We start from the raw sequence: 57,671 nt of genomic DNA, 5'->3' as shown, positions 1-57,671 counted from the left end.
AGGTGTTTACGTATAAAGGAAAAAACGCTCCCTTTGCAATGAGTAAGATTTTTGATACCTCACCAAATCCAAACCATAATATAAACAAAGGGATGACAGCCAAGGTTGGAATGGTTCTAAGCATTTGTAGAGTAGGATCTACGGTTTGTTCAACACTTTGATTAAACCCAACGGCTAAACCCAGCAACAAGCCTAGTATCCCGCCTAATAAAAATCCTCCGATTGCCCTTAACAAGCTAATTTGAAAATGCGCAATAAGATCCCCTGTCATGACAAGATCCAGAAACGTCATAAATATGAAGGTTGGTCTTGGAAGCAATGTATCAGAAATGAGTCCAAATATCCCAGTTAACTCCCAAAGAACGACTATTAGTATAGGTAAGATCAATCCTTTCAATATACTACTTGCCTTCCCACGCTCTTTTTTCCTTTTCGCTTTTTTCTGATTCAATGTTTGTATTTTTTCTAAAGATAATGTTGATTGATTCGCCACTTATGATCCCTCCTCAAATACCTGCACTGTTTACTAATTCCAGCTCTTCCACCTTTTCAAATTCTCCTAATACAAGTTGACGGAACTCTTGGAAAACTCTTGTTGACTTCCTCCTTGGAAATGGAAGATCGATTGAGATAACATTTTGAATGGTACCAGGTCTTGCACTCATAATGACGACTTTGTTCCCTAAATATATAGCTTCATCTATGTCATGTGTAACAAAGATCATTGATGTCATTTCCTTCTTCCATATTTCCAGTAAAGCTTCCTGCATATGAGAACGAGTGAAAGCATCCAATGCACCAAATGGTTCATCTAGCAGGAGCACCTTTGGCTTTCTAAGTAAAGCTCTTGCAATGGCAACACGCTGGGCCATTCCTCCCGATAATTCTTTTGGAAATGCTTTTTCAAACCCTTCTAACCTAACAAGCTCCATTAACTTTTTAACACTCTCTTTTACTTCTATATTTTTCATTGATAAATTTCCTGCAATATTCTTCTCCACCGTAAGCCATGGAAACAATCTCGGTTCCTGAAAAATAAATCCCTGATTAATCCCAGCCCCAGTAACCTTATCCCCATCAACCTTTATGTCACCTGAATACTCTGTATCTAAGCCAGCAACGGCTTTAAGCAAGGTGCTCTTTCCACATCCACTTGGTCCTATAACCGTGATGAATTCACCTTGTTTTACATGTAAGGTAATGTCTTTAAGAACAATCAATTCCTCTTTTCCTTTTTCAAAGGATTTAGTAAGCTGATTTATTTCCAGTAATGACATGTTTATCTGCCCCCTATTTATACATTTATTTGATTAAAATGATTTGAAGGTCTTTGTAACCCAAGATGATCCCGTAAAGTTCGACCCGTGTATTCTTCTCTAAAAAGCCCGCGGTTCTGTAATTCAGGAATGACTAAGTCAACAAAATCTTCTAATCCTGCAGGTAAATATGGTGGCATAATATTAAACCCATCTGCAGCACCATGTTCAAACCACTCCTGCAACTGATCAGCAATTTGAATAGGGGTACCTTTTATTTCTCTATGTCCTCTTGCTCCTGCCACCCGCTGGTATAGTTGACGAATTGTTAAGTTTTCTCTATCACCCAAATTTTTTACAAGCTGAAATCTTGTTTTCGCTCCATTGATGTCCTTAATATCCGGTAAATCCGGAAGAGGCTCATCTACCGGGTAATTTGATAAATCATAGCTTATCAGCGCTGACAGTAATCCTACGCCAACTTTTTCAGGGATTAACTCAACTAGGTACTGTTTCTTTTCATTTGCTTCCTTCTCTGTTCTTCCAATGACAGGAAAAACACCTGGCATGATTTTTAACGATTCTGCTGACCTCCCATACTTCTTGAGACGCCCCTTTACATCCCGATAAAAATTCTGAGCCTCTCCTAATGTTTGCCATGCAGTAAAAATGACCTCTGCTGTCTTCGCAGCCAGTTCCTTTCCTGATTCCGACGATCCCGCTTGGATAATAACAGGATGTCCTTGCACTGGTCTTGAAATGTTCAAAGGTCCTTTAACTGAAAACCATTTCCCCTTATGGTTCAACTGATGTACTAGAGATGGATCAGCAAATCTTGCAGACTCCCTGTCTATTAACAATGCATGATCTTCCCAGCTATCCCACAGCTTCTTCACTACCTCTACAAACTCTTCTGCCCGTTCATACCTTACGCTATGCTCCAGATGATGATCTCTACTAAAATTTAAAGCTTCAGCTTCACTCGAAGATGTCACAACATTCCAAGCTGCTCGACCACGACTTAAATGATCAATCGTTGCAAACTTTCTTGCTAAATGAAACGGCTCATTATAGGTAGTAGAAGCTGTTGCAGTTAAACCTATATGGGTTGTCACAACAGATAAGGCTGAAAGTAAAGTTAAAGGATCCGGACGAACGTTGACCGTTTGCTCAATACCAATACCATCCCGATCGTGAACAGCATATCCATCAGCAAAAAAGAGCATATCAAATTTCCCACGTTCTGCTGTTTGAGCCAGTTTCCGATATAGGTCAAAAGATAAAACCTCATCTGTTTGACTCTCAGGATGTCTCCAAGCTGCAACATGATGACCTGGTATCATAAAAAATGCCCCTAAATTCATTTGACGCTTTTGTTTTGTCAATTCAATCATCTCCCTTTTTTTGTATAGAAAAGAGCAGCCTTCTTAAATGTTGAAGAGCTGCTCCAGTTTTCTGGTCACATTTGTTCTTAAGTTTTTAAATCGGCAACCTTTCTAGTTAATTCCCATTCTTACACCAAAACGACCAGGTCAAGAGTTAACCAATCGACTTTACTTTTTCTTTTCCTGCAAATATTCATTTTCAATTTCTGATAGAGTTAATTCATAAAGATGATGCTCTTCCTTCTTATATATTCCTAAATCTAATAACTGAATAATTAGTTTTTCTTTTTTCAATTCAACGGCTTCCTGAAGCTTTGTCATTCATCTAAACCTCCTTAGATCTTAAAATAGAAGTAAGACAAGAAACGCTTTTCGAAAAGAAATACAAAATAGACAAAATTAGATTAATTTAATAAACGACTCAAGACCTTTATTTAATCGTTGTTGCGCTTCTTCATTGATAACAAATTTGTTCTCCCCAGCTCGTTCTATTTGCTGATCGATTGTATATACACCATTTGTTATAGTAGTTGCTCCTAAAACTGAAAGCACAGGAATTAAAGCATACTGTATTGCTAACAGGTGTCCAAATGTTCCACCTAAAATCAGTGGAAGGATCACTTTATCTTCCAATCCTTTTTGTGGTAAAAGGTCAAGAAATGTCTTCAATATCCCTGAATAAGATGCTTTATAAACGGGAGTTAGAATGACTACACCTGTAGAATTTTTTACAATTTTATTTGCGCGAGTGATGGCTTCACTATCAAAATTAGCTTGAATTAGGTCTTCCGCAGGTAAAGTATGCACGTTAATAGTTTCATAATCTATCCCTTTTTCCTGTAACAAATTCGTTATAAAATCTAATATGCCGTTAAGACGAGAGTACTCATTTGGTGCCCCAACAATAATAGAAATGTTTGTCATGTGAATTTCTCCTTACGTGTTTTATTAAACCAAATTTCATTGACCATAAAATTCAACTTTGATCTTTCTGCCTAGACCTTCTATACTTTCATCAAAACCAATTTGCCTTCGGATTTCCGATCAGCAATCAATTTGAGCAAAAAAGGCTCTCGTCTAAGAAATGTTACTTAGTTTCGAGAGCCTCTAGTTTTCTAGTCAGCTAATGATTTATCTTCAGCTTTATTAATATTTTTGTATGATCCTAGTTTAGAGACTGTATAGAAAATAGCGACTATCCAAACTAAAGCAACCCCAATATAAATATATGGATAAACAGCATTATTCTCAATCCATGTGTGTACAATTGTTCTGGCATTCACTAAGATGATAAATCCACCAACAAGTACACCCATCAACTGTGCAGGAACCTTTTGTACCAACCAGGCTGCTATTGGCGCTGCAATAATTCCACCTATCATTAATGCTCCAACCCACAACCAGTTTACTTCTTCCCAACCTAATGAAATGAGGAATCCTAAAGTGGCTGATACCGCAATAGCAAACTCACTCGTATCAACCGTACCAACCACTTTACGTGCACTCATTCCTTTGCGGGATAGCAGAACCGGTGTAGCGATTGGTCCCCAGCCGCCACCACCTGTTGCGTCAGCAAAGCCTGCAATTAATCCCAATGGAATTGATTGCTTACGACTTAATTCAATTCCTTTCTTTTCCTCAGATGTTCGGAATTTAAATAAGAATCTTGTAAGTACATATACACCTAAAAGTAATAGAAATAGAGAAATATAAGGTTTGACTAAATCTCCGGGTAGATTACTAAGAAATGTTGCTCCTAGAAAGGCACCAATTGACCCTGGAATGATTAAACGGTAAACCGCTTGCTTATCCACATTCCCAAATTTTATATGTGATGCTCCAGACGCAGCAGTCGTTACGACCTCTGCCAAGTGAACAGATGCAGAAGCTACGGCTGGTGCGATTCCAAAAGTTAGTAAAAGCGTAGTGGAGGTTACACCATATGCCATCCCTAAGGCTCCATCAATTAATTGCGCAAGTAAACCGATAAATGCAAAAATGATTAACTTTTTCATAAAAAACACCCTTTCATTTTAAAAATAAAAAAGGCATAACCCACTATCTGATATGGGTTATGCCTTCGGTCGTCCGATCGGCTTTTTTATTTTATTTTTGAATTAATCTGATTATATTCCCTACTATTCCTACCTGTCAACTAGAAATTACTAAAAAAATATTATGAACCTTTCATTGCTTCTTTCTGAACTCTTTGTAAAAACTCCTGAACTACATCATGATTACTTTTTTGACTGCTTAATTTCATCATGGCTCTCCCGATGAAATTAACACCTTTGTTATATCCTTCATAGATAAATTTTGTTGTTTCTCCATCGACTTTTAAAAGGATGAAAGTTAATGATATTTCGAATGCTTTTCCTAATACAAAACGTATTTGTTTCTTCTTTTTGTCTTCTGTATTATCATAAGCTAAAGTTTCGACAATATAGGTTTCGACTCTTTTGCCTTCACGATATTTTTGCTGATGTTTTGCTCCTACTTCATGTTCCTTTTTTTCAATTAAAATATGTTCTTCGACTTTAGGCATGATTTTTTTAATATTTTCATCCAAAAATAAACTCCACACTTGTTCAATACTTTTATTGATTATGATTTCTTCTTTCCATTGAATCATTTCCCTTCCTCCTCACCAGATAACAAAAACTCATCGATCGCTTCCATTTGATGTTGAAGTTCTTCTATTTCCATCTTGATTTTATTTCTTTTTTTACGTAGTAAATTATCAAGATTTGCAAACGATTCATCCTCCATAACAGAGATCATTTCTTGAATCGTAAAGCCTAAGCTTCGTAATTTCCCTAACAGTGTTGCCAAAAAATAACTGCCATCATCATAGTATCGATAGTTATTTTTCGGATCTTTGTATGCCGGCTCAAGCAGCTTTACTTCCGCATAATACCGGAGAGTTTCTTTGCTTAGCCCAGTAAGCTTCGCAAATTCACTTATTTTATACATTTTTGTCCTCCCGAAACGATCATAAACTGTGTGGTGCACGACAGGGTCAATGTTTTTTTAGATACAAAAAGCCACCTCTTTAAGGTGACATCTATCCATATTAACTTATTATCATTTCTTCCTCATCTTCCCGTTCAACTATTTCTTTCGCAACTTGTTTTGCTGACTTTAATCTGGAGGGATCTTTTATAAAGTCACTGCCTTCCCAGAAAGGTGTATTCATTCCGCCCATGTATACAGCAGATACCTTTATAGAGGTATGTTCAAGTTCTTTTATAAGACTTTCACTAAAACCCCTCACCGCAAATTTGCTTGCTACATAAGCAGTTTCTCTAATTTTCCCGCGCAAACCTGCCGTAGAGATGATGTTCATAATTTTTCCTGTTTGATGTTTTAAAAATATAGGTAGAACTTCTTTTGTCATGAAAATTGTTCCTTTTATATTTGTATCAATCATCTGACTTATTTCTTCTACAGAAAGATCCTGGAGGTTTCCAAAATAACCGATTCCTGCATTATTAATAAGCATATCTATCTTCTCTATTCTTACAAGGCTCTCTATCAACTTTTTAACGGCTTGCCCATCGCTAATATCACACGTAGCGATGAGAGAAGAACCTTTCGTCATTTTAATCAAATCTTTTACATCATTTAAAGATTCCTTTGTTCTTCCAACTAAGATGATTCGGTCTCCTCTTTCTGCATATGCAAGTGCGAGTTCTTTTCCCAGTCCAGTTCCAGCACCTGTAATTAAGATTGTTTTCATTTGTTATCTCCATTCCACATTAAATAGAGAATACTTAAATAAAGATTCCCGCAATCGCTGCACTTAATAAGGAAGCTAACATTCCTGCTGCAACTGCACGAAGACCAAGTTTTGCAATATCAGGACGACGACTTGGAGCAAGTCCGCCTAACCCGCCTAAAAGAATGGCCATTGAACTTAAATTGGCAAAACCACAGAGTGCAAAGCTGACGACCATTACTGTTTTAGGTGTTAGTTGTTCGATCTGTGGTGCAAAAGAAGAGTAGGCAACAAATTCATTTAACACTAACTTTTGGCCGATAAAGCTTCCTGCCGTCACAGCTTCAGACCATGGAACACCGATAGCAAATGCTATAGGTGAGAATACAATTCCTAAAATTGATTCAAGTGATAGTGCTTCATAACCAAAAATTCCGCCGATTCCACCTAATATTCCGTTGATTAACGCAATTAACGCAATAAATGCAATTAACATTGCACCTACATTTAATGCAAGTGTTAATCCGTCTCCAGCACCACGTGCAGCAGCGTCTATAACATTTACAGCTTCTTTATCTTTTTCCATTTCCAATGATTTTGCCGTTTCCGGTTGTTCTGTTTCTGGGATCATTAGTTTAGCCAGAACCAATCCTGCCGGAGCTGCCATAAAACTAGCTGCTAATAAATATTCGAGTGGAACTCCTAATAAAGCATAACCGACAAGCACAGAACCGGCTACTGAAGCCAATCCGCCAGTCATAACTGCAAATAACTCTGATTTTGTCATTTTATCTAAAAATGGACGAATTACAAGAGGTGCCTCAGTTTGTCCTACAAAAATATTTGCAGCAGCAGACATAGACTCAGCTTTACTTGTTCCTAACAGCTTTGATAATCCTCCACCAATAATTTTAATAAACCACTGCATGATTCCTAAATAATATAGGACTGAGATTAAAGAAGAAAAGAAGATAATAATACTCAGAACTTGAAACGCAAAGATAAATCCTAATGGGGATTCCGCATTAGCTAAGGGACCAAATACAAACGTAAGCCCTTCACTTGCATAATTGATAATATCTTGAACTCTCATCGTTAACCATTCTAAAGCGGTTCTCCCTGCTTCCCATTTTAAAACAATAAATGCGAATAGAATTTGTATCGCTAAACCTCCAAAAATCGTACGATAATTGATTGCCTTCTTTTGGCTTGATAGTAGAAATGCAATTCCTAAAACGACTACGATTCCAAAAATTCCCCACAATAAATTCATGTTTATCACCTCAAAAATTTGTAACTTTTTATATTGTTTGCAGAAACATATGAAATAATAAAAAAATTTTCTCTTATCATCACAAACTTGTTGGACGTCGAACAACTAAATATAATTGAAAGCCCTTTCATAAAGTCCCACATACACATTATAAAGGTATGATGTCTAACAACTCAAGTGTTTTCCTACAAAAAGATGATTTTTTTGGTACAGAGGGACAGGTTCCGTGTCCCAAAAAATGAAAAAGGACGAGGTATACCCTCGTCCCTACTTAACTGCTCCATCAGAAATACCTTTAATGATATATTTCTGCAGAAACATATATACAACTATTATTGGAATAATACCGATAACTAATGCAGCTAAAGCCAAATGCCATTGTTTCGAATATTCTCCAAAGAAATAGAACATTTTTAACGGAATTGTATATAACCCTTCCTTATTTATTACTAGTGATGGTAGTAAATAATCATTCCAGAACCAAATTGCATTTAACACAATAACTGTGACAGTCGTTGGTTTTAACATTGGCAGAATAATATACCGGTAAACCTGGAATCGATTACACCCATCGATAATAGCCGCTTCATCCAATGCCTTCGGTATACCCCTTAAAGCACCAAAATATAAGAAAACAGCTAAGCTTGACCCTAACCCTAAATACATGATCATCAATCCTGCTCGATTTAACATATCGAATGAGCCAAAAATCGAAACTAACGGAATCATGATAGATTGGAATGGAATTAGCATGCATATTGCAAAGATAAAATAAATGACCGAGCTTGTTTTTCCCTGTCTACGCGATAGTGCATAAGCAGCCATTGAGGTACATATACAGATAAGAAAAATACTCACCACAGTAATGATGACTGAATTTATAAAGCTTTGAATAAAATCTAAAGCAGTAAAGGCTTCAGGGTAGTTGGCCAAGGTCCCCTCTGACGGAAAAGAAAGGGTATTAACAAAAATCTCAGCTTTTGTCTTAAACGAATTGACTATCACTAGATAAAACGGATAAAACCAAATGATTGAAAGTAATAGTCCAAGCAAAATAAATCCGTACGTTTTTGCTTTATTTTGTGCAATCATAAGTCAGTCTCCCTCTTTCTAGTCATGTATAGTTGGATCACTGAAATTGCCGTAATAATAAGCAGGAAAATAATCGCTTTTGCTTGTGCATACCCCATTTCTTGAACCTTAAATGCTGTATCATATATATTCATCGTAGCCATCTGAGTGGAGCTGAATGGTCCTCCTGCTGTTAACGCCATATTTTGATCATACACTTTAAATGCGTTGGATAATGATAGAAATAAACTAACCGTAAACGCCGGTGCAAGTAATGGGAATTTAATTCTCCAAAAACGTTGCCATACATTAGCACCATCAATTGTAGACGCTTCAATTAATTCATCCGGGATATTATTTAAAAACGAAATATAGATAATCATAATATAACCGCTCATTTGCCAGATAAATAGAATAACCAATCCCCAAAATCCTGTTTCTGTATCTGATAACCAGCCCTTAAAAAAATCTAAGCCGGTTAGCTCAGCTACCCCTTCAAAGGCTTTTAGGAATATAAACTGCCAAATAAACCCTAGAATAATCCCGCCAATTAAGTTCGGCATAAAAAACACTGTTCGGAAAACTGTATTAAATTTCCCCATTTTTTGTGTAACAAACAATGCTAAAAGCAAGCCAATAACATTAATTCCAATAACAGAGGCAATCGAAAATCCTCCTGTAAAAATCAGACTATATAAAAATTGATCATCTTTAAAGAGATTGATGTAATTCTCAAAACCTACGAATTCTTTCACTTGAAACCCGTTGTATTCTGTAAAGGAATAGTAGACACCTTGGAAAAAGGGAATTATTAATACAATAGCTAGAGCCGCTATACATGGAGCCAGAAATAGCCAGTAGGTGAGGTTTTTCATTTTCATTATGCTCACACCCTTTATATAAAATAGCGAATGGAATAAGGAATCATCATTCCCCATTCCATCCAGATCCAAAAATTAACGCATTTCCGTAAATTTCTCACTAGCTGTTTTTTCAAGATCTTCCCATGAAATATCCCCATTTAAATATTTTTGATATTCCGGGAAGAATGATGTTTGAGAGAATCCGCTTGGATATTGATTATGAGCCCATACTCTTGATTTTCCATCTAACAGCATTTGATAGACTTCTTTTGAGACAGGATCTGTTATACTGTCAATCTCATACCCTTCATGAGCAGGAATATATTTAAATTCTTCAACAATTTGTTGTTTTCCATAATCAGATGTATACATCCAATCAATAAAGTCCTTAGATGCCTCAACGACTTTCTCATCATGCTCTTTATTAATTCCCCAGAACCATGATGGACCAGCACTAATGTACCCGTCGGTATCGCTATCTACAAATAGTGGTAAAATACCTAATTTTTCTTTGGAAAATTCAGGGTCAATACCATCAAGTGATGGTACAATCCAGTTTCCTTGGTGGATAATCGCTACTTTATTGTTTGTGAAAAGTTCTTCAACAGATGTACTATAATCTAATGACAAAATTGGTTGTACATTATATTTGTTTAGTAAATCTGTGTACTCTTTCATTCGATCTCCATATTTAAATGTAAGCTCAGTAGCTTCATATGCAACTTGTAGATCATTATCAAATTCAGGCGCTGTAAAGTGATTTGAAAATTGACTCGTTACCCAATCTTCTTTCCCGCTGTATCCAAACACAGCTTCTAGACCAAGCTCTTCTTTTTTACTATCAATTGTTTCAACTGCCCTCACAAAATCATCATAGCTTGCAATCGATGCAGGATCTACACCGGCAGATTCAAAAATTTGTTTATTGATCATCCAGCCGAAGCCTTCAATATTTAATGGAATTCCATAAGGAGTCCCATCAACAGTCGAGCCTTGTAATGTTCCCTCAATAGCTGTTTTTGCTGATTCCATTTCAGAAACATCTAATAGATAGTTTTGATATTTTTCAACATCAGATAAACCGCCTAATAAAAAGATGGCCGGATCTTCATTTGATGAAAACTTTGCTTGTAAAGCTGAAGCAGCGTCTTGTCCGCCACCAACAGTTGTTAAGCGAATATCCACATCTTCATGTTCACTTTCATATTTCTCAATCATTGCTTCCAACTGATCTTTTGTTTCTACTTTTATATTAAAAACGTCAACAACAGTACCGGCATCACCCCCACTGCCTCCTGAAGAACAACCTGCCAACAATCCACCTACTAAAAGAGCTGTACCTAAACCTTTGATCATGTTCTTTTTCATAGTGTATACCCCCTCTTATGATATGGAAAAGTGTGCTAGTCACACTCTTTGACAACTTACAAAGTAATATCTAACTTCTGTGATCCATGAAGATTTACTCTAACTCCATCTCTGGTTGAATCAACTTCACCTGCTGAAGAAGAAGTAATGCTTTCATATCCTGCAAGAAGAATAGAATACGTTAAACCTTCCATTGATGTTTCAATATGAATGCTGTTATGTTGTTTAACTGCTTTTATTTCTCCTTTAATGTTTCCATTTATATCTGTTACAAAAGCTGTTGCTTGTTGATTATCCTGTAACTGATAAAGCTCAAATGTCACATTATTAGCAAATTCATAATCCGGACGGTCGTCATCATAACCGATCGCTAGTATGCTATTTTCTTTTATAAATAATGGAAGACTTAGATAATCATAATTTTCTGTTCTCCAAGTTCCCCCTTCAACAACTTCTTTTGTTAAATAGTGAGTCCATTTACCTTGTGGAAGGTAGTAAGAGCCTACTCCTTCTTCGTTCATAATAGGTGCAACCAACAGGCTGTTTCCGAGCATATATTGACGATCAAGCACATGTGTATTTGGATCTTCAGCAAATTCCAATAGCATTGGTCTCATTACCGGGACACCTGTGTTATGGTTTTCAACAGAGGCACTATACAAATATGGCATTAAACGGTTTTTTAATTTAGAGAAATGCTTTGTTACCTCTACTGCTTCTTCGTCAAACAACCATGGAACGCGGTATGATGAACTACCGTGAAGACGACTGTGGCTGGACAATAGACCAAAAGCAAGCCAACGTTTAAAGAGATCAGGACTTGCTGTATTTTCAAATCCACCGATATCATGACTCCAATAACCAAAGCCGGATAATGATAGTGAAAGGCCCCCGCGCAAGCTTTCCGCCATTGATTCATATGTTGCATTACAATCCCCGCCCCAATGGACTGGAAATTGCTGACTACCTACAGCAGCTGATCTAGCGAAAACAACAGCTTCTTTTTTTCCTTTTTCTTCTTCAAGTAAGTCAAAAACAACTTTATTATAGAGATAAGCGTAATAGTTATGCATACGCTGTGGATCAGAACCATCATAATAGACAACATCAGTTGGAATTCTTTCACCAAAATCAGTCTTAAAGCTATCCACACCCATATCAAGCAACCCTTTTAATTTCCCGCAATACCACTCACACGCTGCCGGGTTTGTAAAGTCAACAACTCCCATTCCAGCCTGCCATAAATCCCATTGCCATACATCACCGTTCGCTTTTTTCAACAGGTATCCGTTATCGGCTGCTTCATCAAAAAGCTTAGACTTTTCAGCAATATAAGGATTAATCCACACACAAATTTTCAAGCCCTTATCTTTTAATCTTTTTAACATCGCCTCTGGCTCAGGGAATGCATCTTTATCCCATTCGAAGTTACACCATTCAAATTCTTTCATCCAAAAGCAATCAAAGTGGAACACACTTAATGGGATATCACGCTCTGCCATTCCATCGACAAAATGAGTAACTGTTTCCTCGTTATAGTCAGTCGTAAACGAGGTTGTCAGCCATAACCCGTAGGACCATGCTGGTGGAAGTGCCGGTTTACCTGTTAACTCCGTAAAGTTCGTTAATACTTCTTTAGGTGTTTCTCCACCAATAAGGAAATACTCAATACATTCACCTTCAACACTGAACTGTGTTTTTGAAACAGCTTCTGAAGCTATTTCGAAACTTACATTTTCCGGGTGGTTTACTAATACACCATAGCCCTTGTTACTTAAGAAAAATGGTATGTTTTTATAAGATTGCTCTGAACTTGTTCCACCATCTTCATTCCAAGTATCAACAATTTGTCCGTTTTTAACAAATGGAGTGAAACGCTCACCAAGACCGTAAAGGTATTCACCAACACCGATGTTTAACTGCCCTCGCATATAACTTTCCTTTTCAGGCCCTTTAATCCATGCCACTCCTTTTGAATCAATTGAGGTTAGTACTTGATTACCTTGAGTAAATGTAATTTTAAATGGCTTATGCTGAATGTTTACGCTTACATTCCCGCTATTTAAAATTGTTTGTTCTTCATTTTGCTCACACTCTAACGGATGAAGCTCATTTTTAATGTCAAATTCCGGTGTTTTCATTCTTGTACCTTTATGATGCCAAGCCTTGACTTTAATGACATTTTTTATTGGAGATGACAGCTGAATCGTTAAGGATGGTAAATTTAATGTGTCTCCTCTATGTTGAATCTCTTTACATGGTGCGTAAAGTGTCACTGTATTTTCATTTATTGCAACATCACGAACATTTCTTGGATGTTGAATATCAAAACCTTCTTTTGTCAGCCAAAAGCCATCAGTAAATTTCATAAAAACAACTCCTTATCTATACATTCATTTGCTGTTATATTTATTTGTCATCTTACAATTGAAATTATAGTGATAAAAATGCAGCAATTCTTGCACAATTTCAACAATTAATTGTACAATTCTGATATATAGAGGAGATGATAGTGTGAACAAGCATAATTTGCTTGAGGATCGTGTACATGGAGATTCTATGTTTCCTTTTCGTATTTACATGGTGGATTACCTCGATGGACAAGTGATCTTTAACATGCATTGGCACCCTGAGTTGGAGTTTATTTATGTGGAAAAAGGACCGATCAATGTACAAGTGGGGACAAAACAATATCGACTAAATGAAGGAACCGGTTGCTTTATTCCAAGCGAACAATTACATGGTGCCTATCCTTGTGGTGACGGACCTTTTAAGCTCCATGCTGTCGTTTTTTCGATCGATTTGTTACGTAGCTTTGGCTATGATTTAATTGAAAGTCATTATTTAGAGGTTATTAAGAAATTCTCTTTTATTCACTCTATGAGACTTACACCACAAACATCAGAAGAACGAAAGATGTTAAAAACCATCGTCAGCATGATTGAGGCTTATTCTACAAAGGAAACAAGCTATGAACTTAAGGTAAAGGGATATCTTTTTCTTTTATTTGCAGACATTTTTAAGAAGCAATCTTGGGTTCATAATGAGGAAGTAACACAAAAAGACTTAACAAAAACAGAGCTATTAAAAAAGGTTCTTCAATATATTGATGAACATTACAAAGAAAAACTATCCGTGATGGATCTTGCTTCTCAGATTCAAATGAGTGAAGGTCATTTCAGCCGATTTTTTAAATCACTTGTCCGGATGACACCGATGGAGTACATTAACACCATTCGAATTAATAAAGCATGTATATTACTACTAAAATCGGAACGAAAAATGCTGGATATTGCAATGGACGTGGGGATTCAGAACCAAAGTTACTTTATTCGATTGTTTAAAAGACAGAAGGGGTGTACACCTAAGGAGTATCGAGGTGGAATGTAGGTCTCTTGTCCCGTAAACGGGACAAGGGACCTGTCCCCACGTACCATTAAGATGAAAATGTTTTTAATAATCCGTTTAGTTCTTCGGAAAGTGTTGCTAGTTGGTTTGCGCTTCCGGCTATTTCTTCCATTGAGGTGCTTGTCTGCTGTATGGATGCTGCTGTTTGTTCAATTCCTGCAGCTGATTCTTCAGAAATTGACGCAATGTCTTCGATTGAATTACTCATTTTTCCACAGTCCTGGTCGATTTCAACTAATCTTATCGCTACTCCTTGAATTTTATCAACAACCTCTGAAATCGCATGGTGCATTTCATCAAACGTTTTTCCTGTTGTTTGGATATCTTCAGTCCCTTTTTCCACTTCGCTATATCCTTCTTCAAGAGATGTCACAACATTTTCCGATTCCAATTGAATGTTGTGAACGATACCGGTTATATCTGTGATGGAAAGAGATACTTGTTCCGCTAACTTTCGAACTTCACTTGCTACAACAGCAAAACCTTTTCCATGCTCACCTGCTCTTGCCGCTTCGATTGCTGCGTTTAATGCAAGGAGGTTCGTTTGTTCAGCTATTGATTGAATAACCCCGACAAGCTTTGAAATTTCCTTTGATTGCTGATCTAAGTTTTTCACTTTTTCAACAGAACCTTTTACAATATTGTTGATTTTCTTCATCTGTTCAATTGACGAATTCATTAACTGTTGCCCTTCTTCTGTTAAGGATTGAACAGACACTGCTGAAAATACAATCGTTTCACCAAATGAGTTGGACTCTTTTATTTTTTCGCCAAATGTACTCATTGTTTCAGCAAGCTCAGAAGAGGCATTTGCTTGTGACTCAGACCCAAGTGATAGTTCTTGCATAGTAGCTGCAACCTGGATGCCGCTTTCCTTTACTTCATGAGATGACTGCATCAATTCTTCACTTTGCATGGAAACTGTTTCAGAAACGGTTGTAATTCGTTTCATCATATCACGCAAATTCAAAAGCATCGTATTCATTCCTGTACTAAGCTGGCCAAGCTCATCTTTACTATTATAGGTACTAGCTTCAACAGATAAATTACCATTGGATATTTCATTTGCCATATGAATGACATTGTTTAATGATTTTTGAATCATGCGATTGATTACAATCGCAATTGTAACTCCCAAAATTATGGCAATACCAATAGAAATAAATAAAACAAGTATGGATCTGTTGATACTATCCTTTGTTTCCTTAAGTGCATCTTGATGAGAGTTGTTAATTAACTCTCGCAATTCCCCTAAATACCTTACAGCTTCATTACTTAATGACTGAGTAAAAACCCGATTCGTATTAATATTCTCGGTATTTCCAGAAGCCACATCTTTCACGATTTCCTCTAAGAATACGTCATTCATTTTACTATCAGTATTTTGAATATAAGTAAATAATTTTTCCTCATCCTTTGTATCGATAGAAGAGATGAGTTCTTCCTGAAGAGCATTGAACTCTTTACGCTTTTCTTCAAAAGCCGTTGCAAACTTTTCTTCCGGTGAATTAATATAATCCGCTATCAAAATGTTTTTCTCTCTAAATAAAGCCATCATTTCTGTTGTCTTTATCGCCCGATCTCCTCTTCTCTCAAGCGCTGACAATTGGTCTTGAACATTTTGCATTTCGTAAAAAATAATAAACGAAGATACAATAAAGAGAATAAAAGAAAAAATAAGTGCTAGACTATACTTCCAACCTAGCTTTAAATTCCTAAAAAGTTTCATAAAACTGCCCCCATAAATAAATAATCCTACTATATTACTATCGGCATAAATTGTAAGCACTTAAATAGTTATTTGTAATTTTATCTAACATTTTCGTGGTACAGGGGGACAGGTACCTCGACCCAATAAAAAACAGGACAAATCACTGTCCTATTATACCGCCATAAGCTGCTTTATTAACTTTTTTGTTAGTGAGGCAGATCGTACCCTTAAATGTAGATCCGGTGAGATATAAATAGTGAAAGCATTGTCTTTAATTGCCCTTTTTACTTCATTTATTGTATTGTAGTGACCATTGAATTCATTTACTATCGAGCCATATTGAAGGAATTGGTGAGTATCACTACCTCCTACTATTGGCAATTCCAGTTCTTCAGCCAATCTGTAGACATATTTTTGGTTTTCCTCAATTCCGATTGAATGAAGATCTTTACCGTTTAAATCAAGGGCATCCAATCGTTTCAGCTGAAATGGCTTGTGCTGGGTAAGTGGTGTACTTGGTCGGAATGGATGTCCGCCAATTTTAATTGTTTCAAAGGATTCTGCAAGGTTCATTAAATCTGAGAACGGGATAAAATTCTCTTCATCCAGATGATATTTCAATTCATAATAGATGGCTAAAATGGATTCACGGCGACTGATTAGCAGAATGTGGCCAACTTCCTTAACATCGACTTCAATTCCAGGGAAAATCTTTAATCCACCTACATCATAGTAATCATTTTTATAAGGATAGTGAGCGTCTAAAAAGTCATATACATCAAGAAAATTCAACGTATTAAAATGCTCTGTTAAGGCAATTGCATCAAGACCGGCTTCTTTTGCCTCCCTTGTCATTTCCCGAAAGTATGCCGGATCAAAGTTCGATTTTTTTGATATTTTGATATGAGTATGAAAGTCCATTTTCATTGATAAACCCCTCCATTTTTATTTATAAAGATTACCTGCTACCATGAGAACGATAATATAAAAAATACTTGTGGTGAGAAATAGAACATCATTCCGGCCAATACTTAAGGATTGAAGCTTTAGTTGTTTCACCTTAGGATTACTAAAAGCATTCTTACTGCCTTTTGTTTCAAGTGCTTCAACAGTTGTCCTTGCTCGTTTAGCCGTGCTTAAAAGTAACGGGTAAAAGGACATCACCGCCAATTTGATGAAATAACTTGCTGTCCTCCAATAGAATACTCCTTTTTTCTCTGGTGCTCTTCCCCTTAATCTGTATGACATAAACACATGGTTGTATTCTTCTAATAACAAAGGAAGCATTCGATAACCATATGAAATTGAAAAGGAAACATGACCTGGTACGCCAATACTTAACAGGCCCACACTTAATTTTTCAGGGCTCATAGAACAAAAGACCGTTATGCTGGCAAGCGATATGACAGCAAGCTTTACTGTTAACATTAATAACGGCAATAGGACAGCCATATCTCCTCCAAAGAAAAGAGATGCAATGAGTAAATAACCGCCTTGCCCGAGTAAACCCAAAATTAAAATAAAGAGGATTAACCTGCTTACTTTTGTCAAAATTGTTGTTAGGATCGTAACAGTTAACAGCCCGAATAAAACAATTTTATTATGAATAAACCAAGGGGCGATCCCAAAAAATCCGTACCACATGAATAATATTCGGGGATCCAATTTTGCAATAAATGTCTGATCGTTAGCATACGCTGTATTCATCAATTCGATTTTCACTTGTTCAACGCTTAACTTATCAATCATGCTTTTTGCATATTCCATCTTGTTTCCTCCTGAAATCGTTCCACAAATGAAGCAATCGAATAAGCAGCAGGTGAAAGCTGCAGCCTGTGGCTAAGTTCAACAATTTGCGGGGGGACAATGCCTGCTTTTCTCATCAAAAACAGATCGGAAAACAATCCTTCCTTGTCACCATCATAGATCACGTGTCCATCATGCATAACAATAACACGTGTTGCCCATTCACTAACTAATTGCATATCATGTGTGGCGATCATGACTAGTTCCGTGTGGTGGTCCAACATATGAATAAATTGGATAAGCTGTTTCCTTGTAGCAATATCAAGGTTTGCCGTTGGTTCATCAAGTAGAATAATAGCCGGATCCATCGCCGCTCCAATCGCTAGCGAAGCACGCCGTTGTTGCCCCCCGCTCATGAGACGGCTGTCTTTATTCTGCAGAACCGACAAGTTAAAAAGCTCGAGAATGTGATCAACTCTTTCTTTATACCCTTTTCGATTGCGGGCTTTTAAGAAAAACTCAACATCCTTACGGACAGAATCCTCAATAAACATTTGCTCAGGATTTTGGTAAATATATGTCACGATATCCGCTAACTGCTCAGGTGAATGTTTTGACGTCAAATGCCCCATCACATTTACGGTACCGGAAGCAGGCTTGCGAAATCCCGTTAAAAGCCGCATTAATGTTGACTTTCCGGCTCCATTATTTCCAACAAGAGCTACTTTTTCTCCTTTATAGAAGGTGACATTAATATTTTTTAAAATATGATGAAAAGATCGGTCAACCGTCTTATATGAGAATTCAACATCATGAAATGACACTGCTTCTTGCCTTTTTCCTAAAGGGACCGTTGGATAACATAAAGTATCATTAGAAAATAATTTATCTGTAAAATAATTTTCAGCTTCTGCCAATGTAATTGGAAGAGCAGAAGAGCCACCCAGTTCAATTGCTGCTTGTGTCACCTGGGGAGGATAAATATTACGCTCCATTAAATCTTCCACAGCTGTAAGTGCCTTTTTGACTGACCTCTTCCATACAGCTTGCCCTTTGTCTACCAACAAAACAGTTGAACAATAGTCAGCAATAAACTCTGTATGATGTTCGATAACTATAATCGTTTTTCCATGTTCTTCATGAAGCTTTTTTAGAATTTCGTACATTTTTTTTGCGTGATGTGGATCTAATTGTGCAATTGGTTCATCAAGTACTAGAATATCAGGACTAAGAGCTAGACAGCCGGCAAGTGCAAGTAAATGCTTTTGACCACCGCTGAGTTGCCACACAAACTCCTGTTCACAATCCTCAAGTTCTACTAAGCGGAGAGCTTCCCGAGCACGTTCCTTATAGTCTGCGTATCCAAAATTAAGTGGAGCAAATTCCGCATCTTCAAGCACTCTCGCCTGTACTAGCTGGTTTTCGAAATCCTGATACACATAACCAACATGTGCTGAAAGGTCGGCAACAGTACTTGTTGCTACATCCAACCCGTTGATCGTCGCCTTACCTTCAAAATCCCCTGTGTAATAATGAGGAATTAAGCCGTTCAACAACTTGCATAATGTGGATTTTCCACTTCCATTTCCTCCGATAATGGCTAAAAACTCCCCTTGTTCTATCGTCACATTCATATTCCGTAATATTGCTTCTTCTTCACTTGGATATGTAAAGGTGACATTTTCAATGCTAATGACAGGTTTCATGCTGCATTTTTCCTTTCTTTTTTCGAACGTGAAATCGTCATATACAACATTAGTGCTGCAACAATCCCTGCTACTCCAATACTTAACCAAGTCAATGTTAATTCAGAGTCTTCAGCAAACGAAGCTTCCCATTCAAACACATTTAAGTCTGTCTCAGATAAAAATTCAAACCCAAATGCAGAAAATGCAAGAATGACCGATAATATAACAAGCTTTGGATGCAGAATTCCACGAATAGAGTGTGCATTTTCACGAGTCCGCGGTTTCATCCCGAGCAGCGGTTCAATTTTTCCGTATAAACGCGGGACAAGATATAAAGTAGGTAATAAAGCAAATAAAATTCCGGAAAATAAGATATCATTTAAAAAGGCAAACCCTTCAACAATAACAACACTTTCTGCAAGTCCCGGAAGTACTTCAAAGTCATCAACACCTATCCAAACCTTTCCTATGTCAACCATCATGCTAATTAACTGATGAATAATGACTCCCGAAATCGCCGCAATACCTACTTGGCGCTTGTTTGTCGGATCACTTACCATAATTCCTGCAATATACATCGCTAAAGAAAACGCAATAAATTTTTCAAGCTCTCCAAAACCACCAAATTGACCGAGCATCAATTCCCCAAAAATCACTTCACCTAATGCTGCACCTACAGCTGCATACAATGGATGAAACAAGATACAAAGAGTTAGAGGTATAAAAGCAAAATACTCAATGGAAAATTCAACAGGACCTAAATAAATGGATGGAACAAGTTCTGTAATCATGTTTGATAAGCCATAAAGAGACATGGATAAGATAAAAACCATCATTTTTTGAGACTGTGTTAATGCGAACTGTTTTTTCATTGTATTCCCTCCTTTTGTTATTTCCTCTTTATTTTAAGAAGGGAATTTAAACCTGTGATGGTGTTCATGTAAAGCTTCTGTAAAATTATTATCATTTTCTTTCATTTTGATATTTTTTTATCAAAACATGCTAGCATAATAGAAAAAGGAGGATGCTAATGTTTGAGTTACATGCACTTTCACAAAGTCAACTAAAAATTGGGCGTTGGATTCTCCATAATGAATCAACTGTGATGATCGCAACTGAAAAAGATATAGCACAAGCAGTTGGAGTATCTGTTGCATCCGTATCACGCTTTTGGAAAACCATTGGATATGAGAATTTAAAAGATTACAAACAAAAATTAAAGGAAAAGCGTGACATAACTCCGGCCAAAAAGATATTAAAAACCGTGATTGACTTGGAGTACACAGATGTTCAAAGTCATCATTTAAATCGCAGTATCCATCATCTTCAATTAACATTGAACCATTTTCAGAGAGCGCAGTTTGAGGAAGCAATCAACATCATTCGTAAAGCAAAATGTCTGTTTATCTATGCTCCCGGCCCTTCTCTATGTCTTGGAGAGCTTTTAACCTATCGGCTTAGACGCTACGGAATAGATGTAAAATTGATCAAATGGATGGGAAGCGAGATATTGGAGGAACTCATTCACATTAATAATCAAAGTGCAGTATTACTATTCAGCTTTAGCCGATTATTAAAAGAAGCCGAAGTTCTTTTAAAACATGCAAAAGATACAAGGTGTAGCACGATCGTAATAAGTGATGAATTCATGCTTGATACTCCTTATCCTGTGGATGTGTTTTTGTATGCAGACCGTGGAGAAAAAGATGAGTTCCACTCTATGATTGCACCGCTATTTTTAATAGAAAACTTAATAGTGGAAATAGGTAAAATAGAAGACTCCATAATACATATGGAGTTACTAGATAAGATGAGAAAACTATACAAGGAGGATCTTCCGAGGTGATAGTGTTTTTTTGAGGAGATCTTAATATTTCATATAAAAAAAGAGTGACCTAAAAGTCCAATTTTCCAGACATTTTTAGTGTCACTCCTAATTTTCCATTACCGGCAGAATCACTTCTTTTTTCTAGTTTTAATAAAGAAAATAACAAATGCGATCGCAAGTAAAGCCAAAATGACATACACGACATCAGAGTATATATCCATTTTCTCAACAATGGCTTCCCACGAGGACCCAACCGATGCACCCAGATACACTAAGACAATATTCCAAATGAGTGTTCCAAGTGTTGTTAAAAGAAAAAATAACCCCAGCTTCATATTTGACATCCCGGCAGGAATCGAAATCAGACTGCGAATTAATGGGACAAATCGACAAAAGAAAACCGTCCAAGGTCCATACTTATCAAACCAGGCATCAGCTTTGTGGATATCTTTCTTTGTCAAACGTAGAATATGGCCCCATTTTTCTACGATTTTATCTAGTCTTTCAACATCAAGCTGCAACCCGATAAAATATAGCACACCAGCCCCTATGACAGAACCGATTGTTGAGGCAATGACAACTCCCGTTATTGATAAATTCGTCGTAGTGGTCATGAAACCGCCAAAAGTTAAAATTACTTCTGAGGGAATGGGAGGAAAAATATTTTCTAAAGCAATTAGTAACATAATCCCTACATAACCGTAATTCTCCATAACTGACATTAACCAATTTTCCATAATTTCTCCTTATTCTTTTATCAATTTTTCATACTGTTCCTAGTTACTTAAACCAGCCTTTGCTTTTGAACCACAAAAGCATTAAAATTCCTATCACTAACATTAAGCCCAATGATATAAAGTAGCCATATTTCCATGTTAACTCTGGCATATTCTCAAAATTCATACCGTAAATTCCTGCGATAAATGTTAACGGAGCAAAGATAGAGGTAATAATTGTAAGAACCTTCATTACATTATTTGTTTGATGTGAGTTTAATGAGAGATAACTGTCTCGTATGTCAGCTGTTACTTCTCTATTTGACATAACCATTTCTGATAGCTTCAAAAGATGGTCATAAATATCAGAAAAATACTCTCTTCTTTCTCTTATCCCATGTAAGTGATGAGAATTTAACATGCGGTAGAGTAAATCACGCATTGGATGCACACTGTGTCTTAAGTTTAACAGCATATGTCTTGTATCAAATAACTCATTCATTAACACAGTCATTGATTTGTTTTGTGTATTGTCCTCAATTTTGTCCAACCGGTCTTCTATTTTATAAATAAGTGGAAAATAATTATCCACAATCTTGTCTAAAATTTGATAGAACACATAAAAGCTGTCCCATTTCTCCGTATTTTTTTGTTCCAATAATCTATCCCAGACCTGTGCTACTTCTTTCGCTGGCATACGATGAAAGGTCACAATAAATTTTTCACCTACAAAGAAGTCTATTTCCTCTTTGTAAATTTCATTGTCTTGTTCTCTGACTATATGGGTGACATAGAAGCTATGATCATCATAATAATCCAGCTTTGGACGCTGAAGGACTTGAATACAATCTTCAATCGCAAGCGGATGGAAACGGAATGTGTAAGCAAGATGCTTGATCTCATCATCACTAGGTTCATGAAAATCTACCCAAAACCACTTATATTGATCTAAATCTGCGTCATGTATCGAGAGATTCTTTTCTATTTGATTGTCATATGTAATCCCAACTACATTTATCATAAAAAGCACCTGCTTCATACTTTTTCAAGAAACATGTCCTGCTCATTTCCGGCAAACAACTCTTCTAAAGAAAATATTGTAACAAAAATCCACCCTCAATGAAATGGTAAGTAGGAACGGTTTCTTATTCCTGTTTAATAATAGCACAGAAACGGGGGGACAGGTACCATGTCCCAGTGCTTCGCTGGGACGAGGTACCTGTCCCCCCGTTCCTTCCCCCGTTCCTCATGGTATGACATATCCATTTATTGCACATAGAGTAATGATGGAGATATTCGTTGGGTCTGTTAGATCATCTACCAGGAAGACTAAACAGTCACAGACGTTTAGAACATATAGGTTTTCTGTGGGGTCTGTTTGGCCAGCGATGAATAGATTTACGGCTAGACCGAATTTGGCTGCTGCTGCTAAATCACTACTGATGTCATTTTTACATTTCTTATATTTTTTTCCACATCCACAAACATCACTCTCATTTTTTTCTCCACAACTGGAAGCTAATTTAATAAGAGCATTGAAGAATACTTCTGTTGTATCATCAATGCTCACATTAATTCCTGATACATTTCCTAATGGAATAGTTGTTCTTGGATTCGTTTCCCCTTGAACGCTATCTCTGAATGTTACAGTTTTACAATCATCTATAAACGCAATCTCTTGATCTATAAGCGAATTAGCCGTTACCGGGAAGGATAATAAAATGTTAATCCCACTAACATCATTTCCGGCTTGAAGCATTTGTACTCTATTAAGCAAAGAACATAATGAACACTTACAGCACGTTTCACAATGATCTTTTTCATCACATTCCTTTTTCTCCTGATGATGCTTTTCTTTGCATGAACCACACACAACATCACTTTGGCAATTTGTTGTTAAATTGACGGTCACTCCGCTTACATTCGTATCAATTCGTTGTGTATTATTTAGCGGTGATGTATTTGTATGTCCACGAATAATTTGATCTCCTAAAGTTTGATCTCCATGTGACTGCTCTTGTGTTTGTTCTCCAAGTGTTTGTTCTTGATTCCCATGTGATTGTGTTTGATTCTGGTCTTGGTTCCCTAGTGTTTGTTGTTGATCTTGATCGCCATGTGATTGTACCTGATTTTGCTCTTGATCTCCTTGTGCCTGGCCTCCTTGATCACCGTGTGTTTGATAAAGGTTTTGCTCCTGCTGCTGATCTCCGAGGGACTGACTTTGCTGTGAATCACCTATTGTTAAAACTTGCTCCTGATCACCAATCGTCTGATTCTGTTCCTGATCCCCCTGAGCTTGCCCTCCCTGGTCCCCATGCGACTGCCAAAGTGTTTGTTCTTGGCTTCCTTGTTCTTGCCCTCCTTGATCTCCATGTGATTGGCAAACAATTTGTTCCTTTCTGCAATCCTTGCAACCTGGTGGACATTTATGAGGTTCCGGACATTTAGGCCGCAACATTTCATGACAACTTGCACGAAACTTTGACTTCTTGCGGTTACATTCATCTTTCGGGTTACATTTACTGCATTTATGACATTCCTTACAACGTTCATCATGGTTACATGAATCGTGCTTTACATTCTCCTTTTCCTCCATTATGCACACTCCATTACTTGAATTAATGCCTATTACTTTTTATGTAAAAAAACGAGGAGTGTCCTTCATTTTAAAAAAATAGTCTACTGCCTACCTCCCAAACAAGCCTTAAAAATCGGAAGTGCACCTACTATCCAGTTTTAACATAAATTGGGAAGAACATTAAAAATGAGGAGGATGAAAGAATGACCTTAAATACACAAACAGCACAATTCACCTTTGATTTAAATAAAAGTCCGCTTATGAAAAAAGATAAAAACAATTACATTAACATTTTAGGTGTCCAGCAATTAAACACACTTAAAAATGTTTCATTACTAGATATTTTCCTTAGTGCTAATAATGTGGTTGAACCACACTATCATCAGAATGCGGCAGAACTTGTTTATTGTATTTCCGGTGCAGCGGTTGTCTCCATATTGAATCCAAATACGAAACAAATTGAGAACTTCCCAATTACACCTGGTCAAGTAGCAAATGTCCCAAAAGCATGGTGGCATTATGAAGTAGCTACGGTCGACAACACTCACTTGCTTGCTATTTTTGATGCAAATACTCCGGAAGTTATTCTAGGTTCAGATCTATTAAAGTTAACGCCTTCAAATATAATGGCTCACACCTACTGTATGGATGAATCTAAGTGGAAAGAGGCAATCAAACCTGTTACACCATCCATTTTCATCGGTCCTACTAAAGATTGTAAAAAGCCACAAAATCGTTCCCATAGATCTTCACACTATCGAAATCAACGTGATTGGAACTATTCACAGCAGCAGTATTATTCGTACTTTCCATACCATTATTAGGGATAAGTAATTAAAAAGGACGAGATGATCCTCGTCCTTTTAAGGTAAGTATTTAATTTTCTCATGAATTGGTTTTCTGTCTTTTGGAGCATTGATTTCCTCCGGATATCCGACACCTAGTACTCCAACTACATCATATTCTTCTGAAGCACCTAGTATTTCACGATTTTTTTGAGCGTTTCCAACTGATGACCAGAATGTTCCTACTCCTTCTTCCCATGCAGCTAAATTAAAATTTTGAACAAAACAAGCTGTAGTGATCAAGTTTTCATATGTTTCAATTTCTGTTGCACCATGTTTAGATAATACAGCAAGAACAACAGGTGCACCAAAAAAGTCTGCTTTATGATTCAACTTAGCTCTTGTTTCTTCTCCAATAACTAGCACTTCCCAAGGTTCTGTCATTTTATGATTGGGTGCCATAGTACCAGCTTGAAGCCATTTGTTTAATAGCTCTTTATCAATAGAATCAGATTTAAAGTTTTTGATATTACGACGGGAATAAATAGTTTCAAGTATTTTCAAGAAAAAGCCCTCCTATTTGGAAAATCATTTATTTTCCTTGTGATTAAGATTGTATGTCATTTTCTTTAAGATGTTCACGAGTATTTCTTGTTCCTCTGAAGTAAGCTGATTAAACGGACCTGCCAGCAATTCTATTTGAGCATCTTTCATTTTCATAATAGAATCTTTTCCTGTATCTGTTAAGGTCACTACCTTTGTTCTAGCATCTTGTTGGTTCGGTTCCCGAGAAACCATTCCAGCTAACTCCAGGCGATCAATCATTTGAGACATGGAACTTGAACGAACTTCCAACTGCTCTGCAAGCTGGCCAATAGAACATCTACCGTGTTTCCAAAGGAAGCGAAGAATGATCCACTGTGTCTTCGTCATCTCTGTTGCTTTATGATTGCTTCTCTGATTTCGCTTCATAGATCGACCAATCGCTTGAAAACAATCCACGAACTGTTCCAACTGCTGGTCACGTGATTTCATCAATCTTCACCTCGCAATTAAATTATATAGCGATCCTAAATATTAGTCAATGTGAGTAAAGTATCTTTATAACAATTTATTTGCAGTCTTTTTCACTCTTTATTTTTTATTTCCTCCAACAATGATATTACTTTTTCATTTTGTTCTATTAAAGTATCGTTTTGCCTTCTCAGCCTTGTGAAATCAAATAAGAATACAATTAAAATAATAATAATCATGATCACCATAAATAAATCGATCCCCTTACTTTTATATTAAATCTTATTTTATATACCATGCTTATAACTATAACAAGTTCCCCTTTTTATACAACCTTCCAATAAAAAAACAATATTTATTCATAAACAAACATATAAAACGTCCATCATTCTATTTGACAATACATAAACAATTTAATAAAATGTCCATATAAATAATAAACAAATATAAATCATGTTTATATAAATACGTTAGGAAGTGTATGAATATGGAAACATCCAGTATATTTTGGGAAGCAATCCTTGAAGAGCTGAAACAGGGATATATCGAAACTAAAGACTCCTATACTTGCCTGTTATGTGAGAAAAAAATCGAAAAAGGGATTGTTTATCCTTATGAAGATAGACTTTACGAAGCAGAAAGATTTATGAGGATTCATATTGAAAGCACTCATAATAGTGTTTTTGATTATTTAATTGAAATGGATAAAAAACTAACAGGTCTAACCGAACATCAAAAGCGTCTTTTACAGCTTTTTTATCAAGGGAAAAGTGACAAAGACATTCAAAATGAACTCAACATTGGAAGCCCCTCTACAATTCGTCAGCACCGATTTGCTTTAAAAGAAAAGGAACGGCAAGCGAAGACATTTTTAGCAATGATGGAGTTATTAAAGGAAAAGGATGAATATGCTCCCGCTTTTCTACCCGTCCATAAAACTGCCACAATGATAGATGACAGGTACAATATCACTCAAGATGAACAAGAAAAAATAATAAACAAATACTTTCCTGCAGGAACACGCAAGGCCTTGAGTAAATTCCCTCCAAAAGAAAAACAAAGACTTGTTGTGCTTAGAGAAATTGCCGGAGCGTTAAAATCAGAACATATCTACAATGAAAAAGAGCTCAATCAGACGTTAAAAGGCTATTATGAAGATTATGCTCTGATCAGAAGATATTTAATTGAGTACGGATTTATTGACCGGAAATCAGATGGAAGTCAGTATTGGGTTAGAAAATAAGGAGAACAAGGAGGAAAATATTATGGACCGTAAAAAAGAATTGAAACATCAATATAAAGAAATACCCATTGAAGCAGGTGTTTATCAAATTAAAAACGAAAAAAATAACAAAGTCTTTATTGGTAGTACAAGAAACTTAAAAAACTTAAATGGGAAAAAATTCATGTTGGAAACAAATGGATTCGTTCTTAACAAACAACTACAAAAAGAATGGAATGAATTTGGGAAAGATGCCTTCACATTTACTATTTTAGAAAAACTAAAAAAGAAGGACGAACCTTATTTTAATGAAAAGGAGGCTTTAGCCCTTCTTGAGGAAAAATGGCTAGAACAGACTCAGCCATTTGGAGAGAAAGGTTATCATAAAAAGTAAATGTTTTTTAGTGGCATTAGGACTTGGAAAAAACCAAGTCCTAATGTAATGAATTGACTATGTATTTATCTGCTCGTAACCCGACCAATCATTTACATAGGCTAAGATTCCAAGGATTGCACCTATTGCACCACCAATAAAAGCAACATACCTGTCTTTAGGATTATCGATAAATTTCACACTTCCCTTTTCAATTTTCCGCTAACTGCTTAATGACTTGCTTGGAGTTTTGAGCAAATTCCATTGAAGCATCATAATACATTTGTCCATTACTAAGTAGGGAAAAGTCACCAATCTCAAATTTGAGCAGGGTCTTGTTTCCCTTTTCTTCTAATTGATACCGGTAAGCCACATCACCTTCGTTCGGTTGAACTTCCCATTTCGAAACAAATAACGAAATAATGAGCTCCTTCCCTACCTCTGCTTTAATGATGGTTGTAATGGATTTCCCTCCATCAGGCAACTCCCAAACGACCCTGCTTCCTTCAGTCATATCATCATTAGGATAATCTTCTGGTAGCTCATCCCATTGTGCAACATATTTTGGTTTCGTAAGAATTTCCCAGACTTTTGAAGGTGTTGCGTCAATCAAAATTTCATCTTTCACAGTTAATTGTTTTGTCATTGTAAGTGCCCTCCTATATTCATATATTTAAAACTTTTCTTGTAAGATTAAAATTTGTAAAAGCATCCTTTTTATTTAATTTTTCTTTGTTTCATTACACCTATTATAATTGGAATTCCCGTACCTAAAATAGTTAATGGCAAAAACCATTTGCTAAAGCCAGTTCCCCAGCCTAAAGCAATCGACGCTGATTCAAATATAATAAGAGCAAAAAGGATTAAGCAAATATTTTTCAGTTGATTTACTAGTTTTCGACTAAGTAAATAAAACTTTTCTGCGTTCAATTCATTTAATCGAGCAGGATAATTATGCACTTCTGGATATTTTTCAATTAACTGCAGGAAGACTAGCAAAAATGCCCCGATAATCGGTAAAATCAAAATTCCCCATTTTGATCCCCAACGATCAACTTCACCAATAGCATTATAATGTGCGGGAATTTCATTTGGAAGCATGTTCCAAACAACCATTAAGAAGATTAGTGACCCTAAATACAAAGCATATCCAATAACATCCCAAGCCCATTCACTTTTTGTTTTCTTTATGGGAATTTTGGGGCGTTTCCAAGAAGTCGACACAGTCCTTCCTCCTCTATTGTGTTTATTACATATACGAACTTCCCCCTCAACAAGTTTCACTGAAAACATATGTAGAAAACATTACTTTATTGCTCTTTATTCATTTCATGAAAAATAGCGCTAATCCCTTCCTTGGATAGCGCAACCTTCTCAAAAACTTTTTAATTTAACATAATTAACTAATGAACAATTTCCTCATTCATCATGATCATTCAAAATATCCAATAATAGTATTCCGAATATCATCTTATCTCTTTGTCAAATCATTTCGATTTTCTATCATTGGAGGTTCTTCCATCCAACCGTTTTTCAACATAATTCTTCCGCCTTGCTTTGCAAAATCCAAAATATCTTTCGAAATGAGGATCATTTTCGTAGGTAAATCCGTACGTAAACTAAAAGCTCCGCCCAGTGCATTACTTCCCAGTCCGAATGTGGTTAACAGGCTGGTAATATAAAGCATTATCTTATCTGAAAATGGGGAAACTGTTGAATCAGTAGCTTTTCCAGCGTAAGTTGCAGGTGGTTCAATAAAATCTTGGCGCAAGAATTCGCCTAACGATGTTTCAATTTTCTTTGAAAGCTCCATACCTTTTATAAAATGATCTCTTACTTGTTGATTATTTGCTACTTGAGCGAATCCAATCATTAATTGCATTCCAGTTAGGTTTGTCTCTATCGCATGATAGATAAGGGAAATTTCTATTGTATTTAACGATCTTTCATTATTAAACCAATTTATTCCTGTCATATATTTCTTGTCATTTACATACTTCACTTCTTTTGGCATGGAAACATATGGAGGTCGCGAAAGCACTCCTGCTTCTAAAAGGCTCTGTGTTGTTTGGTCATATGTTTCTTGTGCTTCAGATGTTAATCTTTTAAAAAATTGTCTTATATCTTGACGATAAGACATCGTTGAATAAAGAGCATACAGATTTGTGTCTATCTTGGCCATCATATGTAAAAACATGAGGTCATACATAAAATTATAAAGTTTTGGAACACCTTTATTCACATCTTTATCAGTAAAGCCATTTGGAATGACTGCGCCTTCCTCTTGAAAAATGGATGTGACTACTTCAACACTTTCGCCTGCACGTTCATAATATTGTTGTAAAAGATTCTTAGTTCCCTCATTATCGGCGTGTTCAAGAAAATATTCCAGAAATCTCATAATCATTGTTTTTTCTTGATATGTCATCCACAAGTTTCCTAATTCTGAAGATGTAATTGGTATTCGAGCTGATCTAGTCACCTAAAAAGCCCCCTGTCCCTATTTTTCTTATAACTTTCCCAAATTAATGAAATTTATGAACGTATCATGCATGTCCTGAAAATAAAAATTCAATGTTCTTCTCTAACTAAAAACGGGTATTAATCTTTTATATCTATGAGGAGGCATGAAAATGGAATTACATAATGGAAATTTATATTGGCCTGAGACGTTTAACAACATATCAAATTATTCAAAACTTAATGAAGTGATGACTTGCGATGTTTTAATTGTAGGCGGAGGAATGTCAGGTGCTTTGTGTGCCCATACTTTATCAAAACTTCCTATCAAGACTGTATTAGTTGAAAAGGAAACCATCGGTAGTGGGAGTTCAGCCGCTAACACTGGTTTACTGCAATATGCAAATGACAAAATGCTCCATGAATTTATTGAAAAACTAGGGGAAGAAAAGGCGGTTCGCTTTTATAAACTTTGCTTGAAAGCAGTAGACGAATTACAGGTAATAGCAAATGAACTTGCTGAGCCTGTTGATTTTGTCCGCAGAGATAGCCTGTATTATGCTAGTTCTGAAGAAGATATCCCAAAGCTTCAAAAAGAATTTGATGCGCTCAAGAAGCATCAATTTGACGTTGACTTTTTAGATAAAAATGAAATAAAAAATATCTACTCTTTTGAAAAACCTGCTGCTTTATTAACCAAAGGTGATGCAGAAATAAACCCATTTAAATTTATTCACAGTATTTTAAAAAATGCACATCAACAAGGTGTTGAAATCTATGAACAGACAGACTTGGAGGAAACCGGATCAGATGAGGAATTTATGTATTTTCAATCAGAGAATGGAAAAATAGCTGCAAAAAAAGTCATTTATTCTACCGGCTATGAATCAATTCCGTTTGCTAAAAAATTAGGTGGGAAAATAAATCGGACATATGCGATTGCTACAACACCCCTACCTTCCTTTCCAAATTGGTTGGATAACTGCTTAATATGGGAAACAAAACGCCCTTATTTTTATATGCGGACAACAAAGGACGGAAGAATTATTGCAGGAGGACTAGACGAAAACAAGAATGAAGTTCCATCTAGTAACTACACAATAGAAAGATATGGTGAATTACTGCTTCAAAAAATAAAAGAGCATTTTCCTGATTATCAAATTGATGTTGCTTATTCATGGGGAGCCACATTTGGTGAGTCACTTGACGGATTGCCATTTATCGGGCAGCTTCCAGAAAACGATAAGGTTTTTTACTGCCTTGGGTATGGAGGAAATGGAACGGTTTATAGCATGATTGGAGCTAAAATGATAAAAGACTTAATTCTATATCAATCAAATCCCGATGCAGAAATCGTGCGCCTTGACCGTTAAATCAAGAGGTAAGGAAAATACTGTATTTTTGATCACACTACTAAATAGCTGAAACTTTCATTGTTCTTATTCGTATATCAATGAATAGACTAATGAATCGGAGGTTTTCATTATGTACGAATATAAATTTGTAAAAGTTGATCTTAGTAACTGGAATAGAAAGCCGAAAGAAGATTATCAAGATATCATCCGCAGCCACGCAGAAGATGGCTGGAGGTTTGTTCAAATATTCGCTCCTGCTACGGCTGGGTATGGTTCTGCTTCTTACTTTGAAATTATTTTCGAAAAACCCCTTAGATAGGTTCTAAATATTTGATTCAGGCATATTAAATCTACCCATTAAAACTGTATGATAATAGTTCCCATCCGAGAGAATTTTGTCGTTTTTTAAAATCCCCTCCACCGTGAATCCATATTTTTCATACAGTTTTATCGCCTTTTGATTCGTTTCAAGAACACTCAAATTTATTTTTTTAATATCGTTTGAATCAGCCCAAAAAATTGATTCTTTTAATAGATTCTGTCCGATACCATTGCCCCAGTAATCCTTTAATACACAGACACCAAATTCTACTTTATGTGAAGTTCTTTTTAATGTATTTCCCTCACATCTTGAGAACCCGACAATCTCTCCATTTATTTCAGCAATTAAAAAGAGATTTTTTTCTGATGCTGTATCCTCTTTAATGACTTGTATAAATCCCACTTTATCTATAAATGCTTCGCCTTTTTCTCTGTCCATATTTTCTGTTTCTCCATCAATCTTCACACGTACATCAGACAGGCATTTAGCATCTTTTTCTTCTGCAGATCTTATGATGTATTTCACATCAAGACTATAAAACTCTTTATGTTTAATTTTCATTTCGACACCTCTAGCTTTGATTGAACATACTTTCTAAACTCCTGTTCGTCAGATAGTGCTCGTTTCGGTAAAATATATGAACTAACTGAGCTGTTGTATAAATAAAAGAAATCATTATCTTCTTTAAACACTTCAATCCCTGACCAATTTACTTTTGTTTCGCCCTTTTGATTCAGATCTGATATACCCTCTTCTGTTAGAATCATCGTATGTTCACCTAAAAGACCATTATTTTTCCCTTCTTTTATCATTTTCTTGGATTGTCTGATGATTGTGTTATAAAAGTATTTTGGGTAAAAAATGAACCAAAGAATTGCCAGAATAAACATTGGAATGAACATGAATAAAAAGGGAGTCTCTGTAATATAAGAAAACAAAAAAGCTATGACGACAAACATAACAGGACTTAGAAACCTTTGAATCATAAGTACTTTTCGACCTGTATTAGAATTCTTTATATGAAATAGATTAAAGTGTAAATAATCTTCTTCTGTTAAATGGTAGTTAATCTGCATATTTCACCTCCAGTAGGTAATTTATCGTATTCCCATTTTTCATGTAAATCTTGAACTATTTGTACTCTTTTAAATATACCATAATCATCCATGGGATTTTATCTTTCTTCCAATAACAGAACCTTTCCCTTTTCACTCATTAGAGGTAAAATAATATTGTTTTGTTGAAATAATTTATAAATCCAGGATGAAAAGAAGGACGGGTATGAAATGAAAAATCTATCATCATCTGCAACAATCTTTGCATCCTTGCAATGGTTGTTTTTTATCTTTGCCAATACGATTGTTGTACCTATTTCTATTGGGACAGCATTTGATCTGCCTTATAGTGAAATCTCTATGATTCTTCGAAGCTCTCTTGTTTTCACGGGTATTGCTTGTTTGTTACAAGGATTGATCGGACATCGATATCCATTAATGGAAGGACATTCCGGTATTATGTGGGGCTTGATGCTGAATTTATGTGTGATTGCCTCTTCCACTGGAACAAGTCTTCAAACGATCGGTGGCGGGATCGCAAGTGGTTTGCTGCTTGCCGGGATTGTTGTCCTTATTTTAGGCTCATTAAAACTTATTTCTTATATCCAAAAAGTGTTTACACCAATGGTCATGAGTGTCTACTTGTTTCTATTAACCTTTCAATTAATTCTTATTTTCTTCAAAGGAATGCTAAAGTTTACTCCTGACGGAAAATTGGATATTCCGGTTAGTTTATTTTCACTTGGTGTTGTTTTACTAGTATGTTTAATTAAAATCAAAGGTAAGGCAGTTATTAGTAATTTTGCTATATTGATCGGGATTGTTGTTGGCTGGATTTTTTATATGATTTTATTTCCAGCGGAGCAAAGCACGATCTCACAATCGACCGGCTTCGGGTTACACCTATTCCCACTGGGTACACCAAATTTGAATATTGGGATTATCGCCATCACATTTTTAGCGAGCTTTATCAATTTAAGTAATACGATTGCATCCGTGTCAACAGCCTCCACTATGTTTAATGATCCGTTTTCACAAAGTCGTTTGGATCGATCTTATTTACTTAATGGTGCCTATTCGATTGTATCAGCATTATTTGGTTTAGTTCCTTATGCACCATTTGCCTCTTCTATTGGTTTTTTAGAAAGCACCCGAATCTTTCAACTTCGTCCTTATTTGATTGGCGGAGGATTAATGGTTTTATTAGGTAGTGTTCCATTCTTGGGAGGCTTGCTGGCTACATTACCTGTTACAGTAGGTAATGCCGTACTGTTCGTCGCTTATTTTCAATTATTCGGAACTTCATTAAGGAGCATTCATAATCAAACATTCAACTCGATTACGATTCATCGCCTTGCTATTCCTGTTTTAGTTGGGGTTTGCATAATGAATATGGACGCAGACACTTTCAATACATTACCAAGCTTAATCCAACCTTTAGTTTCAAATGGATTCATCATGGGCGTATTATTGTCCATTCTTTTAGAAATGTTTGTGAAATGGGAAAAAGGAAAAGTTCAAATGAATGAGGTCGAGGCTTAAATATAAAAGCAGGTACATACTCCTGTAAGTAGTTCGGTTTTTGTGGAGAAACACATGTAATTGCAAGCTAATTAGGAGACCAAATCGCATATGATTTGGTCTCTTCTTTTTCTTCACCATATCAGCGATGACGAGAGCGTCTTTTTTATCACTTTTTGATTGTGTATTATCTCGGTCACCTTATTCTTTTTTACAAGATGAGGGTTAACCGTTACTACATCAATATTTTGGTCGTATAGCCATTTCGGTAAGCTCAACCAGTAATGACCAGTAGGCTCCATACCAACAATTTCGGATATTAACCTTTTAGTAGCTTTTAGTTCATTAATCCAATTTAATAATCTAGCAAAACCTATTTCATTATTTTCAAATGTAAGTGGATCTCCAACAACAATTCCACGATAATTAACAGCTCGAGCAACGTGAACTTGTTGGACAATATCTATCCCTACAATGAGGTGTCGATCAGAAATGCTTTCAATTAGTTGATTTTGTTTGTCTTGCATCTTAAACTTCATAGTAGGGCTTCCACCTTGTAATTTGAGTATTAGAGTGGTGTCTATTCTCATCTTACCGAGGAGCTCTTTTTTTATCAAAGTTAAAAATTTGTGATCTACAGGAATGCTAACGGGGCAGGATTGTTGAATGTTTTATATAAAAAAATGAACACTAAATGTGCAAAAGTAAAACAATATTATTAAAATGAGATGAAAATAAAAGATGGTTATCGGAGGTAAATCATGAAAAATGAAAAATGCGACTTGATAAACGCGAAAGGTGTTAAGGAAAAGAAACTTGAAATGATTGATGGATACACGATAAAGTACCATGCAAATGGAAAAACTATATGGTCAAAGGGGAAAATAATTGAAGATAAGCCAGAGGGCTATTGGGAATGGTATCGTTCCGATGGTACAATAAAACGTTCAGGATATTTTGAAATGGGTGAGCCTGTTGGTGAATGGGTGACCTATGATAGCAAAGGTGAAAAATACAAAACCACCAATCGTAATAAATAATAGGTTATCGATTGTGGAAATAGCATCTTAATAATTCTTACCTTCTTACAAAGAAATGCATTGCAACAAAATATGTAGTTAAATTTGACGGACACTTATTTTTCAATCAATGAATTGCGTTTTCTTATTGAAGTAACGGGTAGCGTTAGTGAAAAAGACAATATAAAAAAATGACGCTTGGGTGTTTTATAACCCAAGCGTTTTTGTTTGCTATTTATACTGTTAATTATGGTGCTAAACATAGTGTTTATTTGCATGTTATTCCGTATGTTTCTCCACGTTATCTGAACTACTTAATACTTTGTACCTGCTTTTATTTTATAGTCGCTTCAATAGATGTGAGCCGATCACTTAGCTAACGCTTCTCTTAATACAGTGGTTAAATACTCAACATTCGTTATTTTTTTATTACATTCATTACTATCCGCACAAATCAGATTGCCGATGGACTTATAATAATCGGGATTATTAGATTTTTTGGCTTTTGTTTTAGTAGAAAAATAGGTTACCTCACCTATAGATTGACAAATCGAACAATAATTAGCTTTACTTGTCGGAGTAACTTTACATTCAATACCAACCATTTTCCCATCCAGCTCATAAACAATAAATTTTTTATTTAATCCAAGATCGGTCCAGCTCAAATAAGTCAGTTTGCTTCGGTCGATTGATGATAAATCCGGCAGCTTTAATTTCTTATTCTTAGGAAACATCTTTTTTATTTGCTGTTCAGTGATTTCCGGAAAAGGTAGCACAAAGTCCGATAGATGTTGGATATACTGCTCATATTCAACGTCAGTTCTTAAGCTGGATATATCCAGCATTTCAAGTTGTTCTTCTGATGCATGTGTCATATTGTCTATAATTTTAGCATTAGCTATGTCTATTTCAGCTAGCAAAACACTTTTGGGTACATTTCTTTTGGAAATATCTTTTATCAATGCAATCTGTTTTTTTATAAAGTTCAATTGCTCATTTTTTATAAACTTTTCGTTCATCACGTAACTCTCCTGTTCATTCGCTGACATCATTTTAACATTATTGTAAAGAATATAGTCAGCTTATAAAATGGAGAAAACGACTTAGTACCGTTTTATACCTAAAAAGCACTGATGAAAAAGAATTCTCATCAGTGCTTTTTCTACCTCTTATGTGAATAGACAATTTTCTTGATCGTTTCGGTTGAAAGGTAATATTCATTCGCTAATTGTTCAATACTCTTTCCACCGGCAAAGGAATTTTTTATGGCGGCATTACGACGATCAAGCATTTGTCTCCCGCCACTTAAGCTTCCCCATTTTCGATGCTCTGTTTCCTGCTTAGGAATATAAAGGGTTTCCCCTTGGATATATTTTTGGATCTCCACGATCAGTTTCTCTGGTAACACTTTGGTAGCATTAATATATTTCACTTTAGCCCGCTCCCTTATTTTAGTTTTCTTTCAAATAAGGTGCAAAGCCAAGTTATTAGAAAAGCTTGTTCAGCGATAAAAATAAATATTTCACCCCATGCAAAGTATCGCCTTTCCAATAATAGGCTTTGCATGAGTGGAAGAAGTCCCGGACAATCTTTCGTGATTCTCCATCTAGTAGCACCCCCTTTATAAGCAAATTATACAGGAATTTCATATTGGATATCAAAAGCATCAGAAAATTTCAAAATAAAGTTAACCCTTGAAAAATCATTTAAAATCTAGTAAACTCTTCAAAGTATGATCGAAATTAAATACTTGATACCTGTATAACCTCTGGAATATGGCTGGAGGGTCTCTACCAGGAACCTTAAAATCCTGATTACAGAAAATGAAAAATTCGTTTTCTGTAATCAGGATTTTTTTATTTCTGAAAAATATATAGTTGAAGGGATGAAAAAATACAATGAATATAAAAGTTTTTATTCTTGCCTTATCAACCATCGCAGTTGGACTGGTTGAATTAATCGTAGGAGGAATACTACCTACGATTGCAAATGATTTTAGTATCTCATTAAGTACTGCTGGTCAACTTATATCTGTTTTTGCTCTTATCTATGCTGTTGCCGGACCTGTATTGCTTGTCTTAACCAGTAAAATTGAGCGAAAAAAATTATATCTAACATCTTTGTTTGTTTTCTTTATTGGTAATATCATGACCTATTTTAGTCCTAATTTTACTTTTATGATGATTGCTAGAGTCTTAACTGCCATGAGTACAGCACTTATTGTCGTCCTGTCATTAACAATTGCTGCCAAGATTGTGGCTCCAACACATCGGGCAAAAGCTTTGGGACTCATCTATATGGGAATTAGTTCATCACTTGTGATGGGTGTGCCGCTTGGAATCCTCATTTCCAATACATTGGGCTGGCGTGTCATTTTCCTTGGGATTGCCCTATTATCCATTGGCTCCATCATCCTAATCTCAATTTTTCTAGAGCGAATTCCCGGAGAAAATGCGGTTCCTCTTTCACAGCAAATCAAAGCTATAGCAAGCACAAAAATAGGCAGCGCCCACCTTGCAACGATGTTTATGTTAGCAGGACACTATACAATTTATGCCTATTTCACTCCATTTTTGGAAGCGGAACTTCATCTCAATTCTAATCTGATCAGTATTTGTTATTTACTATTTGGGCTTGCTGCCGTAAGTGGAGGTGCATTTGGGGGAGTTCTTTCAGATTCAATTGGCACTCATAAAAGCATCATCGTTGTGATTAGTTCGTTTGCTTTCATTTTATTCTTATTACCATTTACGACTTTCTCATTGATCCTATTTATCCCAATCATGATGATCTGGGCAGCATTAAGCTGGAGTTTGGCACCGCCTCAACAAAGCTATTTAATTCAAACAGATCCTGCTACATCCGATATTCAGCAAAGCTTTAATAATTCCGCCTTACAAATAGGTATTGCGATCGGATCAGCATTTGGCGGTTTTGTACTAAGTGAAACCGGATCAGTTTCCAACACTGCATGGTTCGGGGGAGTCATCGTCATCTTCTCGCTGCTATGTGCTGTTTATTCTATAACAAGAAAAAAAATTAAAAGAAAAAATGTACTTTCATTTTCTAAAGGGGATCGTTCACATACCCAGGCATAAGGGGGAGATTTGGGATGGGATTGGATTGGGATGTTCTTCAGATAGATGATGAAAGACATCTTGCAGTGTGGTTCAAATGCGAAATGTCTTTCATGTTAGTATTGAAAAACACCCGACCTGCAGTTCAAATGCCAAATGTCTTTCATGTTAGTATTGAAAGACTTCCGCCACGCAGTTCAAGTACAAAATGTCTTTCATGTTAGTGTTGAAAGACTTCCGCCACGCAGTTCAAGTACAAAATGTCTTTCATGTTAATGTTGAAAGACTTCCGCCGTGTGGTTCAAATGCGAAATGTCTTTTATGCAGTACATGATAGACATAGTTGGCGAGATCTAAGCTTCAATTGTCTATCATGTACTCAATCAATGAAATAAACCGCGATTGTGAAATATTGTATCATTATAAAAAAAAGCTTACCTGCATGAGTAAGCTTAACCGCTATAAACACCATCACATGTTCCAGCTTTTGGTTCATAATAACAATGATTTTTAAATTGACCGGCGAAAGGCTGCCCATACCATGTAGGAGGGCATGGGGCATATGGATTAAAATACCAAAGAGCATACTTAGCTGGGTGTTGTCTCCAAAAATCCAAATTCTGTTTTGCTAATCTTCTTTCCGATTCTCGGGCTCTTTGATAAAACATATTACCTTTTTGAACAGCTTCAAAGGAATAATTTCCCCCTTGCACTTGATAAATGACTTGAGGTACTGTTCTTAGCCCTTCAAAGTCTGAACAATTTGCAACTAAACGATTAACAATGACATTCCCAACATATAACATGCCTTGTTTTCCTTCACCTTCAGCTTCTGCCCTCATCATTCTAGCCATTAAGTCCACATCCGAACTCCGGTACTTTGCTCTTGCCATTTTATCACCCCAAAAATATAGTATGAAAAAAAAACTATATTCATGTCATTGTATAGTAAATAAGAATGCTTAGAATTTAAGCCCTACATGTCCTATTTTATGTAAGCTCTCAATCTTTTTGGAAGCTTGCTTTATTGGTCCTTCTACACATCCAATCATTCCCTTTTTTAAGCCTCCTTTTTAAACAGCTTGTTCTACATTTACATCTTATTAACTAATTCTTTACACCAGAAAAATATTGGGTTAACAATACGTCGGTATATTATTACTTGAATACAAGTTGAATACCATGAGAGGTGAGAGCAAATTAAATCTCTAATTTTATGTAGGTGAAAAAATTATCTGCAGGGTAATCAAAGCTTAAAAGTGGAGTTTTAGAGTTTTTCAGGTTCTAGTAATCTCAGTAAGTAACCATGTTAAAATTGTTAATTTAACTCTAAAAGGAGACAAACAAAATGAAGAAAAAACTTTCAAAATTACTCTTAACAGTAGGACTTATCTCTACTCTGGCAGCGTGTGGGAATGGAGCGAGTTCTTCATCTTCCGCCTCAGCTGATACTGAAAATATAGGATGGCCGGAAGAACTAACTTTAGTTCAAATGCCAAATGAAAACAACCCGAATGCTGCTTCTATGCATACATCATTGAGAGAGCACCTTTCTGAAGAATTAGGTATAGAAGTAAAAGAGTTTGAAGGCGGCAGCTACGCAGTTGGTATTGAAGCATTAGCAAGTGGAAATTTAGATATTATGCTCGCTAGTCCAATGAGCTATTATCAAGCAGACAAAAAAGCAGGGGCGGAGTTGTTAGTTACTCCTCAAGTGGAGGGACTTGAATATTATACGGCTTTTATTACCCAGAAGGATAATGAAGAAATCAACAATATGGAAGATTTAAAAGGAAAGAACTTTGCGTTTGTAAATGCTGCTTCATCCTCCGGGTATCTATATCCAAAGGGGACTCTGGTTCAGGAGTTTGACCTTGACCCAGATTTAGTTGAACAGTCCGGCTACTTTTTTGAAAATGTGACCTTTTCCGAATCTCATCCAAATAGTGCCATGGGTGTAAAGATGGGTGACTATGACGCAGCGGCAGTGGCTAAAGGTGCTCTAGATAGTATGATTGAGGCGGGAGCTGTTTCAGAGGATGATTTCAAAATTATTGGACAGACAGACGATATCCCTGACGCTTCTTATATCGTTCGCGAAGATTTACCGGTAGATTTTAAAGAAGCTTTAAGAGATGCGTTTATATCATTTGATGATGAGAAATATTTTGAAGCTGTTCATAATGATCCAAATGCTAGATTTGTAGCGACTGAGCAAGACTATTATGATCCTACGATTGAAATGCTTGATGCCATAAATGCTTTAGAGGATGAAGAAAAATGATGAATCCAATCTTATCAATTAAAAATCTAGTTAAGGTTTACGGAAAAGATACACGTGCTTTGAATGGAATTTCCTTAGATTTCTATCCAGGTGAATTTATTGTTGTCATTGGTCCTTCTGGTGCTGGAAAGTCAACCTTTATAAGATGTATTAATCGCCTTTTAAACCCTTCTGAAGGGGAAATTATCTTCGATGGTCAGCATTTGGAGAGACTAAATGGACGGAAATTGCGTAAAGAAAGATCAAAAATAGGCATGATTTTTCAACATTATAATTTAGTCGGCAGAACAAATGTCATTAAAAATGTTCTCCACGGGCAATTAAGCAACATTCCTTTATATAAAAGTTTGCTTGGCCTCTATCGCCATGAAGACAAGCAAGAAGCCGTTGAACTTCTTAAAAAAGTTGGTTTACAGGATCAAATTTATAAACGAGCTGATGAGCTTTCCGGAGGACAAATGCAAAGGGTTGGAATATGTCGGGCGATCTTGCAGAGACCGAAGCTATTGCTCGCGGACGAGCCGATCGCTTCATTGGATCCCCTTTCTGCCAATATTGTGATGCAGCAGCTTCATTCAATTTCTAATGAAAAAAAATTAACATGTATCGTGAATCTTCACCAAGTGGATTATGCTAAAAAGTATGCCACACGCATTATTGGAATTAAAAAAGGGACAGTTGTTTTTGATGGAGTACCATCTCAATTAACGGATGATATGATTCAGAATATCTATGAAGGAAAAGAATCGCAAACGAAGCTTCAAAGTGCAAGCGGAACGCATTTAGAAAATGAAAGAAAAATGCAATTGGCAGTGGGACAAAACGATGAATAATAAAACTGTTCATATTCATAAAATCCCGCTCGATCACAGAGATCCTAAAAGGACATTTGCAATTGCAGCAGCTATTTTTGCTGTATTAACATTCTCTGTTGTTTACTTAGAGATTTCTTTTATCGAAATGCTTATAGGCTTACCAAGCTTTGTGATGTTTTTCTTTGAAAAGTTCTTTCCTCCTAACGCGGAGAATATCAAGCAATATATCCCAGCGGTCATTGATACTCTCGGTTATGCGATTATCTCAACTTACATTTCTACCATTATTGCGTTTATTTTTGGAATATTAATCTCGGAAAATACGAATAAATTTAAAACATTACGGGTAATTACCCGCGGTTTTGTCTCAATATTACGAAATATCCCTTTTATTATTTGGGGAGCGCTATTGATTTATATTTTTGGTATTGGCGGGATAGTTGGCGTTTTGGCGTTGATTCTTGTCACAATCGGATTTTTAAGTAAAAGCTATGCAGAATCAATCGATGAAATTTCCGGAGATAAGCTAGAAGCATTGAGAGCGAATGGTTCCTCCTATTTTCAAATCCTGTTTCATGGAGTGATCCCTCAGTTTGTTCCTGCTTGGATTAATTGGACATTATTTGCCTTTGAAATTAATGTCCGTGCTTCCGCTGTTTTAGGTCTCGTTGGAGCGGGCGGTATTGGTGTCTTAATTGATACAAATATTAATTTGTTCAAATATGGAGAAGCAATTACGATAATTGCGGTAGTCGTTATGATTATTTTATTAACAGAGTTAGTAACCAATTCAATTCGGAAACGTTTTGTTTATTAACGTAAGGAGATTGAAAACAATATGGAGCACATTCGAGTCACGTCAAAAGGAAGTATTGGCAAGGCGGTTCTTCTTTTTCTTCTATTGGGTACTGTGTTTATTGCAGCTGTGAATCTTATCAATTTAGATATGCAAAAGTTTTTTGAACGATTAGAAAATGTTCCAGACGTCTTAAGTCGAATGATGGCTGTCGATTTCTCAATTGTTCCTGATGCTCTTTTAAATATTGTGACCAGTTTAACATTGGCTTTGTTAACTTGGGTCGTGGCTACTATTTTAGCTATGTTTTTAAGTTTTTTAGCAGCATCAAATATTGCACCAAATCGTTATGTAGCGATTTTTATTAAAGGTTTTTTCGCCATCGTTCGTTCTGTCCCTTCCTTGGTTTGGGGGTTAATGGTGATTGCAAGCCTAGGGTTTGGCAATGTGTCAGGTTTTATTGCCATATTGATCTCTGCAGTCGGCTACCTGGTCAAAACGTTTACAGGGAGTATTGAAGAGACAGGCGGCGAGATTATTGAAGCGATGAAGTCAACAGGAGCTTCCTGGTTCAAAATTGTTTATCACGGTTTAATTCCGCTTTGTATAACTGCCTTTGTTGCTTGGATTACTGTTTGCTTTGAAATGAATGTTTCTGAATCAATTGGTTTAGGAATTATAGGAGTTGGCGGTATAGGTCTTTTATTAACACAAGCGATTAATACGTATAATTATGCCCAAACAACGACAATTGTGATTATGATTTGTATTCTCATGGTTGTCCTTGAATTCGTGATGACGAGAATCAAAAATACAATAAAATTTGGAAACAGTTGATTATAGGGGGATACTACTATGAAAAATGCAAAATTAAATTGGGTTCGCTTACCCATTGATAGCTTAGAAAATTGCCGGGAATTAGGTGGCTACAGCACACAAGTTGGAGAACAAACAAAGTGGCATTCCTTTTTAAGATCAGGTGATATGAGTAAGCTTACTCAAGAGGACATTTTCTTTTTAAAAGAATACGGGGTAAAAACCGTCATTGATCTGCGTGGTGAAGATGAAATTGAGACTCATAAAAATCCACTTGCAGATGAGGATTTCTGCCAATATCATAACATATCGTTTATTACCCAGAGAGTTTCAGATATTACACTAACCACGTTTGATGTTACCATGGGAGATTTCTACATTGATTTGTTAGAACAAAAAAACGATCAAGTGAAGAGAATTTTTGATGTGATTGATCAGGCTGAAGAAGGATGCATCGTCTTTCATTGTGCAGCCGGAAAAGATCGTACTGGGGTCTTAGCTATGCTGCTTTTAGGCTTAGTAGGAGTGGAAAAGAAAGATATTGTCTCTAATTATGAAGTAACCTACACAAACTTGGAGTCTATTCAACAAATCGAAAATCAGTATAAAAATATTTCAAAGGAGTACATGTATTCAAATCGTGACTATATTATAAAAGTTTATGATTATATCATTCATACCTATCAAAGTGTTGATCAATATTTAATGGCAAAAGGTGTGGAGCAAGCTGTCATTGATCGGGTAAAAGAACGGCTTATTGGTCTTGGCGAACCTGTTGCACTATAAAGATGTTCAGCAGTTAAAAGAAGTGTTAGTGCGCTTCTTTTTTCTTTTAAACTGTCATGATGGTTTCAACATTTCATTTATAAAAAACAACGATTAGTGAATTGGATAGGTTCGATTGGCTTTTTTCCCTTTATAGATGTAAGTAGCCTCAAATAGTCTTGCGGAGGATGATAGAATTATATAGAATTAGTTTGTAATTCAGTTTGAAAGGAATTGTAAAAATGACCCAACATTCACTGGTTGACATAGCCTATGCAAAAATCCGTGAGAATTTAATTAATGCAACTTATATGCCAGGACTTTTTCTATCGGAAAATGGGTTAGCAAAAGAACTGAATATGAGCCGAACTCCTATTAGAGTTGCCATCTCCCGCTTGGAATCAGAGGGATATGTCTCATCTATTAAAAACCGCGGAATCATAGTTAAAGAGCTTTCAATGAAAGAAATGTTAGATATAGCACAAGTTATCTTTTTTTTGCAGGAATTCTCTGTAGATGAAATTATAGCGAAGAGAGACAGTTTCAATCTTGAAGAATTAAAAATGTATCTAGATCTCCAAATTGAAGCGGAAAAGAATAAAGATTATATTCACTATGTTCAAAATTCAATCCTTTTTACTCGTTGTATGGTTTCGTCTACAAATAATAAAATAATGTTAGAATTCATGGATGGGTTGAAAGATAAATTTGTACGAATGGCTGTTGTTAATTGGAAATTAACTCCTAATCAAAAGCATTATTCTGCAAATCAAATAAACAAATTAATTTACGAAGCGATTAGTTCGGAAGATTATTCTAAAGCTAAGCAGATAGGTAAAGAATATTTAACAAAATGGAGAAAAAGTATCATTAATACCAACGCATTGTAATTCTCTTTCATACGAAATGCAAGCACAATAAATGAGTGTACATAGTATAGGCAACAAAGCATTTCTTTAAGAGAGCTTTGTTGCTTTTTTAAGTTCCAAATTCTTTGTTTTCTTTTCGTAGCAACTAAACATATTATCATATAGATTAATGTTACTTCACTCTTCTAGCCGCCTGCTGAATAGGATCCCATACACCATTATACGGTGGAGCGTACGCAAGATCTAAATCAAGCAGTTCATCAGTTGTCATCGAATGGAATATCGCAGTTGACAATACATCAATTCGTTTATCGACCCCATTTTCCCCGATAATTTGCCCGCCGAGAACTTTATATGTTTCTTTATGATAGACAAGCTTCAAGTTCATCTTTTTATCATCAGGATAGTATCCAGCGATATCCCTTGACGTAATCCTTATAGAGCTACATGGAATATGCAGCATGTTTGCCTCTGTTTCAGATATCCCTGTTCTTCCTAAAGTTAATCCGAAAAATTTTATGATTGACGTACCTACTACACCTTTAAATGATTTAGGTATATTTACAATGTTCACCCCTGCTATTTGCCCTTGTTTATTCGCATGTGTTCCTAATGGAATATGATCATTTTTTTCTTTTACCCGATGATATTGTGTTGCACAATCTCCTGCAGCATAAACATCTTTAATACTTGTCTGCATATAAGCATTTACTTCAATTGCTCCATTTACACTTGTTTGAATGCCAGTACCTTCCAAAAATGCAGTATTAGGTTTTACACCGACAGCGACTAACACTAAGTCTGTTTCATACTTTCCTTTATCGGTTTTTACAAATTCAACATGTTCATTACCGCCGAACGCTTCAACAGATTCACCCAATTTTAACTCAATGTTTTGCTTCACTGCTTCTTCATGAATAAGTTCTGCCATTTCTTTATCAAATATTTTGGCTAATTGTTCATTCCGTTCAATGATTGTTACCCTTTTCCCAAGCGCTGCAAAGCTTTCAGCCATTTCAAGGCCGATGTAGCCTCCGCCAATCACCGTTACATTTTTTATTTCCTTCTCAAGATAATTCATAATGGCCTTAGCATCAGGAATTGTTTTTAAAGTGAAAACCCCTGGAAGATTGACCCCTTCCCAATTTGGTACAACAGAACTGACACCAGTTGCAATGAGAAGACGGTCATACGGTAAACCAAATGTCTCACCACTACTATGATTTAATCCCTTTACCATTTTATTTTCAACGTCTACCGCTTCTACTTCATGAAAAATTCGCGCATCAATGCCGTATTTTTCTTTAAACGTTGACTGTGTCCTGGCGATTAACTTATCTGTTGACTCAATTTTCCCGCTAATGACATAAGGTAGACCACATTGCCCGTACGAATAGACACCACCCTTTTCTAAAACCGTAATCTCATGCCCGGAGCTGTTTCGTACAATTTGCATGGCTGCACTCATGCCAGCAGCATCCCCACCAATAATAACTACTTTCATCGTCATCCCTCCTTTCTTTATTTTCCATTTATTTTTGATTTTTAAACATCATTTACTCTAGTAAATATGTCTCCCTTCTAAGAATTTGGGTACACATAAAATTTACATTTACACCTTATAAAATATGTATTTCCTCCTGTTTCTTAATTGTAAATGATTTTTTTACAATATAAATAAACTCCCTTTACACTACGGTGATACGTTGTTTTCGTATCAAAATAATATGAATTAGGAGGTATTTTGCATGAGAAATGTAAAGAAGTTTCGTTATCTTATTGTCATTGCTTTGGTTTTATTTACATCGCTTTTTTCATTTGAGACTTTAAGAGCAGCTAGTACTTTAACAGTTTCACAAGCTATTCAGACACAGAATAATTCTGTACAAACAGTTGAAGGATATGTGGTAGGAAAACCAATTTCTTCATCAACAGTTGTAAAAAGTAACTTTCCTGATGATTATGCTTTAGCTATAGCAGATAGTAGTAGTGAAACAGATTCTTCAAAAATGCTATATGTTCAGATTTCTTCTCAATTTCGTTCACAATTCGGATTAAAAACAAACCCGGATCTAATGGGAGAGAAACTAAAAGTGACAGGTCAATTAACAGCCTATTACTCACATCCAGGATTGAAAAACACATCGCAAATGGCAATCGTAGGCTCAAACGATACTCCAGATGATACACCAGAAGACACATTAGGTGACTACTATGAAAATGCGCTTGGTAAGACAGGTACCAGCTTAAAAACCGCCTTACATAACATCATTGATGATCATACTAAAATTTCCTATTCAAATGTATGGGGAGCACTAAGAAACACAGATGAAGATCCTACTAATCAGAATAATGTTATTCTCCTATATACGGGCCGCTCTCAAAGTAAAACATCTAATGGGTCATCCATTGACTCATGGAACCGTGAACATGTTTGGGCAAAATCACATGGTGACTTTGGAACGTCTATGGGGGCAGGAACAGATCTTCACCATTTGCGACCTACAGATGTCACGGTTAATAGTTCAAGAGGCAATAAAGATTTTGATAATGGCGGCACTGCACAAAATAAAGCACCTGACACGTATGCTGATAGTGATTCATGGGAACCACGTGATGAAGTAAAAGGCGATGTCGCCAGGATGATTTTCTATATGGCTGTGCGTTATGAAGGAGACAATGGGGAGCTAGATCTGGAGGTTACTGAGAAAGTAAATAATGGCTCTGCTCCATTACATGGAAAGCTATCAACATTGTTACAATGGCACAAAGAAGATCCTGTTGATGATTTTGAACGAAACCGCAATGAAGTCATTTATCAGGATTATCAGCATAATCGCAATCCATTTATAGACCATCCAGAATGGGTAGAAGCGATTTGGTAACATACTTTCTTAAATAACTTTGAAATAAAGGTCACAACTGTGGCCTTTTCCCTTTTCAAAAAAACAAGTGAAGAAATACGAATTGTTTTTCCTCACTTGTCTTTAATTGAATCTCTTCCTAAATGTGAATATTATATATGTGATACGATGAACTCAGCTTCACCTGAAAGTTTATATTCACCAATTCCATGTGGAAGAATAAAATGACTGCCTTTTTCCATTGAGAAAACATTTTCATCAATTGTGATGGTACCTTTTCCTTCTGTCACACTGACCTGTAAAAAGTCTTGATCGAGTATCATGGATGCTTCTCCATTTAATTGCCAATGGTATACGTTGAAATAATCTGATTCGGTTAATGTCTTTGTTGTTAAACCGCCCACCTTGGCCTCATTTTGTTCTGTTTTCACATCTTGATGTGGGACAGTTGTTACTTCTATCGAACGATCCAAATGCAGCTGTCGCTTTTGACCACTTGAATCAGTACGATCATAATCATACACACGGTACGTAATGTCAGAACTTTGCTGTGTTTCCAGTATAACGATACCTTTTCCAATTGCATGAATCGTACCGCTTGGGACATAAACAAAGTCACCGGCTTTTACTTTTTTACGACGTAAAAACGTTTCCCATTCTTGATCAGAAAGCATTCTCTCAAGTTCTTCTCTTGATTTTGCATGGTGTCCGAGGACAAGCTCAGCACCTTCTTCTGCACTTAGCACATACCAGCACTCTGTTTTTCCGTATGGAACACCTTCTACTTCACGTGCAAATGTATCATCTGGATGAACCTGTACGGAAAGATCAGTATTTGCATCTAATATTTTTACAAGCAGTGGATATTCCTCATTATTAGATGCTCTTTTATTAAATAATTCCCCATGTTCCTGCCAAGCATCTGCAAGAGTTTTTCCTGTCAGGAGACCATTTTTAATAACACTTGGACCATGAGGATGGGCAGAGATGACCCATGCTTCCCCGGTTTTTTCATAAGGTATTGTATACCCAAATTCAGTGTGCAGCTTTTGTCCACCCCAGATTCTCTCTTGAAAAACAGGCTCTAAAAATATCGGTTCTTTATACATTCGGTATCCCCCTATTTAAACTTAATGAACTTCCTCTAACACCGTCATTGCTTCTTGTTTAGAAGATACATTTAATAGCTGATTTCTAAAATCTTCATCCATTAACTTGCGAGACAGCATTTGTAAAATCTTCAAGTGTGCATCACCGGCATTTTCCTCTGGCACAGCGATCATGAATATAAGCTTTGCGTCTGTACCGTCAAGACTATTCCAATCAACACCATCACGCTTTATCCCAAAAGCGACAGCCGGTCTTTTTACAGCGTTTGACTTACCATGTGGAATAGCAATATTCATACCAAGTCCTGTTGAGCTTTGTTCTTCACGATTTAGAATTGCTTGTTTATACACTTCCTTAGAAGTTAATATACCTTGCGAATCAAATTTTTCAATTAGTTCATCAATAACAGCATCACGCGTTGTTCCAGCTAGATTAATATTCATTAACTCCACGTTCGTAATATCAACTAATTTTTCAATTTCCTGCTCTACTTCTTGTTCAGGAGCAATTGATTTACTTTCCTCTTGTATTTTATCATTAGATACAGTTTCTACATCTTTTTTCAAAAAATTAACCATAAATGCAGTAACAAGGACACCCGCTATTGCTGCGATAAAGAACATCACAACATGATCCACAGCACCTAATACAGCAACAATAGGGCCGCCATGTGCTACTTTTCCCCCTACATTCCCAAGCATAGCGATGACAGATCCTACTACTGAACCAGCAACAATACTTGGAATAACACGAATCGGATCTTGTGCGGCGAATGGAATGGCACCTTCTGTAATTCCGAAAAGCCCCATTGTGAATGATGCTTTACCAGCTTCCCTCTCGTTAGGAAGATATTTTTTCTTATTCATTAATGTTGCAAGACCCATCCCAATCGGCGGAATACAGATAGCGACCGCAATTGGGCCCATAATTTCATAGTTTCCTTCAGCGATCATGGCAGACCCGAATAGGAAAGCTACTTTGTTAAATGGTCCACCCATATCAACTGCGATCATAGCACCAAGGATGACTGCCAATAGAATAGAGCTTGCTCCTTGCATACCAGCAAGCATTGATGTTAACCCTTCAAAAATCTGTGCAACTGGAGCACCAATAACAAAGATAAATAAAAGGCCTACGATAACAGATGAAACGATTGGAATAAAGATAATTGGCATAACAGGCAGTACTGCTTTTGGAACTTTAATTTTTTTAATACCCAAAGCAATATAACCCGCTAAGAAACCTGCTATAATTCCTCCAATAAAACCAGCACCTGCTTCACTTCCATAAAAGCTTCCGTTTGCTGCAATGTAACCGCCAATCATACCTGGTACTAACCCCGGGCGATCAGCTATACTTACTGCAATAAAGCCGGCTAATATCGGAATCATAAACATGAAGGATGTTGCACCAAGAGTTTCAATTTGTTTCCAAAATGAGCCCTCCGGAATAACAATACCACCTGGTGTTTGCTCACCACCAAGAGTTAAAGCTAATGCGATTAATAATCCTCCTACCACGATGAACGGAACCATATATGATACACCGCTCATTAAGTGCTTATAGATTGGATTTTCCTTTTGCTTACTCTTTTGCTTAATTTCACCTACTGATTTCAACTCAGGTCTGTATAGTGGCACATCACCACTTTTTATTTTTTCGATCAATTCTTTCGGCTTACGAATTCCATCTTGTACACCTGTAACGATGACTTTCTTTCCAACAAACCGATCTTTTGATACTTCTTTATCTGCAGCGATGATTATGCCATCTGCTTCTGCGATATCCTGTTCTGTTAATCCATTTTCAACCCCAATTGAACCTTGTGTCTCTACTTTAATATCAACACCTAATTCCTCGCCTGCTTTTTGTAAATTTTCAGCAGCCATATATGTGTGAGCAATCCCGACCGGGCATGCTGTGACAGCTAAGATCTTCATGAACCTTTCCTCCTTAAAGCTTTGATGTAATTGCTTACATTCATTGTACTAGTCATTAGGTCATGAATTGATTTTTGTTTTTACCAGAACTTCCGGTAAAAATAAATTATTACCGGAAGTTCTAAGCAGGCACCCCTTTATTTTAGCTTCTCCAAAAACTCTTTTACACTGCTTGATTCTAGTAATGAATGAATAAATGACGGGGTTTCACTATAGGCTACAATTTGTCCGACAGCTTTACGATTTAATTTCGGATCTTGCGTTGATATAGCCAGCATGAAAACGAGGGATACTTGTTCGTTTCCCCAATTTATTGGTTCCTTCAAAAGAGCAATGGCAACTGCGGATTGATTGACCATTGTTGGACTTCCATGTGGAATAGCGATTAATCCACCGATTGATGTTGATGACTTTCTTTCTCTTAGAAGTGCACTATGAATAAACTCCTTTGTCACGAAACCTTTTTCATATAATATATTACCTAACATTTCGATTACTTGAAAAGGATGCTCTTTTTCAACATGTATGTGAACTAAATCTCCTCTGCTTAGTTGTGTCAGCACCTTCTTTTCATTACTTATTATCTGTTTCTTCTCCATTTCAGTTAAAAACTGATTCAGTTTTTCCTTATCCTTTGCTTCCAACAAAGGTGAAATCGTAAGATGAGGAATACTAACCTGTTTTAACTCTACTGTAGAGATGATAAAATCAACGGTATTTTTCTTCAAATATTCGCTTAATTCAGCTTGTCCAATACACCCAACAACTTGCATATCTTTGTAATGCTGTTCAATCTTAGCCTGTAATAAATGGGACATACCGACACCCATATGACAAACAATTAAGGTTCTTCGCTGTTTTTCTCTTTTTTCTTTTAACCGTTCAATTGATGCCTGGAAATGGAGAACTAAGTAAGCTGCCTCATCCTCGGGAACTTCCAGTTCGTGATTTTCCTTAATTTCATTCAACGCTAATAACACCATATTAAACAAATATGGGTACATTTTTTTGATGTTTGGTAAAAGTGGGTTTGTGATAGGAAAACCATATTTAATGCGGTTAATGACCGAGTGTACATGCACGATTAACCCGTTTTTTAAAATCGGATCATTTTTAAATGGAAATAATGTAATTGTACTAAGTTTTGTTGTTAAGTCAGCAATGACATTTAACAAGTAATCATTCTTTATAAATGGGTCCTCTATTGCATCACTTTTTCTTTTTCCACTAATCAAATGCCAAGTAAAATAGATTCGCTCATCTTCAGGAAATTTAATTCGGAAAGCAGATTCAAGCTGTTCAAAAAAGGGAATGGCATATGAATATTCTTTGGAAGAATAAGCTGCCTCCTTTTCTTTATCCGGAACTGTTACTGGCGACTTTTGACGCGTTCTTTTCATCATAATAAGTGAATGAACAAGTAAACTCTCTATTGCAGCATCGGTAAAAGCAATCGAATTCTCATGTTGTAATTCATTCAATGCTTTTTTCACGGCCGTTATTTCATAAGGCTGAAACAATTCAAGTACATAATTTTTAGTATCTGATACAGAAGAAAGGAGTTCTGATAAATGGGCCAATGCACTGCGTTTTCGTAGTTCCGATCCTTGAACCATATTTCCTAATCTCGGTTTGGAAATCAACTCTAGTTGATAGGTTTCAAACCATTTTGCAATGCTGTCAAGATCCTTTTTTATCGTAGCCTTTGGAACATAGTACTTCTTCGATAGTTCCTGCAAAGTAATGGCTTTATTACTTACTAATAAATGATAAGCAATTTCAATGAATCGATCTTCCGGAGTTTTCGGCTCAGTGGATAATAGCTTTTGAAACAATTCAGACCGACCCGTTTCTTCGATTTCAAGTGTAATCCCAATCCCCGGTTGCCGATTCAAAAAGGCATTAGGATACTCTGCTAAAAGTTCCTCAATTACGTTCAAGTCATTACGAACGGTCTTTTCTGCACACCTCAACTGCTCTGACAAATCCCCTATATGTAAAGTTTGTCCATTCTGAACTACTAACGTTCTTAATAATTCTTTTTGTCGATCGTTCATGGCTGCACCTCTCTCAGGTAGTCAAACAGTAGTGTAGCTCATTGCACTCATTAATTCAATCATTGGTAAGAGGTTAATATTTTATCCACTCTAGCATTGATTGTAAAATAGCAAAAAATGTTAAGAAGAAAGAGTTACATGCTGATATAGTGTACTTAAGGCAGGTGTAGGATTATGGATTATGTTAAATGTATACAACGGACGCTTGATTACATTGAAGAAAACCTTGATAAACAAATAACACTAGAAACCTTGGCAGAACTTGCTTGCTTTTCTCCCTTTCATTATCATCGTGTCTTTCAGACATTGGTGGGGGAATCTGTGATGGATTATATCAGAAAAAGAAGGCTAACATATGCAGCAGAGCGTCTATTCTATACAGATGAAAAAGTAATTCATATTGCATTAGATGTTGGCTTTCAATACCAAGAATCCTTCAACAGAGCATTCAAAAAGGTCTATGGTGTTTCACCAAAGCAGTATCGCCGTGCAATGAGCATATCCGGACCCTTACGTGGGAAAGCCAGCCTTCATTCAATACCAATATCAGGAGGAGAGAAGATGGAACCAAAAATAGTGACTAAATCTGCGTTTAATGTGATTGGATATGAACTATTAACAAAGAATGATAACGGTCAGAACAATAAAGATATCCCTGAATTTTGGCAACAATATATGACAAAGAATTTAGGGTGTAAAATTCCTAATCCCTTATACAAGCATGTTGAACTTGGTATTTGCACAGATTTCAACTCTGAAACAGGTGAGTTTGGTTATATCATTGGAATGGAGGTAGAAAAGGGATCCCAAGCACCTGAAGGTATGGTGTACAAAAGTTTTCCAGAACTAGAATATGCAGTGTTTACTACACCGAAATCGGATGAGGAATCATTTACAGCTTCGATTCAGTCCACTTGGAATTATATTTTTACAGACTGGTTTCCACGATCAGGTTATGAGCATTATGGAGAAGTAGAATTTGAACTGTATGATGAAAGATGCTACGGATCGGAGAATAAAGAAATTGATATCTATATTCCAGTAAGAAAACAACGTGTGAAAATATAAGCAGCCTTATCTAACAGAAATTTTTTAAAAAAGCCCTCTCTCAAGTTATAGCGAGAATTGGGCTTTTTGTATCCTGACAAATAATTAAAGTATATGAATCTATTACTTATTACACACACTAAAATTCCTTGGAGGAAAAGGGCAAAAAGAATTTAACCCCCCTCTTATTAAATGGTAAAACCTTCATATCAGCAATCAAATGACTGCCATAGCTAAGTAAGCATGTCAAAAACACACCGTCCACACTGATGGAGGCTTGAAAATAATGAGCAATGAAGGCAAAAAATCCAATCCCTACTAGTGAGTGGGTGTAGCTTCGGTGGGGAATAAAAGAAGCAACCATTATATAGATCCCTAATAAAATGAGCCACATTTCTTGTAATGAAATTCCACCTAAAAGAACTCCTAACCCGGTAATGGTTAACATATGCCTTTGTTTAATTTGAGAAGCAATTAAAATGATAGCAAGTCCAACACCAATACCCAGCCATTTTTCTCGACCTGTTCCTTCAAGAATTGTGTAGACGATCATCATTAACCCGACTAATTGCGCTACAGACCGAATCAGTGTATGCGAGAAAGTGATTCTGTTACTCAATTTCCCATCTATATCCATATCAGGAATTAATCCACCTATGCCACCAATCCCCACTAATAATAAGGTTGTTGTCGGGTCAGCTTGCACAGACTGGGCAACGATAAACCCTGTTCCGGCCCCTATTGTTCCATGTGCAGTTCCATTCAATTTATCCACCTATTTCTATGTAAAAATTTCATCAGCATATTATTATACACCAAAAAATGCGGGACAAAGGTTGTGTTTCACTTTGGAATAGTTATTTTTTATTAAGAACGTAAAACATGCCGTTTAAAGACAAACTTTTCTATAAAAGGTCAATATTCTTTTATATGTTTCCGTACCAACTAAACAACCAATGATTGAAATCCATTCATTATGAGATATAATCTTTAGTCCGTAATACATACCAGTACTGACTAAAAGGTCTGTCATAAGAAAGGATTTAATGGAAGAGCTATGAATAACAAGAAAGAAAAACTGGTTCGACATATTTTTGCCCATCCTGTTCCCACCTTTTTCATTTTTACCTATGAGTATGTTTTAGGAGCACTGTCCTATTGATATCCAACAATTCTTAAGGATTCCAAACGTAGAATTAAATCCTTTTTAGGATAGAAATCTTTTAAATCATCCATAATAAAACTGGTGTTCAATCACCCACTTACTATCGATGTGGAGGGAAATGACATGAATATTCGCGAAGGCTTAATTCCGACTGCATTAGGTTCAGCTGTAACAGCAACTGGTTATGCATTAAAACAAAAACGCGGTTCAAATAAAATGATCGCAAACACAGTTTTTGGATTCGGTTTAGCCCATGTAGTATTAGGTGCCATTGACCTTGTACAACATCGTCGTTAGTGATAGACGAGCATAATTTTTATGCTCGTCTTTTTTGAAGGCTAAAATCAATATATAGACAATCAACATAGTATATAAGAGACATATGAGAGGAGTAATTGATGATGTTTGTCACTTTGTTAATGCCGATTATTTTACCTTATGGATGTCCTGTGACTTATTTTAGTCCACGTGCTACTTATAAAAGAGAAACAGAATTCTTTACCTGGATAACATCTGTTAGAGAAGAAAGTCAACAATATCAACATGTTCCATTGTTAAAAAGTGAAGAATTCGAAAAGGATCAAGCTACTTTAATTGAAGGTGAGCAAGAAATACAAACGAAATTTGTTCCTAGCAGGGTGTCATAATATGTTTCCATGCACTCAAAAAAAGGATGCCCATTAAATGAACATCCTAAGAGACACAAATTTATTAGTAAGTTGTTGCTAATGCATTTTCTTCCTTAAATAAGTCTTTTCTAGCGACACCCGAATTATATGCTGCTTCAACAACTGCTTCTCTTACTTTCTCTACTACTTTTTGATTAAAGACACTTGGGACAATATATGTTTCACTTAATTCCTCGTCAGAAACAACACTTGCTATCGCTTTAGCTGTCGCTATTTTCATTTCTTCATTAATTTCTGATGCACGGCAATCAAGAGCTCCCCGAAAAATTCCCGGGAAACATAAAACATTGTTAATTTGATTCGGATAATCTGATCGGCCTGTTGCTAAGACCCTAACAAACGGTTCGGCAATGTCTGGATCAATTTCCGGTACCGGGTTTGCTAGTGCAAAGACAATTGGGTCATTCGCCATTGTCTTTAAATGACTTTCAGTTAATACTCCTGGTGCAGATACACCGATGAAGACATCCGCTCCTTTAATGACATCACCTAGAGTACCTTTTTCATTATAGGGATTTGTCATATTCGCAAAGTCAGTCCAATTCTGATGATCATATACCTCATCACGGTGAAGAGCTCCTGCACGATCTACACCAATAATATGCTGAACACCGGCTGCAATCAGCATTTTCGCACAAGCTGTTCCTGCAGCCCCAACACCGTTTAGAACTACTTTAATCGATTCGATTTTTTTGCCCGTTAACTTAAGTGCATTATAAAGACCGGCCAGCAATACAACAGCGGTCCCATGCTGATCATCGTGAAAAACCGGAATATCTAATTCCTGTTTAAGTTTTGCCTCAATTTCAAAGCACCTTGGTGATGATATATCTTCAAGATTGATTCCACCGAACGCTGGTGCAATTGATTTTACAATAGAAACGATTTCATCAGGATCTTTAGTATCCAAGCAAATAGGAAATGCATCAACACCTGCCATTTGTTTAAATAACATCGCCTTACCTTCCATAACAGGCATGGCTGCAAGTGGACCAATATCTCCTAATCCAAGAACAGCTGTACCATCTGAAACAACTGCAACTGTATTTCGTTTAATTGTTAAAGAATGTGCTTTAAGCGGTTCATCAGCAATCGCACGACACACTTGAGCAACTCCCGGCGTATAAACCCTTGATAAATCATCACGGTTTTTAATTGGATTTTTTGGTGTTACTTCAATCTTGCCTCCAAGATGTAAAAGAAATGTTCTGTCTGAAACAGAGATGACCTTAACACCTTGTAAGTTTTGAATAGCATCCATTACACTTTGTCCATGTTGCTGATTTTTTACCGTGATGGTGATATCTCGTACAGTTTGGACTTTACTAGTAGAGATAACATCAATACCAATAATATCTCCGCCTGTCTCACCAATGACTTTTGCTATTTCACTAAAGGTAATAATGTTTTTCTGAAAATGTAATCGAATAATGATATTCATGCTTGCATTGCTTAATTGAGACATGTTTAACCTCCAAAAGCTTTACCTTTTCTGGGGATATTGAAAACAACCATTCTAATTTTTTGTACGTAGCGTAGCTTGTAAGCTTGCTGAAACTAGATGGTTCTGTTGGAAGCGTTTTAATATCCTCACTATGATCGTAATACAAATCATAAAGTTTGTAACCGTTTTCCACATTTA

General features: G+C 36.3%; 60 protein-coding genes, 1 pseudogene and 1 riboswitch (1 of these 62 only partly in view). Of the genes and pseudogenes, 21 read left to right on the top strand and 40 right to left on the bottom strand.

Annotated features, from left to right (window positions below; genetic code table 11):
- The 14 genes from LC095_RS17785 to yicI form a co-directional block, all read right to left on the bottom strand.
- Positions 1-493 carry the 5' portion of an ABC transporter permease gene (locus LC095_RS17785; RefSeq protein ID WP_319005816.1) on the bottom strand. Its footprint begins 347 nt before the window's first position, so the window shows 493 of its 840 coding nt (coding positions 1-493); its start codon is at positions 491-493; the stop codon falls past the left edge of the window.
- Between the two features lie 13 nt (positions 494-506).
- On the bottom strand, positions 507-1,283 hold the full coding sequence (locus tag LC095_RS17780; protein WP_413467513.1) for an ABC transporter ATP-binding protein: 777 nt from the start codon (positions 1,281-1,283) through the stop codon (positions 507-509).
- Positions 1,284-1,294: 11 nt separating this feature from the next.
- Positions 1,295-2,641, bottom strand: a complete 1,347-nt coding sequence (locus tag LC095_RS17775; RefSeq protein WP_413467512.1) for an LLM class flavin-dependent oxidoreductase — start codon at positions 2,639-2,641, stop codon at positions 1,295-1,297.
- 168 nt (positions 2,642-2,809) lie between these two features.
- Entirely contained in the window at positions 2,810-2,962 is a 153-nt protein-coding gene (locus tag LC095_RS17770; protein ID WP_226529414.1) for a Fur-regulated basic protein FbpA, read from the bottom strand.
- A gap of 78 nt (positions 2,963-3,040) precedes the next feature.
- Positions 3,041-3,565: an NADPH-dependent FMN reductase gene (gene ssuE / locus LC095_RS17765; protein ID WP_226529413.1), complete on the bottom strand. Its 525-nt coding sequence runs from the start codon at positions 3,563-3,565 to the stop codon at positions 3,041-3,043.
- 191 nt (positions 3,566-3,756) lie between these two features.
- Complete coding sequence (locus LC095_RS17760) at positions 3,757-4,656, bottom strand: sulfite exporter TauE/SafE family protein (protein WP_226529412.1); 900 nt, start codon at positions 4,654-4,656, stop codon at positions 3,757-3,759.
- Between the two features lie 161 nt (positions 4,657-4,817).
- Positions 4,818-5,273 carry an SRPBCC family protein gene (locus LC095_RS17755; RefSeq protein ID WP_226529411.1) on the bottom strand — a complete coding sequence of 152 codons (456 nt, stop codon included), beginning with the start codon at positions 5,271-5,273 and terminating at the stop codon, positions 4,818-4,820.
- The gene (locus tag LC095_RS17750; protein WP_226529410.1) at positions 5,270-5,614 is read right to left on the bottom strand and encodes a MerR family transcriptional regulator; all 345 of its coding nucleotides are present in this window, start codon (positions 5,612-5,614) and stop codon (positions 5,270-5,272) included. The genes LC095_RS17755 and LC095_RS17750 overlap by 4 nt, the downstream gene beginning before the upstream one ends.
- A 100-nt stretch (positions 5,615-5,714) precedes the next feature.
- Positions 5,715-6,380: an SDR family NAD(P)-dependent oxidoreductase gene (locus LC095_RS17745; protein ID WP_226529408.1), complete on the bottom strand. Its 666-nt coding sequence runs from the start codon at positions 6,378-6,380 to the stop codon at positions 5,715-5,717.
- 34 nt (positions 6,381-6,414) lie between these two features.
- Positions 6,415-7,632, bottom strand: a complete 1,218-nt coding sequence (locus tag LC095_RS17740) for a NupC/NupG family nucleoside CNT transporter (protein ID WP_226529407.1) — start codon at positions 7,630-7,632, stop codon at positions 6,415-6,417.
- A 267-nt stretch (positions 7,633-7,899) separates the two neighbouring features.
- A complete protein-coding gene (locus LC095_RS17735) occupies positions 7,900-8,724 on the bottom strand; it encodes a carbohydrate ABC transporter permease (protein WP_226529406.1) in 825 nt (274 codons plus the stop codon).
- Positions 8,721-9,584, bottom strand: a complete 864-nt coding sequence (locus LC095_RS17730; RefSeq protein WP_226529405.1) for a carbohydrate ABC transporter permease — start codon at positions 9,582-9,584, stop codon at positions 8,721-8,723. Before LC095_RS17730 ends, LC095_RS17735 begins: the two co-directional genes overlap by 4 nt.
- Before the next feature lie 75 nt (positions 9,585-9,659).
- Positions 9,660-10,934, bottom strand: coding sequence for an ABC transporter substrate-binding protein (locus tag LC095_RS17725; protein ID WP_226529404.1), 1,275 nt, complete (start codon positions 10,932-10,934; stop codon positions 9,660-9,662).
- Positions 10,935-10,990: 56 nt separating this feature from the next.
- On the bottom strand, positions 10,991-13,303 hold the full coding sequence (gene yicI / locus LC095_RS17720) for an alpha-xylosidase (protein WP_226529403.1): 2,313 nt from the start codon (positions 13,301-13,303) through the stop codon (positions 10,991-10,993).
- A gap of 145 nt (positions 13,304-13,448) precedes the next feature.
- Here yicI and LC095_RS17715 point away from each other — a divergent pair, with 145 nt between their 5' ends.
- Entirely contained in the window at positions 13,449-14,324 is an 876-nt protein-coding gene (locus tag LC095_RS17715; RefSeq protein ID WP_226529402.1) for an AraC family transcriptional regulator, read from the top strand.
- A 46-nt stretch (positions 14,325-14,370) separates the two neighbouring features.
- Here LC095_RS17715 and LC095_RS17710 read toward each other — a convergent pair whose 3' ends face one another.
- The 5 genes from LC095_RS17710 to LC095_RS17690 all read right to left on the bottom strand — a co-directional run bounded on the left by LC095_RS17710 (position 14,371) and on the right by LC095_RS17690 (position 20,359).
- Positions 14,371-16,071, bottom strand: a complete 1,701-nt coding sequence (locus LC095_RS17710; RefSeq protein WP_226529401.1) for a methyl-accepting chemotaxis protein — start codon at positions 16,069-16,071, stop codon at positions 14,371-14,373.
- A 153-nt stretch (positions 16,072-16,224) separates the two neighbouring features.
- Positions 16,225-16,980 carry a PHP domain-containing protein gene (locus LC095_RS17705; RefSeq protein ID WP_226529400.1) on the bottom strand — a complete coding sequence of 252 codons (756 nt, stop codon included), beginning with the start codon at positions 16,978-16,980 and terminating at the stop codon, positions 16,225-16,227.
- Between the two features lie 18 nt (positions 16,981-16,998).
- Complete coding sequence (locus LC095_RS17700; RefSeq protein WP_226529399.1) at positions 16,999-17,820, bottom strand: energy-coupling factor transporter transmembrane component T family protein; 822 nt, start codon at positions 17,818-17,820, stop codon at positions 16,999-17,001.
- The gene (locus LC095_RS17695; protein WP_226529398.1) at positions 17,799-19,505 is read right to left on the bottom strand and encodes an ABC transporter ATP-binding protein; all 1,707 of its coding nucleotides are present in this window, start codon (positions 19,503-19,505) and stop codon (positions 17,799-17,801) included. The genes LC095_RS17700 and LC095_RS17695 overlap by 22 nt, the downstream gene beginning before the upstream one ends.
- Positions 19,502-20,359: a cell division protein FtsQ gene (locus LC095_RS17690; RefSeq protein ID WP_226529397.1), complete on the bottom strand. Its 858-nt coding sequence runs from the start codon at positions 20,357-20,359 to the stop codon at positions 19,502-19,504. The genes LC095_RS17695 and LC095_RS17690 overlap by 4 nt, the downstream gene beginning before the upstream one ends.
- A gap of 158 nt (positions 20,360-20,517) precedes the next feature.
- Between LC095_RS17690 and LC095_RS17685 the strand changes: the two genes are divergently transcribed.
- Positions 20,518-21,333 (top strand): MurR/RpiR family transcriptional regulator, encoded by an 816-nt coding sequence (locus LC095_RS17685; protein WP_226529396.1) that lies wholly within the window; start codon positions 20,518-20,520, stop codon positions 21,331-21,333.
- Positions 21,334-21,443: 110 nt separating this feature from the next.
- Here LC095_RS17685 and LC095_RS17680 read toward each other — a convergent pair whose 3' ends face one another.
- The 3 genes from LC095_RS17680 to LC095_RS17670 form a co-directional block, all read right to left on the bottom strand.
- The gene (locus LC095_RS17680) at positions 21,444-22,052 is read right to left on the bottom strand and encodes a DedA family protein (RefSeq protein ID WP_226529395.1); all 609 of its coding nucleotides are present in this window, start codon (positions 22,050-22,052) and stop codon (positions 21,444-21,446) included.
- 43 nt (positions 22,053-22,095) lie between these two features.
- The gene (corA, locus tag LC095_RS17675) at positions 22,096-23,052 is read right to left on the bottom strand and encodes a magnesium/cobalt transporter CorA (RefSeq protein ID WP_226529452.1); all 957 of its coding nucleotides are present in this window, start codon (positions 23,050-23,052) and stop codon (positions 22,096-22,098) included.
- Between the two features lie 225 nt (positions 23,053-23,277).
- On the bottom strand, positions 23,278-24,627 hold the full coding sequence (locus LC095_RS17670) for a hypothetical protein (RefSeq protein ID WP_226529394.1): 1,350 nt from the start codon (positions 24,625-24,627) through the stop codon (positions 23,278-23,280).
- A gap of 185 nt (positions 24,628-24,812) precedes the next feature.
- Between LC095_RS17670 and LC095_RS17665 the strand changes: the two genes are divergently transcribed.
- A complete protein-coding gene (locus tag LC095_RS17665; protein WP_226529393.1) occupies positions 24,813-25,433 on the top strand; it encodes a cupin domain-containing protein in 621 nt (206 codons plus the stop codon).
- A gap of 39 nt (positions 25,434-25,472) precedes the next feature.
- On the opposite strand, the gene LC095_RS17660 is transcribed toward LC095_RS17665, so the two are convergent.
- Together LC095_RS17660 and LC095_RS17655 are read right to left on the bottom strand one after the other, a co-directional pair.
- Positions 25,473-25,958 (bottom strand): nitroreductase family protein, encoded by a 486-nt coding sequence (locus LC095_RS17660; protein WP_226529392.1) that lies wholly within the window; start codon positions 25,956-25,958, stop codon positions 25,473-25,475.
- A 24-nt stretch (positions 25,959-25,982) separates the two neighbouring features.
- Positions 25,983-26,429 carry a MarR family winged helix-turn-helix transcriptional regulator gene (locus LC095_RS17655; RefSeq protein ID WP_226529391.1) on the bottom strand — a complete coding sequence of 149 codons (447 nt, stop codon included), beginning with the start codon at positions 26,427-26,429 and terminating at the stop codon, positions 25,983-25,985.
- Between the two features lie 466 nt (positions 26,430-26,895).
- On the opposite strand from LC095_RS17655, the gene LC095_RS17650 reads away from it, so the two are divergent.
- Positions 26,896-27,651 carry a DUF2087 domain-containing protein gene (locus tag LC095_RS17650; protein WP_226529390.1) on the top strand — a complete coding sequence of 252 codons (756 nt, stop codon included), beginning with the start codon at positions 26,896-26,898 and terminating at the stop codon, positions 27,649-27,651.
- A gap of 22 nt (positions 27,652-27,673) precedes the next feature.
- Entirely contained in the window at positions 27,674-28,024 is a 351-nt protein-coding gene (locus LC095_RS17645; RefSeq protein WP_226529389.1) for a GIY-YIG nuclease family protein, read from the top strand.
- A 190-nt stretch (positions 28,025-28,214) separates the two neighbouring features.
- On the opposite strand, the gene LC095_RS17640 is transcribed toward LC095_RS17645, so the two are convergent.
- The 3 genes from LC095_RS17640 to LC095_RS17630 all read right to left on the bottom strand — a co-directional run bounded on the left by LC095_RS17640 (position 28,215) and on the right by LC095_RS17630 (position 30,485).
- Positions 28,215-28,649, bottom strand: a complete 435-nt coding sequence (locus LC095_RS17640) for an SRPBCC family protein (protein WP_226529388.1) — start codon at positions 28,647-28,649, stop codon at positions 28,215-28,217.
- Positions 28,650-28,720: 71 nt separating this feature from the next.
- Positions 28,721-29,227, bottom strand: coding sequence for a DUF1648 domain-containing protein (locus LC095_RS17635; RefSeq protein ID WP_226529387.1), 507 nt, complete (start codon positions 29,225-29,227; stop codon positions 28,721-28,723).
- Positions 29,228-29,474: 247 nt separating this feature from the next.
- The gene (locus LC095_RS17630) at positions 29,475-30,485 is read right to left on the bottom strand and encodes a DUF3231 family protein (protein ID WP_226529386.1); all 1,011 of its coding nucleotides are present in this window, start codon (positions 30,483-30,485) and stop codon (positions 29,475-29,477) included.
- Positions 30,486-30,636: 151 nt separating this feature from the next.
- Between LC095_RS17630 and LC095_RS17625 the strand changes: the two genes are divergently transcribed.
- Together LC095_RS17625 and LC095_RS17620 are read left to right on the top strand one after the other, a co-directional pair.
- Positions 30,637-31,836, top strand: coding sequence for an NAD(P)/FAD-dependent oxidoreductase (locus LC095_RS17625; protein WP_226529385.1), 1,200 nt, complete (start codon positions 30,637-30,639; stop codon positions 31,834-31,836).
- A gap of 112 nt (positions 31,837-31,948) precedes the next feature.
- Positions 31,949-32,137: a DUF4177 domain-containing protein gene (locus LC095_RS17620; protein WP_226529384.1), complete on the top strand. Its 189-nt coding sequence runs from the start codon at positions 31,949-31,951 to the stop codon at positions 32,135-32,137.
- A 3-nt stretch (positions 32,138-32,140) separates the two neighbouring features.
- Here the strand turns inward: LC095_RS17620 and LC095_RS17615 are convergent, their stop codons facing one another.
- Positions 32,141-32,701: a GNAT family N-acetyltransferase gene (locus tag LC095_RS17615; RefSeq protein WP_226529383.1), complete on the bottom strand. Its 561-nt coding sequence runs from the start codon at positions 32,699-32,701 to the stop codon at positions 32,141-32,143.
- Entirely contained in the window at positions 32,698-33,216 is a 519-nt protein-coding gene (locus LC095_RS17610; RefSeq protein WP_226529382.1) for a YcxB family protein, read from the bottom strand. The genes LC095_RS17615 and LC095_RS17610 overlap by 4 nt, the downstream gene beginning before the upstream one ends.
- 210 nt (positions 33,217-33,426) lie before the next feature.
- Here LC095_RS17610 and LC095_RS17605 point away from each other — a divergent pair, with 210 nt between their 5' ends.
- A complete protein-coding gene (locus LC095_RS17605) occupies positions 33,427-34,737 on the top strand; it encodes a uracil/xanthine transporter (protein ID WP_226529381.1) in 1,311 nt (436 codons plus the stop codon).
- Between the two features lie 111 nt (positions 34,738-34,848).
- Here the strand turns inward: LC095_RS17605 and LC095_RS17600 are convergent.
- Positions 34,849-35,255, bottom strand: a pseudogene (locus LC095_RS17600) (IS110 family transposase); the annotation flags it as partial.
- 222 nt (positions 35,256-35,477) lie between these two features.
- Here LC095_RS17600 and LC095_RS17595 point away from each other — a divergent pair.
- Positions 35,478-35,756, top strand: a complete 279-nt coding sequence (locus tag LC095_RS17595; protein WP_226529380.1) for a hypothetical protein — start codon at positions 35,478-35,480, stop codon at positions 35,754-35,756.
- Between the two features lie 347 nt (positions 35,757-36,103).
- On the opposite strand, the gene LC095_RS17590 is transcribed toward LC095_RS17595, so the two are convergent.
- Both LC095_RS17590 and LC095_RS17585 read right to left on the bottom strand, forming a co-directional pair.
- Positions 36,104-36,754: a FusB/FusC family EF-G-binding protein gene (locus LC095_RS17590; protein WP_226529379.1), complete on the bottom strand. Its 651-nt coding sequence runs from the start codon at positions 36,752-36,754 to the stop codon at positions 36,104-36,106.
- A 143-nt stretch (positions 36,755-36,897) separates the two neighbouring features.
- Positions 36,898-37,167: a CD3324 family protein gene (locus tag LC095_RS17585; RefSeq protein ID WP_226529378.1), complete on the bottom strand. Its 270-nt coding sequence runs from the start codon at positions 37,165-37,167 to the stop codon at positions 36,898-36,900.
- A gap of 305 nt (positions 37,168-37,472) precedes the next feature.
- A riboswitch (purine riboswitch) is annotated at positions 37,473-37,572 on the top strand.
- 61 nt (positions 37,573-37,633) lie between these two features.
- Between LC095_RS17585 and LC095_RS17580 the strand changes: the two genes are divergently transcribed.
- A complete protein-coding gene (locus tag LC095_RS17580) occupies positions 37,634-38,833 on the top strand; it encodes an MFS transporter (protein ID WP_226529377.1) in 1,200 nt (399 codons plus the stop codon).
- 14 nt (positions 38,834-38,847) lie between these two features.
- The gene (locus LC095_RS17575) at positions 38,848-39,036 is read left to right on the top strand and encodes a hypothetical protein (RefSeq protein WP_226529376.1); all 189 of its coding nucleotides are present in this window, start codon (positions 38,848-38,850) and stop codon (positions 39,034-39,036) included.
- A 228-nt stretch (positions 39,037-39,264) separates the two neighbouring features.
- On the opposite strand, the gene LC095_RS17570 is transcribed toward LC095_RS17575, so the two are convergent.
- Positions 39,265-39,705, bottom strand: coding sequence for a cell wall hydrolase (locus tag LC095_RS17570; RefSeq protein ID WP_226529375.1), 441 nt, complete (start codon positions 39,703-39,705; stop codon positions 39,265-39,267).
- Between the two features lie 455 nt (positions 39,706-40,160).
- Here LC095_RS17570 and LC095_RS17565 point away from each other — a divergent pair, with 455 nt between their 5' ends.
- The 6 genes from LC095_RS17565 to LC095_RS17540 all read left to right on the top strand — a co-directional run bounded on the left by LC095_RS17565 (position 40,161) and on the right by LC095_RS17540 (position 45,178).
- The gene (locus LC095_RS17565) at positions 40,161-41,096 is read left to right on the top strand and encodes a phosphate/phosphite/phosphonate ABC transporter substrate-binding protein (protein WP_226529374.1); all 936 of its coding nucleotides are present in this window, start codon (positions 40,161-40,163) and stop codon (positions 41,094-41,096) included.
- Positions 41,093-41,929: a phosphonate ABC transporter ATP-binding protein gene (phnC, locus tag LC095_RS17560; protein WP_319005813.1), complete on the top strand. Its 837-nt coding sequence runs from the start codon at positions 41,093-41,095 to the stop codon at positions 41,927-41,929. Before LC095_RS17565 ends, phnC begins: the two co-directional genes overlap by 4 nt.
- The gene (gene phnE / locus LC095_RS17555; RefSeq protein WP_226529373.1) at positions 41,922-42,728 is read left to right on the top strand and encodes a phosphonate ABC transporter, permease protein PhnE; all 807 of its coding nucleotides are present in this window, start codon (positions 41,922-41,924) and stop codon (positions 42,726-42,728) included. The genes phnC and phnE overlap by 8 nt, the downstream gene beginning before the upstream one ends.
- A 21-nt stretch (positions 42,729-42,749) precedes the next feature.
- The gene (locus LC095_RS17550) at positions 42,750-43,544 is read left to right on the top strand and encodes a PhnE/PtxC family ABC transporter permease (protein WP_226529372.1); all 795 of its coding nucleotides are present in this window, start codon (positions 42,750-42,752) and stop codon (positions 43,542-43,544) included.
- An 18-nt stretch (positions 43,545-43,562) separates the two neighbouring features.
- A complete protein-coding gene (locus tag LC095_RS17545; protein WP_226529371.1) occupies positions 43,563-44,309 on the top strand; it encodes a tyrosine-protein phosphatase in 747 nt (248 codons plus the stop codon).
- A gap of 203 nt (positions 44,310-44,512) precedes the next feature.
- A complete protein-coding gene (locus tag LC095_RS17540) occupies positions 44,513-45,178 on the top strand; it encodes a GntR family transcriptional regulator (RefSeq protein ID WP_226529370.1) in 666 nt (221 codons plus the stop codon).
- A 151-nt stretch (positions 45,179-45,329) separates the two neighbouring features.
- Here the strand turns inward: LC095_RS17540 and LC095_RS17535 are convergent, their stop codons facing one another.
- Positions 45,330-46,661 (bottom strand): CoA-disulfide reductase, encoded by a 1,332-nt coding sequence (locus LC095_RS17535; RefSeq protein ID WP_226529369.1) that lies wholly within the window; start codon positions 46,659-46,661, stop codon positions 45,330-45,332.
- 244 nt (positions 46,662-46,905) lie between these two features.
- Here LC095_RS17535 and LC095_RS17530 point away from each other — a divergent pair, with 244 nt between their 5' ends.
- On the top strand, positions 46,906-48,042 hold the full coding sequence (locus tag LC095_RS17530) for an endonuclease (protein WP_226529368.1): 1,137 nt from the start codon (positions 46,906-46,908) through the stop codon (positions 48,040-48,042).
- A gap of 131 nt (positions 48,043-48,173) precedes the next feature.
- Here LC095_RS17530 and manA read toward each other — a convergent pair whose 3' ends face one another.
- The 3 genes from manA to LC095_RS17515 form a co-directional block, all read right to left on the bottom strand.
- Positions 48,174-49,130 carry a mannose-6-phosphate isomerase, class I gene (gene manA / locus LC095_RS17525; protein ID WP_226529367.1) on the bottom strand — a complete coding sequence of 319 codons (957 nt, stop codon included), beginning with the start codon at positions 49,128-49,130 and terminating at the stop codon, positions 48,174-48,176.
- A 21-nt stretch (positions 49,131-49,151) separates the two neighbouring features.
- Positions 49,152-51,071: a PTS fructose transporter subunit IIABC gene (locus tag LC095_RS17520; RefSeq protein ID WP_226529366.1), complete on the bottom strand. Its 1,920-nt coding sequence runs from the start codon at positions 51,069-51,071 to the stop codon at positions 49,152-49,154.
- A gap of 137 nt (positions 51,072-51,208) precedes the next feature.
- Positions 51,209-53,128: a BglG family transcription antiterminator gene (locus LC095_RS17515; RefSeq protein ID WP_226529365.1), complete on the bottom strand. Its 1,920-nt coding sequence runs from the start codon at positions 53,126-53,128 to the stop codon at positions 51,209-51,211.
- Positions 53,129-53,302: 174 nt separating this feature from the next.
- Between LC095_RS17515 and LC095_RS17510 the strand changes: the two genes are divergently transcribed.
- A complete protein-coding gene (locus LC095_RS17510; RefSeq protein ID WP_226529364.1) occupies positions 53,303-54,196 on the top strand; it encodes an AraC family transcriptional regulator in 894 nt (297 codons plus the stop codon).
- 118 nt (positions 54,197-54,314) lie between these two features.
- Here LC095_RS17510 and LC095_RS17505 read toward each other — a convergent pair whose 3' ends face one another.
- Entirely contained in the window at positions 54,315-54,950 is a 636-nt protein-coding gene (locus LC095_RS17505) for a metal-dependent hydrolase (protein WP_319005812.1), read from the bottom strand.
- A 114-nt stretch (positions 54,951-55,064) separates the two neighbouring features.
- Positions 55,065-55,277: a hypothetical protein gene (locus LC095_RS17500; protein ID WP_226529362.1), complete on the bottom strand. Its 213-nt coding sequence runs from the start codon at positions 55,275-55,277 to the stop codon at positions 55,065-55,067.
- Between the two features lie 186 nt (positions 55,278-55,463).
- Here LC095_RS17500 and LC095_RS17495 point away from each other — a divergent pair, with 186 nt between their 5' ends.
- Together LC095_RS17495 and LC095_RS17490 are read left to right on the top strand one after the other, a co-directional pair.
- The gene (locus LC095_RS17495; RefSeq protein WP_026559180.1) at positions 55,464-55,637 is read left to right on the top strand and encodes a hypothetical protein; all 174 of its coding nucleotides are present in this window, start codon (positions 55,464-55,466) and stop codon (positions 55,635-55,637) included.
- A gap of 104 nt (positions 55,638-55,741) precedes the next feature.
- Complete coding sequence (locus LC095_RS17490) at positions 55,742-55,987, top strand: hypothetical protein (protein WP_226529361.1); 246 nt, start codon at positions 55,742-55,744, stop codon at positions 55,985-55,987.
- Between the two features lie 64 nt (positions 55,988-56,051).
- Here the strand turns inward: LC095_RS17490 and LC095_RS17485 are convergent, their stop codons facing one another.
- Positions 56,052-57,494, bottom strand: coding sequence for an NAD-dependent malic enzyme (locus LC095_RS17485; protein ID WP_226529360.1), 1,443 nt, complete (start codon positions 57,492-57,494; stop codon positions 56,052-56,054).
- Positions 57,495-57,671 lie beyond the last annotated feature (177 nt).

This window comes from Metabacillus niabensis, assembly GCF_020524345.1.
Classification (GTDB): domain Bacteria; phylum Bacillota; class Bacilli; order Bacillales; family Bacillaceae; genus Metabacillus; species Metabacillus niabensis_B.
Note: the sequence above shows the minus strand (reverse complement) of the source record. Positions and strands in the feature narration are given on the sequence as shown.

What these genes read in the sequence shown, in the direction of transcription:
- LC095_RS17770 (WP_226529414.1), bottom strand. Translation starts at nt 2,962, where the DNA reads ATGACAAAGCTTCAGGAAGCCGTTGAATTGAAAAAAGAAAAACTAATT.
- ssuE (WP_226529413.1), bottom strand. Translation starts at nt 3,565, where the DNA reads ATGACAAACATTTCTATTATTGTTGGGGCACCAAATGAGTACTCTCGT.
- LC095_RS17760 (WP_226529412.1), bottom strand. Translation starts at nt 4,656, where the DNA reads ATGAAAAAGTTAATCATTTTTGCATTTATCGGTTTACTTGCGCAATTA.
- LC095_RS17755 (WP_226529411.1), bottom strand. Translation starts at nt 5,273, where the DNA reads ATGATTCAATGGAAAGAAGAAATCATAATCAATAAAAGTATTGAACAA.
- LC095_RS17750 (WP_226529410.1), bottom strand. Translation starts at nt 5,614, where the DNA reads ATGTATAAAATAAGTGAATTTGCGAAGCTTACTGGGCTAAGCAAAGAA.
- LC095_RS17745 (WP_226529408.1), bottom strand. Translation starts at nt 6,380, where the DNA reads ATGAAAACAATCTTAATTACAGGTGCTGGAACTGGACTGGGAAAAGAA.
- LC095_RS17740 (WP_226529407.1), bottom strand. Translation starts at nt 7,632, where the DNA reads ATGAATTTATTGTGGGGAATTTTTGGAATCGTAGTCGTTTTAGGAATT.
- LC095_RS17735 (WP_226529406.1), bottom strand. Translation starts at nt 8,724, where the DNA reads ATGATTGCACAAAATAAAGCAAAAACGTACGGATTTATTTTGCTTGGA.
- LC095_RS17730 (WP_226529405.1), bottom strand. Translation starts at nt 9,584, where the DNA reads ATGAAAATGAAAAACCTCACCTACTGGCTATTTCTGGCTCCATGTATA.
- LC095_RS17725 (WP_226529404.1), bottom strand. Translation starts at nt 10,934, where the DNA reads ATGAAAAAGAACATGATCAAAGGTTTAGGTACAGCTCTTTTAGTAGGT.
- yicI (WP_226529403.1), bottom strand. Translation starts at nt 13,303, where the DNA reads ATGAAATTTACTGATGGCTTTTGGCTGACAAAAGAAGGTTTTGATATT.
- LC095_RS17710 (WP_226529401.1), bottom strand. Translation starts at nt 16,071, where the DNA reads ATGAAACTTTTTAGGAATTTAAAGCTAGGTTGGAAGTATAGTCTAGCA.
- LC095_RS17705 (WP_226529400.1), bottom strand. Translation starts at nt 16,980, where the DNA reads ATGAAAATGGACTTTCATACTCATATCAAAATATCAAAAAAATCGAAC.
- LC095_RS17700 (WP_226529399.1), bottom strand. Translation starts at nt 17,820, where the DNA reads ATGGAATATGCAAAAAGCATGATTGATAAGTTAAGCGTTGAACAAGTG.
- LC095_RS17695 (WP_226529398.1), bottom strand. Translation starts at nt 19,505, where the DNA reads ATGAAACCTGTCATTAGCATTGAAAATGTCACCTTTACATATCCAAGT.
- LC095_RS17690 (WP_226529397.1), bottom strand. Translation starts at nt 20,359, where the DNA reads ATGAAAAAACAGTTCGCATTAACACAGTCTCAAAAAATGATGGTTTTT.
- LC095_RS17685 (WP_226529396.1), top strand. Translation starts at nt 20,518, where the DNA reads ATGTTTGAGTTACATGCACTTTCACAAAGTCAACTAAAAATTGGGCGT.
- LC095_RS17680 (WP_226529395.1), bottom strand. Translation starts at nt 22,052, where the DNA reads ATGGAAAATTGGTTAATGTCAGTTATGGAGAATTACGGTTATGTAGGG.
- corA (WP_226529452.1), bottom strand. Translation starts at nt 23,052, where the DNA reads ATGATAAATGTAGTTGGGATTACATATGACAATCAAATAGAAAAGAAT.
- LC095_RS17670 (WP_226529394.1), bottom strand. Translation starts at nt 24,627, where the DNA reads ATGGAGGAAAAGGAGAATGTAAAGCACGATTCATGTAACCATGATGAA.
- LC095_RS17665 (WP_226529393.1), top strand. Translation starts at nt 24,813, where the DNA reads ATGACCTTAAATACACAAACAGCACAATTCACCTTTGATTTAAATAAA.
- LC095_RS17655 (WP_226529391.1), bottom strand. Translation starts at nt 26,429, where the DNA reads ATGAAATCACGTGACCAGCAGTTGGAACAGTTCGTGGATTGTTTTCAA.
- LC095_RS17650 (WP_226529390.1), top strand. Translation starts at nt 26,896, where the DNA reads ATGGAAACATCCAGTATATTTTGGGAAGCAATCCTTGAAGAGCTGAAA.
- LC095_RS17645 (WP_226529389.1), top strand. Translation starts at nt 27,674, where the DNA reads ATGGACCGTAAAAAAGAATTGAAACATCAATATAAAGAAATACCCATT.
- LC095_RS17640 (WP_226529388.1), bottom strand. Translation starts at nt 28,649, where the DNA reads ATGACAAAACAATTAACTGTGAAAGATGAAATTTTGATTGACGCAACA.
- LC095_RS17625 (WP_226529385.1), top strand. Translation starts at nt 30,637, where the DNA reads ATGGAATTACATAATGGAAATTTATATTGGCCTGAGACGTTTAACAAC.
- LC095_RS17620 (WP_226529384.1), top strand. Translation starts at nt 31,949, where the DNA reads ATGTACGAATATAAATTTGTAAAAGTTGATCTTAGTAACTGGAATAGA.
- LC095_RS17615 (WP_226529383.1), bottom strand. Translation starts at nt 32,701, where the DNA reads ATGAAAATTAAACATAAAGAGTTTTATAGTCTTGATGTGAAATACATC.
- LC095_RS17610 (WP_226529382.1), bottom strand. Translation starts at nt 33,216, where the DNA reads ATGCAGATTAACTACCATTTAACAGAAGAAGATTATTTACACTTTAAT.
- LC095_RS17605 (WP_226529381.1), top strand. Translation starts at nt 33,427, where the DNA reads ATGAAAAATCTATCATCATCTGCAACAATCTTTGCATCCTTGCAATGG.
- LC095_RS17595 (WP_226529380.1), top strand. Translation starts at nt 35,478, where the DNA reads ATGAAAAATGAAAAATGCGACTTGATAAACGCGAAAGGTGTTAAGGAA.
- LC095_RS17590 (WP_226529379.1), bottom strand. Translation starts at nt 36,754, where the DNA reads ATGAACGAAAAGTTTATAAAAAATGAGCAATTGAACTTTATAAAAAAA.
- LC095_RS17580 (WP_226529377.1), top strand. Translation starts at nt 37,634, where the DNA reads ATGAATATAAAAGTTTTTATTCTTGCCTTATCAACCATCGCAGTTGGA.
- LC095_RS17575 (WP_226529376.1), top strand. Translation starts at nt 38,848, where the DNA reads ATGGGATTGGATTGGGATGTTCTTCAGATAGATGATGAAAGACATCTT.
- LC095_RS17570 (WP_226529375.1), bottom strand. Translation starts at nt 39,705, where the DNA reads ATGGCAAGAGCAAAGTACCGGAGTTCGGATGTGGACTTAATGGCTAGA.
- LC095_RS17565 (WP_226529374.1), top strand. Translation starts at nt 40,161, where the DNA reads ATGAAGAAAAAACTTTCAAAATTACTCTTAACAGTAGGACTTATCTCT.
- phnC (WP_319005813.1), top strand. Translation starts at nt 41,093, where the DNA reads ATGATGAATCCAATCTTATCAATTAAAAATCTAGTTAAGGTTTACGGA.
- phnE (WP_226529373.1), top strand. Translation starts at nt 41,922, where the DNA reads ATGAATAATAAAACTGTTCATATTCATAAAATCCCGCTCGATCACAGA.
- LC095_RS17550 (WP_226529372.1), top strand. Translation starts at nt 42,750, where the DNA reads ATGGAGCACATTCGAGTCACGTCAAAAGGAAGTATTGGCAAGGCGGTT.
- LC095_RS17545 (WP_226529371.1), top strand. Translation starts at nt 43,563, where the DNA reads ATGAAAAATGCAAAATTAAATTGGGTTCGCTTACCCATTGATAGCTTA.
- LC095_RS17535 (WP_226529369.1), bottom strand. Translation starts at nt 46,661, where the DNA reads ATGAAAGTAGTTATTATTGGTGGGGATGCTGCTGGCATGAGTGCAGCC.
- LC095_RS17530 (WP_226529368.1), top strand. Translation starts at nt 46,906, where the DNA reads ATGAGAAATGTAAAGAAGTTTCGTTATCTTATTGTCATTGCTTTGGTT.
- manA (WP_226529367.1), bottom strand. Translation starts at nt 49,130, where the DNA reads ATGTATAAAGAACCGATATTTTTAGAGCCTGTTTTTCAAGAGAGAATC.
- LC095_RS17520 (WP_226529366.1), bottom strand. Translation starts at nt 51,071, where the DNA reads ATGAAGATCTTAGCTGTCACAGCATGCCCGGTCGGGATTGCTCACACA.
- LC095_RS17515 (WP_226529365.1), bottom strand. Translation starts at nt 53,128, where the DNA reads ATGAACGATCGACAAAAAGAATTATTAAGAACGTTAGTAGTTCAGAAT.
- LC095_RS17510 (WP_226529364.1), top strand. Translation starts at nt 53,303, where the DNA reads ATGGATTATGTTAAATGTATACAACGGACGCTTGATTACATTGAAGAA.
- LC095_RS17500 (WP_226529362.1), bottom strand. Translation starts at nt 55,277, where the DNA reads ATGGGCAAAAATATGTCGAACCAGTTTTTCTTTCTTGTTATTCATAGC.
- LC095_RS17495 (WP_026559180.1), top strand. Translation starts at nt 55,464, where the DNA reads ATGAATATTCGCGAAGGCTTAATTCCGACTGCATTAGGTTCAGCTGTA.
- LC095_RS17490 (WP_226529361.1), top strand. Translation starts at nt 55,742, where the DNA reads ATGTTTGTCACTTTGTTAATGCCGATTATTTTACCTTATGGATGTCCT.
- LC095_RS17485 (WP_226529360.1), bottom strand. Translation starts at nt 57,494, where the DNA reads ATGTCTCAATTAAGCAATGCAAGCATGAATATCATTATTCGATTACAT.